The sequence below is a fragment of the Moraxella bovis genome (assembly GCF_002014975.1).
In the GTDB taxonomy this organism is placed as follows: Bacteria; Pseudomonadota; Gammaproteobacteria; order Pseudomonadales; family Moraxellaceae; genus Moraxella; species Moraxella bovis.
In genome coordinates, this window is the sequence record NZ_MUXV01000014.1 from 1 (window position 1) to 57671 (window position 57671).

Below are 57671 nucleotides of genomic sequence, written 5' to 3' on the forward strand. Positions count from 1 at the left end.
GGTTTTTGGTGGGGGTCAAGGGGTAAAATTAAAAAATTTTAATATTTTTTTAAGTTTCTGATTTTTATAGAAAAATAATTGTCAAAAAATTTACCATAATTACCAGCCCCACTATCGCCTCAAGCTCCTTACCCAAACGAGCGGACTTGTGGCGGTATGTAATGACAGTGTGGGAGTGTTTGGCAAGCAAAGGTAAGCATAGTGCCAATGCCCACGCCCTATCACCAAAGACAACAGCGTGATAGCCATAGCACATCATCGCCCCATATAAAAGGACGAGATAACCCACAATACGGTAGCGACCCAACACAATGGCAAGCGTTGTCTTACCACTTGTGCGGTCGGTGTCGGTATCTCGCAGATTATTGATGTACAGCACACAGGCGGACAACAGTCCCACACCTGTGGCGATGATGAGATTTTGGGCGATGTCCACTCTGCCCGTTTGTAGATAATAACCACCAAGCACCGCCACATAGCCAAAGAAAATAAGGACAGCAAGCTCGCCAAGTGCATGATAACCATAAGGTTTTTTGCCCATGGTGTAGCCCAAGGCTCCTAAAATCGACACCGCCCCAGGCCAAAAAACAGCACGATTTGATAAACCGTTAAAGGACTTAGCCAAATCAGCACCGCCCCTGCCATCATGGTTTGGATAAGCCAAAGGACAAGCCACGCCTGAAACCTGCTTGCCGACACCGCCCCACTGCCAACCAGACGGGTTGGGCTGTCATGATGACGGTCTTGGTCGGTGCCACGAATACCGTCGCCCAAATCATTGGCAAGGTTTGACAAAATCTGTAAAGACAAAGCGGTATAAATGACAAGAATGCACAGAACCCAATTATCCGCCCCAAATCCGCCAAGCGTGCGATACGCCAAGCCCTGGCCCACCCCAAGGCTCATGATGGCGATGGGATAGGTGTGTGGGCGAGTGGCGTGGAAGAATTGGATAATGGACGAGTTGGCAGATGACATGATAAGCCAAGTGGGTTTATGAGTTGGGTTTTAAAGGTATTTAGGCTTTCTCTCGTCTTGCCATAAATGTCGTCCAAAACCCCGACAAGGCATAAATCACACCAATGGCAAGCACGCCCACAGGAATGTCATACAGCACAATACCCATGATAAGCACGCCAATAATTAGCCCAACAAAGGGGATTTTTTGACGGTCAAATTCTTTAAAACTGTAATATTTGACATTGCTCACCATAAGTAGTCCGCAAATCACCGTCCACACCGCACAGATGGTGGCGAGCGTTTGGGGGGTAAGGGTAGCTCCATGGTCTCTTGCCACCATGACGCTTGACGTTACCAAAATCGCCGCCAAAGGACTTGCCAATCCGATAAAGTATTTTTTATCCACCGTGCCAATTTGCACGTTAAATCTTGCCAAGCGAAACGCCGCACAGACACTAAACACAAAGGCACACGCAAGCCCAAACCGCCCAAATTCATGCAAGGCAAAATGATACATGAGTACAGCAGGGGCAAGCCCAAAAGCGATACAGTCGGCAAGACTATCCAACTGCTCACCGAATGGGCTTTGGGCGTTTAAGAGTCGGGCAGCCCGTCCGTCCATACCGTCCAAAATGGCGGATAAAAAAATGGCAAGGCACGCCTTATCAAACCGCCCCTCGCTACTGGCAACGATAGAAAAAAATGCCGAGAGCATGGACGCACTGGTAATAAGATTGGGAATGGGATAGACCCCACGGCTTATCTTTTTTTGATTGCCGTGTTGTTCGGTCTCAACGACTTCAAAGGTAATGCCGTCATGGTCGTCTGGGTCTTTTTGGGAATGTGGGGGCTGGGTTGTCATGGTGTTTTATTTTTAAAATCAATGGACTGTTGTTAATTGTCTCGTATTTTGATATTTGGGCGAATAAATTGCCCTACAAACTTACCCAAACATCAGTTAATTAGCAATTTTTAAAATCACTCCCCAACCAACCATTTAACCACCGCCATGTCGTCCATGCTCATGGCAGGAGCGTCTTTTGGTTTTAGGATTGGGGCGAGCGTTTGTAAAATGGCTTTGGCGTGTTCGTCAAATTGCCAAGGCGGATTGATGATGTGTAGCCCTGTGCCGTTCATGCCCACTGCTACGTCATTGGGGTATAGGTTTAGCTTACAGACAAGCTGACGGCGAATGTCGGTGCGTTTCATTTTTTTATAAAACAGCTCTACCGCCTCTTTATTCTTAATGGGATACCACAGCACAAATGTTCCTGTGGCAAATTTCTTATGACTTGCTACAAGCAAATCTACTAAACGGCTAAAATCCTTATGCTCCTGCTCAAAAGGCGGGTCAAGCAGGATAATGCCACGCTTTTCCTTGGGCGGTAGCACGGCAGGCACACCTTCAAAGGCGTTGCGATGATGAATGCCAATGGGGAGTTGATAAAGCTGATAATTTAGGGCGTCATACTCGTCTGCCACCGCTTCAAAGGCTTCAGCACGCAAGGGAGCGTTGTCCGAATGGTTTTGGGCGTGGTTGGCAATCCACCAAGGCGAACCTGGGTAGACGTGCTTATCATAGGTTTTGCGAGCGGTGTCAAGGTCTAATAGATACTGGGCAATGGCTTTTGGCGGTGTGCCAAGGTCGGCATTTTCTAAGGCACGAATGCCCTTGCCCGCCTCGCCTGTTTTGGTCGCCTCATCGCTTTCCAAGGAATACAGCCCACGTCCGCCATAAGCATCAAGCACATAAAAGGGCTTGGCTTTGGCACTAAATTGGGCGAGCAGTTGGAGTAATAAAATGTGTTTGGCAACGTCAGCGAAATTGCCTGCGTGGTAGGCGTGTTTGTAATTCATGGGAAAATGCGTGTAATTTTAAATGACTTATGGTAGCATAACTCACGATTTTTGGCTATTTTTTATTTTCATTCTCGTTTTCATCGGCTTTATCAGTCGGATTATTTAAAAAATTTAAAAACTTCTTTAAATTCACTCGAAACAAAAACGGCATGCCAAACCACGCAATCATCGCCAAAAACAGGCTCATGTAGAATGCCACCGCCCAACCCTTAATTGCCATGGCAAAAGCAAATGCGAGCAGTCCCATGCCCACCACCAAAATCATCTTTAAAATACCCTTTTGAATAATGCGATAGCGACCCAAAATGAACAGATGATACAAACTTATCGGCATGGACAAGCCAATCAGTACATAGGGCAGGTAATGAAACGCCCAATACACCACCCCACTGTCTTTGAACGTCGCCATGCTCGCCAACGTGCCAAACACACAAAAACACACAATCGCCCCATAGCCCAAATACACGCTGACATTGGCAAGCCCCATCGCTTGCGTGATGACTTGGATGATTTTCTGATGTTTGGCTTGGGGGTTGGATTGGGCTGGGTTGGGGGCGTGGCTATCCATGTGTGTCCTTTTATTTGTGTGGTTTTGGGCTGGGATTTGTCTAATTTTGATACTTAATAAAATTGCACGCCCTAATCTTTGCCTTTTTGCTCATTATCATGATAACTGCCGACATAGCGGGCAAGCTCTGGCGAGTTGAAATAACCATCAACCAACAAGCACGCCGAGACATCATCAATCGGGTCTCGCTCGTGCTTTATCCAGCCACGCTCCCACGCCATCATGCGAGCTTCGTGCGACGACAGGCGCTCGTCATACATATACACCTGCACAGGCAAATGGCGTTCGCCCAGACGGTGTGCCAGACGGCGAGCGAATTTAGCCGCTCGTTTAGAAAGCATGGAATCAGTGCCGTCCATGTTAAGCGGTAAGCCGACCACCACCACATCAATCCGCCACTGCTCAATGATGCCCAGTAGATTATCCCAATCGGGCTGTCCGTTGTCCATCGCCAAAATGTCAAAGGGGCGTGCATCTGCCGTGAGCGTGTTGCCCAGTGCCATGCCCATTTTTTTGACGCCAAAATCTAGGGCTAAAATCAAAGTCGGTGTTGTCATGAAATTCCTATTATTTTGGCAAATTAAAAAAATTGGTCGCAGGTAAAGCAAAATTGACTTTTTAACTTTTAAAACATCACGTTTAAAAATCAAGCAAATCCTGTGGTCAAGGTAAATTTATCAGGGTCAATGCCCAGTTTGTCATAAGCCAACATCAATCTGTCTTCAAACTTCGCCCGAAACAATATCTCCAAATCAGCAGGGCAAACCAACCAGTCCTGCTCGCTTATCTCCTGCTCCAACTGCCCTGCCGTCCAGTTACAAAACCCCATGCAAAGCAAAAAGTGGGGCAAGCTGTCGCCTGATATCAGACTTAGCACGTCTTTACTGGTCGTGATACATACGTTCTCGCCCACCGCAAACGATGACGCAAACTCGGGCAGTCCTGTGTGTAGCACAAAACCTGCTTCGGGGCGGATAAAGCCCCCATGCATGGCAGGGGTGTTCATCGCCTTTTGGCTGGCGGGCAAATCAAGCTCGTGTAGCAAACCGCCCACCGAAGCACTAAGAGGCTTATTAATCATAAATCCCCACGCCCCGTCAGTGCTGTGGCGACAGATATAAATCAATGCGTCAGCAAAGCGTTCATCAGGCATGGACGGACTGGGCAATAAAAAATGATGCGTCAAGTTGGAAAATTTTTTCAAATCAGCTCGCTTGGGGATGTCATTATCATTAAGGTCAATATGGGGCAAAATCGCCATTTTACAAGGTTTGTGGGTGGTAAATGGCACATCATCACAATTTGTCTATCAATCACGCCTTTTTGGGATAAATTATTTAACAAAACAAAATGTGTGATATTTATGGGTTTAGATGACATCATAAAGTAGTGGCAAAACATATGCTTTTTTAGGAAAAATGACTGTATAATTAGAGCGTGCCTACCATTGATAACATTTTTATAAAATAAGATGAAAATTTGGTAAGCTCTATCAATTTTTGCATGAAAAATGGCTATCCGACCACTTAATTTAAAAAGTTAAGTTAAAATCTTAAAATTTACCCAGTTAAGTGGTCGGATTGTGGCTCAAAGGCGAAAACTTGCTTGATAGATAGAATGACTGTCAATCTACGTTTTTTCCTTGAAAAACGGGCGATTTCTCCTATTTTTCACTGCAAATACCAAAGGCAGGCACGCCCTAAGTCTTTATCAACCCGAGCCAGTTTTATGTTTAAAATGAGTTTTTACCACATCATCTCTTGGTCTTTGTTCTTTATCATATGGGTAGCGGTCTATATGACTTGGTCGGGTCGTGGATTACCGCCAGAGAATGAATTGCAATACATCACAGGCAACATCAAAGCCGTTGTGGTATCACGCTCACCCAAACAAGACATACATCACATACAAATCACCAATCCCCAAACCAAACAATCGTTGGTTGTGGCATGCGGTTATTCTGTTGTGCCAAAAATCGCCATGAGCGACTGTGTTTTGGCAAAGGAATTACCACGCAAGGACATCACCATTGGCTACTATCATCAGCCATCTGTGCTTTGGTTTAAAAATGACATACCGCAAATGGCTGTTATAAAAACCAATAATACACAAGATAGCATTAATGGCAATTATTCATACAATTCAATCCAAACAAAATATCGGTATTTAATCTTATATCTGTTGGCGTGGCGATATTTTTGAGTGCAGTGTGTTTGTTTGATATTATTTTTAAAAAAAGCCTAAAAATTAATCCTGCTCTCGACTTGATATAAGTCATTGATTTATCAAGGGCGAATTGCAATTCGCCCCTACAACCCAAAAATAATTGCTTGATAATCAATAATTTACCACTTTAAAGATTTTAAATTAAGGCAAAAGTATAATTAATCAGTTTGTTTGCATCTTGAATCTTTACTGCATTTTGACTTTATTGATATCATCAAGCAAGCCCTTGACATGAGCCCGAGTCGCTTCGGTGATGTTCACGCCACCTGACATGCGTGCTAGCTCATCAATCTGTCTGTCGCCTGTGATGATGGACAAATGGCTCATCGTCTGCTCGCCATGCTCTTTGTGCACCAAGATATGACGGTGTGCCGCCGCCGCAACCTGTGCTTGGTGTGTGATGGCAAAAAGTTGCTGATGGTCGCCCAAACTTCTTAGTAGCTCGCCCACCACCTGAGCTGTACCACCACTGATACCCACGTCCACTTCATCAAACACCAAGGTCGGGCGTGTCTCTTGATTCACGCCTGCACTCATGACCTGCATGATGAGAGCCATGCGAGACAGCTCGCCCCCTGACGCCACTTTGTGTAGCGGTTGCATGGGCATGCCGACATTGGCACTAAACATGAGAGCGATGTCAAACATCCCGCTACCACCATACTGATGTGGCTCTTTGGGGCTAAACTCAAAGAGACAGCTGGCGTTCGGCAGGGCAAGTGCCGACAGGCGATGAGCCAGTTCATCAGCGATTTGTGGGGCGATTTTGGTGCGTTCGTGATGCAGTTTGTCCGCCACACTCACATACTCATCCCATGCCCCTGCCACCTGCTCATCCATGGTCTCGTTATCAGGCAGGCTCTCTAATTTTTCCAGCTCCGCCTGCCACTGCCCTGCCTGTGCGGTCAACTCATCTGTGGTCGTGTGGTATTTTTTGGCAAAGCGATGAGCCAGCCCCATGAGATTATTAAGCTCGTCCAGTCGCTCTTCGTCAGGCAGTGACTGCTCGGCATAGTCCATAAGCCGTGCCACCGCGTCATCTATCTGCTCGGACGCTTGGGTAAGTAGCTCGCTACACTCGGCGAACACTCGGCTTTTGTCCGATAAGTTATCACAGATTTTTAGACTACGTGCCAACAGACCCGACACACTCATCTCGTCATTGTCTAGGTGCGTGACCGCTTGCAGTGCTGACTGCATGAGATTTTCAAGGTTGGACAGCTCATCATACTCTTGCTCTATCTCGCCAATATCCACCGCCATGAGTGGCTCAATGTCGCTTAGGCGTGATGACAAAAGTGCCATCCGGTCGGCACGCTGAGTGGACATGGCACGAGCGTCATCGGCTTCTTTTTTTAGGCGTTGGTATGTCCCAAAAGCGTCTTTGGTCGCTGATTTTAGGGCGTGCAAGCCCCCCACATCATCTAGCCAATCGATAACAAACTGCGGTTTTAGCAGTTCAAGCCCTGCATGCTGTGAGTGGATATTAACCAAAACACTGCCCAGTGATTTTAGTTCGCTAAGGCTCGCTGGCACGCCATTTATCCATGATTTTGAACGTCCGTTGGCACTGATTTTACGGCGGATGAGCAGTGTGTCCTCTTCTAGCTCTCGCTCATGCTCGGCAAACCACTGGCTCACTTTATCATTATCAGTCACATCAAACTCGCCAAACACCGACGCTTCACTCTCGCCAAAACGCACCATGCCAGCATCAGCTCGTCCGCCCACACACAGCGATAAAGCATCCAATATCAAAGACTTACCTGCACCCGTCTCGCCCGTGATGACATTAAAACGCTCATCAAAGACGATTTCATGGTGCTTAATCAAAGCCAAATTATCTAAGGTTAGGGCTGTTAGCATGAATGTTCCATTATAAGTATGAATCGTTGCGATATTTTAGCACAATCGGGACTTATTTGGATAATTTGGTCGGGTAAACCATCAAATCCTAAAATATTTTTTCCGCCCCCTTGTATCTTGGCAATTATCATTTATAATATCATCTTATATATTTATTAAGGTTAATAATAATGAGTACTACCCTACGCCAGCTAAAAGCCTTTGTGCTTGTCGCTGAGCAAAACAGTTTTACCAAGGCTGCCGAGACACTGTGCCTGACCCAATCCGCCCTAAGCGGTCTGATTAAGGAATTAGAACAAAATCTTGATGTCAAACTCTTTGACCGCACCACACGCAAACTACACCTATCAGATGCAGGTTCACGGCTACTGCCACAGGCTCGGCGAGTACTCAACGAGATGTCGGTACTCAACGAAAAAGTCAATAACCTAAAATCGCTACACCAAGGACACGTCCGCCTTGCCGTCTCTCAGCAGTTGTCTGCGTCCACCATGCCCAAATTTGTCGCTAAATTCTGTGAGTTATACCCCAACATTCAGGTCACGCTCACCGACTGCTCGGTGGATAATGTGGTTGAGCATATTGAGAACCTAGAAGCCGATTTGGGGGTCGCCCCCGAGCGTCCTTATTCTGACGATTTGAATGTGGATGTGCTGTTTAGCTCACCTTTTTATCTGGTGCTACCACCAAATCACCCCTTTGCCCAAAAAGATGAAATTACATGGACGGACTTGCTTGATGAAAAGCTCATCACTCTAAACGGACCTTTTATCAAAAGTCTACAAAACGAACTTCCCAATAACATTTCAAGTCGTATCTTTAACCCCGATTTTGAGATTAATTTTCTCTCAACCGCCCTTGGCATGACCCGAATGGGACTTGGGGTGACGTTATGCCTGCTCTACGCTGCCGAATGGGTTGAGCTATACGGGCTGGTCATGCGACCCATCAGCGAGCCTGTGGTGGAACGCAAGTTTTTACTCTACACCCACAAAAACCGCTCGCTGTCGCCTGCCGCTCTTGCCTTTAAGGAATTTTTGATTAATAACGCTGGGGATTTTTTGGTCAGTAAGCCCAAGGCGGTATAGAACAAGGCGGTATAGAATGAGTTGAAAAATATAAGTCTTGACTTATCATTTTGGTAAGGGGATAAATCTTGTACACCGTTTAATGACCGAGCATTTTACCGAATGGCTGATAAATCTAAGTCAAAAGCAAACAAGAAAGCGTGGCTTATGACCTAAAAAGACAGGTCATTTTGCTGTGTGCAGGCGACAAAACAGGCGACAAACGTTTTTATCAACGCATGATACCCCTTGCCGAAGGTATTTATGGCGAATACTTAAAGGATAATGAGCTATGAAAACTTACAAAACTCTAGCCGACCACATGGCAAGCCTGCCTACCGAACGCCGTAACAAGATAGAACAGCGAGTTGCCGACACTTTGGTTGGTATCCGTCTAAGCGAGCTTCGCAAAAATGCCAAACTCACCCAAGCCGAGCTTGCCGACAAAATTGGCGTGTCCCAATCCGCCATTTGCCAAATGGAAAGTGCCGACAACCCCGAATACGCCATTATCAAAAAATACGTCCAAGCCCTAGGCGGAAAGCTCATTGTTGAGATTGATGGTAAGCAGTCGGTGTTATTTGGCTGATAAACGTATCTCCAAAAACAACAAAATTTCCCCACAACCGCCTGATTTTGCGTTATACTGACACAGTTTTTTATCCACAACAACAAAGGTATTTGTTATGTTTGAACACGTTACCCCCTATGCTGGCGACCCGATTTTGGGTCTCATGGACAAATTTGCAGGTGACCCACGAGGCGACATCAAGGTAAACCTTGGCGTGGGCGTGTACTACACCGAAGACGGCAAATTGCCCGTCCTAGAATGCGTCAAAACCGCTGAAGGACGTATCGCAAGCCCACCTCGTCCCCGTGGCTACTTGCCGATGGACGGTTTGGCAGGTTACAAAAAAGCGTGCCAAGAGCTACTGTTTGGCAAAGACAGTCAGGTCGTCAAAGACGGGCGAGTTGCCACGATTGCCACTTTGGGCGGGTCTGGTGCCTTAAAAGTCGGAGCGGACTTTATCCACGAATGGTTTCCCAATGCCAAATGCTATGTATCCGACCCAACATGGGGCAACCACATCAGCATTTTTGAAGGGGCGGGACTAGAAGTTGGCAAATACCCCTACTATGACGGAGCGACCATTGGCGTCAAATTTGACGAAATGTGTGCGTTCTTAAACACCCTAAACGAAAATGACGTGGTGCTACTACACCCCTGTTGCCACAACCCCACAGGCGTGGATTTGTCAAACGAGCAATGGGATAGCGTGCTTGACATCATCAAAGACAAAAAACTCATCCCCTTTATGGACATCGCCTATCAAGGCTTTGGCGATGACATGGACGGCGATGCGTACGCCATTCGCCTAGCGGTAGAAAAAGGCTTGAGCGTGTTTGTGTCGAATTCTTTCTCCAAAAACCTATCGCTCTATGGCGAGCGTGTTGGCGGTCTGTCGGTGGTTGCCCCCACCAAAGAAGAAGCAGACGTTGTGCTTGGGCAATTAAAATTCACCGTTCGCCGCATCTATTCTAGCCCACCGTCTCACGGTAATGCGGTGGTGGATACTGTGATGAACGATGATGAATTGTTCAATCAATGGGTTGGCGAGGTCTACGAGATGCGAGACCGTATCCGCCAAATGCGTCAAAAGCTCCAAGACGTCTTGACCGAAAAATTGCCTGAGCGTGATTTTAGCTACTTTACCAAACAGCGTGGTATGTTTAGCTTTACAGGACTAACCGCCCCGCAGGTTATCCGCTTGCGTGATGAGTTTGCCATTTATATGGTAGAAAACGGGCGTATGTGTATCGCAGGGCTAAATAACGCCAACGTGGAATATGTCGCAAACAGCATGGCAGAAGTGCTAAAATAATCAGCTTGCCATAAAAACCGCTCCGTGATTTCGGGGCGGTTTTAGTTTATCCTATTTTGACCGTTAGTCACGCAAATAATGCTCAAACACTGCCCCAAAGTCATACTGGCGAATGGCATTTAGGCGTTCGTTATAGCCTGCTTCCACTTTTTGCACGGTTTGATTGATGACGGTAGGCAAGCTCATAATCACCGCCTCTGGCACGTCTTTTAAATTAAACATGCCTGTTACCGTCTCAAAGGTCTTCTCTAACACCATCTCATCATGGCGGATTGCCTGACAACGCTCGGCAATGGCAGTCAATGCCTTATAAATGTCTCGCACACCTTCAATTTAGCTTTTGTCAATGTCAATGCTAAACGCCAACCACCCAAATGAAACTTTAATTCCACGTCCAAATCCATCGTCCCTGCTGTCTCAATGGAGACTTGACTTGGGGCAAAATAACGATAAGGATAGCGTTTTAGCGTACGTTTTTTGCTCGTGGCGGACTGCCCGTCTAAATGGATAAAGGCGGTGTTGGTAAAGCAGTATTCGTCCATTTTTGATTTGATGACAAAATAAATCCGTTCATTATCTTCATGAAAAATATAGTCATCAATGTCGGTTTGGTTAAACTGGCTAGGCGGTATGATTTTGCCAATATCAGATAAGCCAAGAGCGTCTGAGGCGAAGTTTTTGAACATGAGTTTTTCCTTTTTAGATGGATTTAAAACAAGCCCATTTATTGTAGCACAAGAATTTTTTTATTTTAAAAGACAATCGTGTTAAAAGATGTTGATTGGGTTTTTATTGGCTTATGGTGCGGTCGTATTTGTAATTACGCCCAAAAACGATTAAAATAGCCCCTTTTGCCACATCGGCAGGTTATCAAGGTTTATTTATGTCAAAATCCCCTTCGGTCTTTGGCGGGGCGATGATTATCGCAGGCACCGCCATTGGGGCGGGCATGCTCGCCAATCCTACCGCCACGGCAGGCGTGTGGTTCTCATGGTCGCTGTTGGTGTTCGCCTACACTTGGCTTTGTATGTACGCATCGGGTCTTATGATATTAGAAGCCAGCACTACATTCCCCCCGAGTGCCAACCTTGCAACCATCGTCAAATCCTTGCTCGGCAAAGGCTGGAACACCATCAATAGCCTATCGCTCGTCTTTGTGCTGTATATCCTGCTCTACGCCTACATCACCAGTGGCGGGGGTTTGACCGCCAATCATCTGTCTGCCTTGACAGGCACGGACATCGCCCCACGCCTAGGTTCGCTCATCATCAGCATACTGTTTGCGGTGTTTGTGTGGCTCTCAACTCGGGTCGTGGACAGAGTGGCAAGCGTACTGATGATTGGCATGATAGTCAGCTTTTTTATCTCCGCCTTTGGCATGATGTCATCGGTTAGTCTAGATACGCTCTTTGACACTCACGCCCCGACTGGCACGGCTTACACGCCCTACATCTGGGTGGCATTGTCCACGGTGCTTGTATCTTTTGGCTATCATATCGGCGTGCCAAGCATGGTCAAATACTTTGGGGGCGACACCGCCAAAGTCGCCAAATCGGTCTTGATAGGCACACTCATGGCACTCGGGTTTTATCTGCTGTGGCAAATGGTCGTCCAAGGCAACCTACCACGCACCGATTTTGCCCCCGTCATCGCCAAAGATGGCGATGTGGCAACGCTACTAGGGGCGATTGGCAAATCGGGCTTTATCGGCACCATGTTGGGGGCATTTGCTTACATGGCATTGACCAGTTCCTTTTTGGGCGTAGCGTTGGGATTGTTTGACTTTTTGAGTGATTTTTTTGGGTTTGGCGATGACAAGACAGGGCGAGCCTATGCGGTGGCGGTGGTGTTCTTACCGCCTTTGGTGCTAAGTCTGATTGCACCATTTGGCTTTACAACCGCCATTGGCTTTGCAGGTCTTGCCTTGACCGTGTGGGGTGTCATCGTCCCTGCCCTACTTGCCAAGGCTCACCGCCAAAAGCACCCTGATAGCACCTACCGAGCCTTTGGCGGTCAGTTTATGATTTATTTTGTCATCGTCTTTGGCATAATAAACATCATCGCCCAAATTGGCGGTTATTTGGGCATGGTACCAAGTTTTGGCGGATAGATTGGTAAAGTTAAATCAGACAAGGATGTTTGGTTTTAAAACAAAACTCACACCCCACAAAAAGCCCCGCATCTCCGCAGGGCTTTTGATTTTATCTTAATTTTAATGTCATGAGTGATAACACCACAAGGATAATACATACAATCCAAAAACGTATCACAACCTTAGTTTCTTTTAGCCCCATTTCTTCAAAATGGTGGTGCAAAGGTGCCATCAAAAAGACCCGTTTTTTACGCAGTTTGTACGAGCCGACTTGGATAATGACCGACAAAGCTTCCATGACAAAAATACCGCCCATCAGGATAAAGGCAATCTCCTGACGTGTCATCACCGCAATCGTGCCAAGCATACCGCCTAGGCTCAACGCCCCCACATCGCCCATAAACACCTCGGCAGGGGCGGCGTTGTACCACAAAAAGCCCAAACACGCCCCAATCATGGACGCACACACCACGACCACTTCGCTGTTATAAGCGATATACGGCACGGACAGATAGTTCGCCCATGCCACATGACCCGACACATAAGCAAACACCCCAAGCCCTGCCGACACCAGCACCACAGGCAAGGCGACCAAGCCGTCCAAGCCGTCTGTTAAGTTGACTGCATTGGACGTACCATTAATGGCAAAATAGGTGAGCGTAATAAAGCCAAGCCCAAAGGGTATGGCAGACAAGGGAATGTACAGATTTTTAAAGGCAGGAATAAGCAAATCCTGCATAGCGTGCATGGTGGTGGGGTTTTGTTGTAAAGAGATATAGTAAAGCGACCCACCAGCGAGCAACGCTCCCACCGACAACCAAAAGTATTTCTTTTTGGCGACCAAGCCTTGGGGGTTTTTGTGCTTGATTTTTAGCCAGTCATCACGCCAGCCGACCGCCCCAAAGATGACCATGACCGCCATCAAAATCCATACATAAGGGTTTGTCAAATTTGCCCACAGCAAAGTAGAAATCCCAATGGCAAACAAAATCAGCACACCACCCATCGTTGGCGTGCCTTGCTTGACAAGGTGCGTTTTTGGGCCGTCCGTGCGTACCGCTTGACCGTATTTTAGGTTACGCAGGTAGGCGATGACAGGCTTGCCCGCCATAAGTACAATCGCCATGCTCGTCATGACCGCAAGCAAGCTCCTTAGCCCCAAAGACGCAATGGTCTGGCGATACAAAATGTCAAAATAATCAATGAGCCAATATAACATCGTTTACTCGCTTACAGGTTGGGTTAAATCGTGAATCAAAGTTTCCATTGCCATAAATCTTGACCCTTTAAACAGCATTGCCCAATTTTCGCCAGTGTTAATCGTGGACAAAATTTCTTGGGTGACTTGGGATTTATCGTTAAAATGCACGCAATTAATCCCTGCTTTTTGGGCGGGGTCAAAAGTGTTTTTCATCAATTTGCCAACACAAATCAGCTTATCCACACCAATTTCTCCAATTTGCTCGCCAAGCGACTGATGTTCGGCAACTGCGTCATCGCCCAATTCGCCAATGTCGCCAATGATCATTAAGGTTTTGTCATAAGCATTTTCATCAAGAAATTTTTGGGCATTTAGCACTTTCAACCCTGCAATCATCGCAGGGACATTGGCGTTATAAGTGTCGTCAATGATTAAGTGGTTGTTAAACGGTTTAAAATTTAAGCGACCTTTGGCGGGTTTGGCGTTGTTTAAGCCGTTTACGATTAACTCCAAATCCAGCCCCAACGCAAGCGAACACGCCACCGCCGACAAAGCATTTGCCACATTATGCTCGCCTGCAAAAGGGAGCAAAACTTCGCCTTCGTCAAATTCGTCCACCGCCAAATTTACCACCAAATTAAAACCAACCTTGTCCGCCAAGACCTCCACATCGTCAGCAAAGACATCGCCCATTACCTGTACAAAGTCTAATTTGTCAAGCTCGGCTTGCTCAGCTTCACTTAGTTTGGAAAAATCCATCGCTTCACGAGGTGGGACATTTTTTTCGCCTGTGGTTAAAATTTGAGCGGTAAATTTGCCGGCTTCATTTGCTAAAATTTCAAAAAATTCATCGCCATAAGGTAGCACCGCCACGCCATTTTCATTTAACCCTTGAAAAATCTCGGCTTTGGTTTTGGCAATGTTTTCCCGACCGCCAAACTCGCCCAAATGGGCCGTACCAATGTTAAGCACGCACGCAACATCAGGCGACACAAGGCGTGTGGTATAAGCAATTTCACCAATATGGTTCGCCCCAAGCTCCATCACGGCAAATTGATGTTCGTCGCACAATTCTAATAACATCATCGGCACGCCCAAATCGTTGTTCAAATTCCCCCTTGTAATCAAGGTGGGGGCGAGTTGATTTAGGATACTGCCCAGCATTTCTTTGGTGGTGGTCTTGCCAGACGAGCCTGTCAGGGCAATCACAGTAAGATTGGGGTGAACATCACGGCGGTATTTGCCTAAAAGCCCGAGTGCCTTTTTGCTGTCGCCTGTGATAAGCTGGGGCAAGTCGCTTTCTACTTTTTCATTGACAATCGCCAGTACCGCCCCTTTTTCAAGAGCGGCATTCACAAATTCGTGTCCGTCAAAATTATCGCCTTTAATTGCCAAAAAAATATCGCCTGCGTTTATCGTGCGAGTGTCGGTGGTAATTTTGGTGCTTTGGGCGGTAAACGCACCGTACCAAGTGGGGGTTAATTCGCTTAAAGCGGTATTTAAATTGTCAAATTGCCAGATATAGGGGGTCATTTTGTTGCCTTTGGTTTTAGATTGTTTGGTTATTACAATAACGCCTTTTATAACTTGTTTATAAAATTTATCACAGGTTTTGTCATATCACAATGATAAATTTCTTGATTGTCAGTTTCTTTATCAATGATTGTTTCTTTAACAAAAGCAGTTTTCTTATCGCCAACAGTCAAATACTCTATGTTATAACTAATATTATCATATACAAATAAAATGGTTTCTTGATAAATTTTATTGCCATTCTCATCTGTTAAATACTGCTTATTGGTTTTTATATCAGACTTGGGAATAAAAAAAGTATGCCCAAGCCCAATACTTGACATCTCATAGGCAAATAATCGTTCCCCATCTTCCAAAGCGTGATACTCTTTTGGCAAATCTTTAAAGCTAATTTCAGTATTTTCCGTATCCGTACAAGCAAAATAAGTTTGAGCAAAGGCATTTTGACTTACCATTATTGCCATAAGAGTGCATAACCATTTTTTCATCAATTAATCCCAATATTTAAAAAGTGATTTTCTTGCCAAACTTGCCAATTAGGATTATTTAACTTTTTATGAATGACTTTGGCAATAATGGTTAAATAAAATAGTCGTTCATTTTCATCATCAAATAAGCCTTCATTTTTTAATTGCTTATCAGGCGGAAAATGACAATCAGTATCGTGCGTATTCCACCAAATTTCAGTATTATCAGGATTAGCAACTTTTAATTCGCCGTGCCTTAGTCTGACATAGGCAACTTTTTTATCATCATAAAAAACATCGTAACTTTCTGGAAAAGCGTGGCAAGTCAGTTTAAAGAATAAGCCATCAATTATGCAATCTTGTTGTCCTGTGTCAAACATTTTTACATCGCTCATTTGCCAAACTTCCCAATCATCTCCCCCACCACCACTCTATCATCAAAGGCATACCGCACGCCCTTAATCTCTTGATAAGTCTCGTGCCCCTTACCCAAAATCGCCACAATGTCATTCTCGCCTGCCAGTTTGACCGCAAGCTCAATCGCAAGTTTGCGGTCAGGCTCAATTTCAATTTTATAATGACTTTCGCAGTCCAAGCCTTCTTGCATATCCTTTAAAATCTCGTTTGGATTTTCACTTCTCGGGTTATCGGCGGTCAAAATCACTTTATCGGCAAATTTTAGGGCGGATTTGGTCATCAAAGGTCGCTTGCCCTTATCCCTGTCGCCCCCACAGCCAAGCACCGCAAACAGCGTCCCAGCACAATGCGTGCGTAGGCTTGACAGCACCTGCTCCACCGCATCAGGGGTGTGGGCATAATCCACGATAAACGAACCACGCTCGGACGGCACTTGCTCCATACGTCCTCTTGCCCCTTTTAAGTGTTTGATATTATTGACAATTTCATCAAAACTTACATTCATGGCAAGGCTTGCCCCAATGCTTGCCAATAGGTTTGCCACGTTAAACAAGCCCAAAAGTGGACTTTTTACCGTCATCTCACCTTGTGGGGTTTGGATAACCAATTCCACCCCATTTAGACTTGGGCTGATTTGTTTGGCAAAAAAGTCCGCCTTGGGATTTTTGGTGCTGTACGTCCAAATGGTAAGCTCCGACTGTTTGGCTTGACGGATAAAGATTTCACTAAATTCATCATCGGCATTGATAATGGCATGGGTCAGCGTGGGAAATAACGCCTTATCAAAGAGCCGTGCCTTCGCCCCTGCATAGTCGTCCATATCGGCATGATAATCCAAATGGTCTCGGGAAAGGTTGGAATACACCGCCACCGTGATTGGCGCGCCTTGCAAGCGGTGCTGATGGAGTCCATGACTGCTCGCTTCTAGGGCAATACATTCCACGTCCGCTTTGGCATAGTCATAAATGGCGTGTTGCAGAGCGACCACTTCTAGCGTGGTATGGGTGCTTGGGGCTAGGTTTGGCAAAATGCCGTTGCCTGCCGTTCCCATGACGGCAGTTTTGTGATTGGCAAGGGATAACAGCTGGGCGGTAAGCTGACTAATGGTGGTCTTGCCGTTGGTGCCTGTAACTGCCACGACTTTTGGCAAAGCTGCCGCCCCTGTTTTTTGCAGATATGCCTTGACCAAATCGCCCAAAATCAGGCGTAAATTGGCAATATGCACAATCGGCATTTTAGCATTATCCACACCCATGTCGGACGCACTTATCTCGGACAGCACCGCTTGGCTATTGATACTATCAATATAGCCTTTTGCCTTGGATTTGATGTCAGGATTGACCGACAACAACACAAAAATCTCGCCACCTGCCATCTTGCGACTGTCCGACACAAAGCCTGTGATTGGCAAATCCTTGATACGCCCCCAATCCACATCAGACACATGGGACTGTAAAATATCGGCAAAATCGTTGAATGTTGTCATAAAAAATCCTTCTTAAAAATAAAAATAAAATGGTAAAACAGCTTACTGGTTTGTATCTAGTGGTTTGTCAAATGGCACGTTATAAATTCTAAGTGTCTCTTTCATCACCTTGGCGAACACAGGGGCGACGGTTTGTCCAGCGTACTTGCCCTGTCTTGGGTCTTCTGCCAAAATCACCACCACAAAACGGGGACTGGTCGCAGGAGCGAACCCTGCAAAGACGTTGCGGTATTGGTCGGTATAATAACCGCCTGCTGGATTGGTGCGACGTGACGTGCCTGTCTTGCCTGCCACATAGTAGCCATCAATGGCAGCCGCTGTCCCCGTACCGCCTTTTTCGGTCACGCTAATCATCATGTTGGTGATGTCTTTGGCGTGTTGCTCGCTAATGACCTGCTCTGGGGCAGGGACGGATTCTTCTTTAACCAGTCTTAGATGATTCATCTTGCCCCCATTGGCAAGTGCCGCATACGCCCCTGCAATCTGAGCCAGCGTGACCGACTGCCCGTAGCCGTATGCCAGCGTGGCACGACGAGTGACATCTTTGGCGGTCGGGGTGTGTAGCACGCCTGCCGACTCAGCAGGTAGGTTCAAAGCCGTCTTTTGCCCAAAGCCGAACTTTCTTTGCATGTTCACGATGGCGTCAGGGGGCAAATCTAGGGCGATTTTGGCGGATGCGACATTAGATGACTTTTGGATGAGCTTCCCCATGGTAATCGCTCCATAGCGACCGCCATCACGAATGCTATACCCACCAAGTCTCATGCTACCTGCCCCTGTGTCAATGAGTGTTCGGGTGCTATACCGCCCCGACTCCAAGGCGGCCGCCACCGTCAAAGGCTTGACCACCGACCCCGGTTCAAAGGTGTCCAGCACAGGGCGGTTCCGCTCGCTTGCCCCGTGTCTTTTTGACAAATCATTCGGGTTAAAAGACGGCCACGACCCCATGGCAAGCACGTTACCTGTTTGCACATCGACAATCATGCCCGAGCTTGACCGTGCCGACTGCACCCGTCCAAGCTCTTCTAGCTCTTTGTACAAAATATACTGCAACCGTGAATCTATGGTCAGATGAATGTCCTGCCCTGCCATCATGGGCGAGAGTTCTTTGATGTCGCCGATACTGCCCTGCACCGCTCGCAGGCTTAGCACTTGACCGTTTTGTCCTGTCAGCTGTTTGTCGTATTTAGCTTCTATGCCTGCTCGCCCCCCATAGACAGGCGGGTCATCTTGGGAGTAGCCCATATAGCCCAATATCTGTGCCATGATTTCAGGTTGTAGATAGTAGCGTTTCTCGCTCGTCTCTCTAAACACACCCTTAAAGCCCAGCATGGTGACTCGCTGAGCCACCTCAGGGGCGACTCGGTTAAGTAGCACCAGTCGTTTAGACCCCGTCCCCGATGGCAGGGCTTGTTTGATGGCTTCTGGATCATCCAAATCCACCGCCCCATTTAGATGTACTGCTTGTTCTAATGTTTCACGTGAAACACCACTGGCAGTCGCCAGCGTTTCTAGATTCATCTCATCAAGCTCTTGCACCAGCTTTTGGCGACGCTCTTCGCTTTTGGTATTTTTGATTTTCTTTTGCAAATCATAATACGCCAAAGCATAGTCATAAGGACTAAAAATCACCGTGGTTAAAGGGGCATTGGCAGCAAGAGGAGCTCCGTTGGTATCATAGATGTTGCCACGATGGGCAGTGATGGTTCGCTTACTGGTGATGAGTTTGTCGCCTTGGCTGATGTAGTAGTCGGCATTGGCGATTTGAAGCCAATAAGCACGAGCAAAGAGTGCCGAAAAGCACACCGCCATCACCGCCCAAACTATCTTATAACGCCCCACATCTTGAAGTCCGCCCAACAGCGAGACACCCGAGTTTTTTTTGCGTTTGCGTGTTTTTTTCAGAGGGTTTTGGGCTGACTCTTGAGTGTCAGGCGTGCGTTTGGTGGCATGGCTTTTGTCCAGCTTTTTGCTCAGACTGCCGATTTTGCTTAGTTTCTCGCCAATATCACTCTTGGGGGACGTGCTTGTCTTTTGCCCTGAGCGGTTTTGGTTTTTTGGGTGTTTGAGCTGTTTTGGGGTTTGGTCGTTTTTACTCATGAGACACCCCCGTATTGTCTAGATTGCCCAAATTACCAAGCTCGTCCCATTCGTCTTGATTTATCTGCTCTTTTTTGGTTGGATAATGCATGCCAAGCTCGCCCACCGCACGTCTTGCCACTTGTGGGGTTGCACTAAATGTCTGCTGTTCGATGAGCAGGCGACTCTCTTCGACTTGCATGTTCACCAGTTGCTGTCTTAGGCGGGTAAGTTCTTGATAGGTCTGATGGCGTTTTTGGGTTTGTGTGGCTATCATCACCCCTGTGATGAGAATCCCAAGCAGTAATCCGGCAACAATCAGCCGATACAACCCCACCAAGCTCATCGGCTCGGTCGTGTATTCATGTAAGTCGCTGTCAGTGCTTGGATTCATGGGTTGTGATTTATAATGGTTTAAATGATAAATTAAATGGGGCAAATCATGGCGATAATGAATCAATTGGATAGGTCAATTGAATGATTCAAATGCCGTCTGATTTCGCCTTGCCCCACGCAAATAGGCACTTCTGGCTCGCACGTTGGCACGCACCTCATCATCGCTTGGGGTAATGCGATAGGGTTTATCAAAATATTTGGGACGTTTTGGCGGTATGGGTAGTTTATCATCGCCTTCATGTCGCCCTTTGCTGTGATTATTTAAAAACTGCTTGATAATACGGTCTTCTAATGAGTGAAAACTAATGACGGCCAGCTGTCCGCCTGATTTTAGGGCGGTTAGGGTCTGATTTAAAAAATCCTTGACATCGCCAAGCTCATTATTGATAAATATCCGCATGGCTTGAAAACTCTGGGTGGCAGGGTGCTTGCCTTTTTGCCAAGCAGGGTGAGCCTCTTTGATGGTCTCGGCAAGCTCTAACGTAGAATCATAATTTTCCATCGCCTTAATCGCACGGGCGATTCTACGGCTATGACGCTCCTCGCCATAGTCATATAGCACGTTTGCCAACGTCTCTTCGTCCACGACTTCGAGCCACTGCCCCACGCTTTGCCCACGGCTCGTGTCCATTCTCATATCCACCACCCCATCTTTCATAAAGCTAAATCCCCGAGCACCGTCATCAAGCTGTGGACTAGACACACCCAAATCCGCCATGATGCCGTCCACTTGACTCATGCCAAGTTTTGCTAGGCTTTCATTAAGACTGGCAAAACTGTCATGCACCACCACCACACGGCTGTCGGTTTTGGCAAGCTCGTCTGCTACCACTATCGCCTGTGGGTCTTTGTCAAACACGATGAGCGTGCTATCAGCGGTTAAATAATCAAGCAATAGCCGACTGTGTCCGCCCCGTCCAAAGGTTGCGTCCACATACACGCCTGTCTGTGGCGACACACCCAACAAATCAGACACACCAAGCACGCCTGCTACCGTCTCGTGTAACAAGACAGTCTCATGAATCAAGGCAGGTGTGCGGTCGGTTGTGGTCATGATAATTGGTTTGGATGTGTTTGGGTATTTGGTTTAAAATCAGTCTGATAAAAACAAAAACCAAGTCCGTCACGACGCACTTGGTTTGCTTGGGTCGGCGTCACCCATGTTGGTGTTATTTTTTAGCAGGCTCAGCTTCCGCCTTTGGCTCGCCTTGGGTTGCCTGTGCCTCTAACTGCTTCATCATCTCTGCCATCTGCTCTTCGGCTTTGGCTTGGGCATCGGCAGCTGCCTTTTTGGCACTGGCTTCGTCTAGTAGCTCAACGGTGAAAATCAGCACGCTGTTTGGCTCAATGACTGGCGGTGAACCTGCCTCGCCATAGCCCAACTCTGACGGCATATAGAATTCATACTTACTACCAGCAGGCATGAGCTGAACACCCTCTCTAAACCCTGGAATCATCTGACCTAGGTCAAACTGGGCAGGCTCGCCACGCTCATAAGAGCTGTCAAAGACCTTGCCATCAATGGTCTTGCCCTCATAGTGAGTAACAACCACATCCGTCGCCTTAGGCTTAGCCCCCGTACCTTCGGTGATGACTTTATATTGTAGTCCTGATGGTGTGGTTTTTACGCCTTCTTTAGCTTTGTTTTCTTCTAAGAATTTTGTTCCTGCTTCTTTGTTGGTTTTGGCTTTGGTTTCTAGCTCTTTGACCGCATCTGCCTCTTTGCGTTTTTGGTATTCTTCAAAGATGGCACGAGCTTGCTCATCGGTAAATTTGCTCTCTTTGCCTTCAAAGCCTTCAGAGAGTGCTGTCGCGATGATTTTTGGGTTAATCTCGCCGTCCATTTCTTTTAGATTTCTGCCTGCATCATGACCCAAGATGTAGCTGATTTTGTCCATTTCAGGGCTTTGTTCGCTGATGTTTGCGGTGCTGGTAGGTTTGGCGGTATCGCCGTCTTTGTTACAGCCTGTTAGGGCAAGTATGGACGCCATTAGGGCAGTCATCAAAAAAGTGGTGCGTGTGGTTTTCATTGTGTGTCTCTTTATTTTGAAAAATAAAACGCCGTTAGTAAATGTTGGCAAAGTCATCAAATGGGCGTGCTAACTGTCCGACACCCAAAATCGCTTAAAAAATTGCTTACAAAATCACCTGGCGAAAAAATACGGCATATCATACCAAAAAAACATAGAAATCGCTATTATGATTGCAAAAAAAATTTTAATGATATAAAACGCTTAGGTATGATTATTGTTACTTTATCTGTCTTTTATGCTGTTACAAAAGACAAAGTTGGGGTGGGGCGATTGGATAAATGAGGGTAGATTTTGGATTTGGTAATTGGCAAATAGGCGTTTTCTAAAAATGCAAGGCATTCGCCAATTAAGATAATTTTTTACCTTATAAATGTGCAATACATTCATATTTTTCACAGGGCAAATGGCAATTTACCCCTTGTGTATCCAAAATAAGACATAATAAGCCAACCCACTTATCCTAACGGCTTCTAAAAACCTCCCACAGCACCATACCTGTCGCCACGCTGACATTGAGACTCTGGGGGCGGTCCGAGCTATCGGTCATGGGGATATAAACCAGCGTATCACACAGCTCGCCTGTGAGCCGTCTCATGCCGTCCCCCTCTGACCCCATGACAATGGCGACTTTTCCGCCAAAATCACACGCCTGCAAGGGCTTGGCACTCTCATCAAGAGCCGTGCCAAACACGAACACGCCTGCCGATTTTAACTTCTCCAAACACCGTGCCAGATTAGTTACCGCCACCACAGGCACGGCATCGCTTCCGCCTACCGAGACTTTGGCAACCGTTGGTGTTAGCCCCACGCTTTGATGACGTGGCACGATAACCGCCGTTACGCCCATCGCACTGGCGGTACGCAAGCACGCCCCAAAATTGTGCGGGTCGGTAATCTGGTCTAACACCAAAAACACCGCATTATCCTGCCCTGCTAGACTATCAAGCTCACTTTCGTCCAACATGGGGCGAGAGCGTGCCGACAGCACCACGCCTTGATGTTGGGGACTGCCACACAGCTCGGTCAGCGTGTCTTTTTGGGCGGTTTGCACCGACACGCCAAGCGATGTGGCAAGGGCGATAATCTCATCATGGTTATCATTGTGATGATTGTCATAACTTTGTACAAATAGGGCTTTGGCATCCATTGGGCGCGTGTTTAAAATTGCTTTAATGGCGTGCGTCCCATAAAAATGGGGTGTGGTGGGTTTTTTGGGTTTTTGGGTGGGTTTTTTGTTTTTTTGAAGGTCTTTTTTGGGGTCTTTTTTGGGGTCTTTTTTAAAGGGTTTTTGGGTCATTGTCATTTTTCCAAAATTAAATCATTACACGAAAGGAATAACCATGAATGCGATAAATGCGAAAATCGCTGTCAATGGTGGCAATGTGGCTTAACGTCTCACGCTGTGCCAAATGCACAAGGCAGGCGTCCGCAAAATCCATTGGAACGTTGCTATATTGGCTCATCAACTCCGCCAATGCTGGCATGTCTTTATGGCTAAATTCAGCAATCTCAATGCGTGCCAAATGCAACCAATTTAAAAACCCTTTACGGTTCATTGGGTTTTTTAACAAAAATAAGGTTTCAGTAACGCACGCCAAACTTGTGATTAACGGCTTTTTATTGTCTTTGATAAATTGAACAGACTTTTTATGATACTTGTCTTTATTATCAAACAACGCCACAAAAACGCTCGTATCAATCAATATTTTTGCCATATTTTTCCAATACCTTTTGTGCAACCAACGTTTTGACATTTTGGCTTAACGTACCGTCTTCACTTTCGGCAAATTGCCCAAACAGCTCTTTACCATGCTCCCATGCCAAATTTTCATGGGGCTGTTGGCCGGCTTTTGGCAATAGGTTTTGGACGTATTGGCTTACGCTTAAATCTTGGGCGTGAGCGTGGGCGATGAGCGTTTGTTCTACGCTGGGCGGTAGGTCTAAAATCAGCATGGCATATCCTAATTGCATTTTGCCCCATTATAACAAAATTTTTGCCCAAACCGACATTATCCCTTGAAATTTTGCCCCATAACCTTTATCAATAAGGGGAATTTTATCCCATTTGGAGAACACCATGAGCGAACAAGAGCCAATCCTAAACGAAAACGAGCAAACCGAACAGGCACAGACGGACGAGCTTGCCAAGCTGATTGCCACCATTGAAACGCTTGAAGCCGAAGTCGCCGATGCCAAAGACGCGGCAGCCCGTGCCAATGCCGAGAGCTACAACGCCCAACGCCGTATGGAACAAGAAACCGAAAAGGCAAAAAAATTCGCCCTACAAAAGTTCGCCAAAGAACTGCTTGACGTCGTGGACAACTTGGAGCGTGGTTTGCAAGCGAGCGAACAAGCAGGGGCGGATGAGAGCGTGCTTGAAGGCTTGCGCTTGACCCATAAATCTCTGCTTAGCGTCCTAGAACGCAATGGCGTGGTTGCCGTGGGCGAAGTGGGTGAGAGTTTCAACCCTGATTTGCACGAAGCGGTGGGCATTTTTCCAGAAGCCGAAAAAGACATCATCGGGCAAGTCCTACAAAAAGGCTACACCCTAAACGAGCGTTCCATTCGTCCTGCGATGGTGCTGGTGGGGGCGTGATTTTAAATCATAGGGAAATTTGTAAGGTGCATATCACGCACCGTTTTTAAGATTTGAGCGTTGATTTGGCGTGTTGTACACACCTTACAATAACATATTTAAAAGCCATTCCCTTATGGATTTATCCAATATTTTCAAGGCATTAACACAAAATTTTAACAAAATAAATTTTAAAATTTTTAAAAAATTTCTCTTGAAAATCCAAATTTGATACAAATATAACAGAGCAAGTTTGGCAAAACTGTTTTGCAAATTTGCCAGAAATTCACTTAACAAATCGGAGAAAAATTATGGGTAAAGTTATCGGTATTGACTTAGGTACAACCAACTCTTGTGTGGCAGTCCTAGAAAATGGCAACGTCAAAGTCATTGAAAACGCAGAGGGTGCCAGAACCACGCCTTCTATCGTGGCATTCAAAGACGGCGAGACCCTAGTCGGTCAATCTGCCAAACGCCAAGCAGTTACCAACCCCCAAAACACCCTATTTGCCGTAAAACGTCTTATCGGTCGCCGTTATGACGAACAAGCGGTACAAAAAGACATCGGTCTTGTGCCTTACAAAATCGTCAAAGCCGACAATGGCGATGCGTGGGTAGAAGTGAACGGTAAAAAACAAGCACCGCCACAAATCTCTGCTGAAGTTTTGAAAAAAATGAAAAAAACCGCCGAAGATTATCTTGGCGAAGCCGTAACCGAAGCGGTCGTTACCGTGCCTGCTTATTTTAACGACGCCCAGCGTCAAGCCACAAAAGACGCAGGACGTATCGCAGGGCTTGATGTTAAGCGTATCATCAACGAGCCAACCGCCGCCGCCCTTGCCTTTGGTCTTGACAAAAAAGAAGGCGACCGCACCATTGCTGTGTATGACTTGGGTGGTGGTACGTTTGACGTGTCTATCATTGAGATTGCGGACGTGGACGGCGAACAGCAGTTTGAAGTGCTATCTACCAACGGCGATACGTTCCTAGGCGGTGAAGACTTTGACATTGCTTTGATTGACTACCTTGTGGACGAGTTCAAAAAAGAGCAAAACGTCAATCTAAAAGGCGACCCGCTTGCCATGCAACGCCTAAAAGAAGCTGCCGAAAAAGCCAAAATTGAACTGTCAAGCTCAACGTCTACCGAAGTGAATTTGCCATACATCACCGCAGATGCCACAGGCCCTAAGCACTTGGTAGTAACAATCAGCCGTGCCAAACTAGAAGCCTTGACCGAAGAGCTGGTGGCTCGCACGATTGCCCCATGTAAAATCGCCCTAGAAGATGCTGGTCTATCGGCTAGCGACATTGATGACGTGATTCTGGTAGGTGGTCAAAGCCGTATGCCCCTTGTCCAACAAAAAGTGCAAGAGTTCTTTGGTAAAGAGCCAAGAAAAGACGTGAACCCTGATGAAGCGGTGGCAATCGGTGCCGCTATCCAAGGTGCGGTACTCTCTGGTGACAAAAAAGACGTGCTACTGCTTGACGTAACTCCATTGACCCTAGGCATTGAGACCATGGGTGGTGTGATGACAGCAATCATTGAGAAAAACACGATGATTCCTACCAAAAAATCACAAGTGTTTTCAACCGCTGCCGACAACCAACCTGCGGTGTCTATCCAAGTGTATCAAGGCGAGCGTAAAATCGCTAACCAAAACAAACTTTTGGGCAACTTTGACCTAACCGACATTCCGCCAGCACCAAGAGGCGTGCCACAGATTGAAGTTACCTTTGACATCAACGCAGATGGTATCATGAATATTTCTGCCAAAGACAAAGGCACTGGCAAATCACAATCAATCCAAATCAAAGCGGACTCAGGTCTGTCAGAAGAGGAAATCGAGCAAATGGTGCGTGATGCCGAAGCCAATGCAGAAACAGATAAGAAGTTTGCCGAGCTTGCGGGCGTGCGTAACGAAGCGGACGGACGTATCGCAGGGGTACAAAAAGCCCTAAAAGAAAATGGCGATAAAGCGACCGATGAAGAAAAACAAGCGGTAGAAACGGCAATCAGCGAGCTAGAACTTGCGACCAAAGAAGATGACCTGGACGCCATCAAAGCCAAGCTAGAAGCCCTTGATAACGCATTCTTGCCAATTGGCACCAAGATTTATAGCCAAGAGCAAGGCGGTGCGGGTGCGGACGCAGGTCAAGCACAGCAAGCCAAACCTGCCGATGACGGTGTGGTAGATGCTGAGTTTACCGAAGTTAAAGATGATAAATAATCTTTTGCTTTAATTCAAAAACAAACCCTCAATGAAAATTGGGGGTTTGTTTTTAAAATCACTTTCTTTTTGGAACAGGTTTGTTTATACTAGTGGGTATTGTTTATTTAAGGAGTTTTTATGTCAGACAATTCACTCAAAAAAGGTCGCTACACCACATACAGCAACAAGATCGGACTGTTCGCCACAGGTGAGCGCACAGGCTTTTTAACATATAACGATGATGTAGTGCTAAATTTCCCCTTTAAAGATACCGTCCTAGAAGCAGGTATGAATAAGGAAGACACAGGGCGAGAAGAACGCTTTTTACACCTAGAAATGGACGGACGAGATATTGATACCCTTTTTGAACCAAAGGTATTGACAAACTTCGCCTATCATGCACACAATGGTGACAACCAACCAACCAACCAACCAACCAACCAACCAACCAACCAACCAACCAACCAACCAACCAACCAACCAACCAACCAACCAACCATTATCGCCTAACTTATTAAACAGTCAAGTAAAATTTTTTGATGATAATGGCAATCTTGCCCAAAATCTACTTATCAAAGGCAATAATCTACTTGCCCTACACTCTTTAAAATCCCGCCTATCAGGGAAAATCAAACTCATCTATATAGACCCGCCTTATTATTTTAAAGAAGCAAAACCACAAGATTCATTCAGATATAATTCAAATTTCAAATTTTCTTCTTGGTTGATATTCATGAAGAACCGCTTAGAGATTGCAAAAGAGTTATTAACCGATGATGGGGTGATTTTTGTACACACCAATGAGGATGGGAATGCATATTTAAAAGTTTTAATGGACGAATTATTTCTACGAGAAAATTTTGTAACTTGTTTGCCAAGAGTAACCAAAAAGGGTGGGAAATCGACTGATGTTTTTGCTGACAATCATGATTATGTTTTAGTTTACTCAAAAATAAACAAAAAAACTGGTTTTTATCCTATGCTGCATAACGATAAAGGATTCAAAAATCAAGATGAATTTTTTGAAACAAGAGGTTTTTACAAACTAAATCAGACTTTAGATTATGATTCTTTACAATATTCTAGCTCCTTAGATTATCCAATAAAAATAAATGGTGAAGTATTTTATGCTGGTGGCAACAAAGAAAGATACATAGAACGAAAAAATGGTAATCATCTAAGAGCTGACTGGGCGTGGCGTTGGAGTAAAGACTTATTTGAGTTTGGTTTAAATAATGGCTTTATTGAAATAAAGAGAACGAAAAACGGTGCAAGAATTTATACCAAAACTTATCAAAATGTTAAAATTGAAAATATCAATGGGGATTATCAGATTGTTGAAAAAGAAAGAACAAGAGCGACATCAACACTTGAATTCAGCGAAAGTCTTTATTCGAATGATAATGCAACCAAACATATGAATGATTTATTTCCAAAAGGAACCTTTGAATACACAAAACCTGAAAGTCTAATTCATCAAATAATTGCTTTAACAACCAACCCAAATGACATCGTCCTAGACTATCATCTAGGCTCTGGTACAACTTGTGCGGTCGCTCATAAAATGGGTCGGCGTTGGATTGGCATTGAACAGATGGATTATATTGATGACATTACCAAAACTCGCCTGTTAAAAGTATTGCAGGGAGAACAAGGCGGTATTAGCAAAGCGGTAGATTGGAATGGCGGTGGGTCGTTTTGTTATTTTGAACTTAAAAAATACAATCAATATTTTATTGATAAAATCCTAGTCGCAAATACCATGGGTGAGCTGGATACGGTCTATAATGAAATGGCAAAAAATGCGTTTTTTAAATTTTGGTTTGATAAAGAAAAATTTCAAAAAGCCTATAAAAAAGACAAAGACGACAATCAAATCAGCCTAGACGACAGAAAGCAAATACTCATTAGTGTCTTAGATGAAAATCAGCTCTATCTAAATTACGCCGATATGGGCGACAGTCGCTATCAGGTTAGAGATGATGAAAAAGCCTTATCAGATGCATTTTATGGAGAATAACAATGGCAAAAAAGACACAATTAAAACACACGCTGGGCGATTTTTTATTTAATCAAATAAAAAACAGTAAGGAATATCAAGATTGGGCAGATGAGTTTGAATTACCTAATTTTATCACTGATAATCTTGCCAAGATGCTCCGCGATTATCAAATCAATGCCATAAAGCAGTTTATTTATTTGTATGAAAATCACGGCATAGAAAAAGCCAAACATCTTTTATTTAATATGGCAACAGGCACAGGCAAAACCTTGACAATGGCAGGGATTGTGCTGTATTTGTATGAGCAGGGTTATCGTAATTTTGTGTTTTTGGTACATCAATTACAAATCAAAGACCAAGCGATAAAGAATTTTACCGAGCCTACTTTTGAAAAATATCTATTTAAAAAACAAGTCAAGTTTAATGGCAAAAGCATTCCCATAAAAGCCATAGACCGATTTGAAGACACCAAAAAAGACGGCATTAACTTTATGTTTTTTAGTACGTCTTTATTATACACACGCCTGATTAACCCAAAAGAAAATGCCATTACTGCCAATGATTTTGTCAAAAATTTGACAGTGATTATCGCTGATGAAGCTCACAGGTTAAATGTAGATACTCGCAAAAAGACCGAAGTAAATGATGAAAATAACTGGGAAAAGGCGGTGCAATCGGTATTGCACGCCAATCCAAAAAATCTATTATTAGAATTTACCGCAACGGTGGATTTAAAAAATGAAAAAATCCATAAAAAATACAGCGATAAACTTATTTATAAATACGACTTTTTGCAATTTAATAAAGACAGATATAGCAAACAAGTTAATTTTTTGTATAACGAAGAGACACAAATAGAAGATCAAAAAAGACTGCTTATTGTCAATGCGGTGGCAATGAGCGAATATCGCCGTCTGTATGCCGAGCGTGAAATGGGCGTATCTATTAACCCAATCATACTGATTAAATCTACCAAAATCGCCCAAAGCGAAGAAGATAGGGCATTTTTTCATAAAGTCATTCATTCGCTAAGAGTAGAAGATTTTAATCATCTAAAAGCAATGAGTGAATACAAAACTGATTTGTTAGACACTCAATTTATGTTTATCAAACAAATGTTTAATTGGTTAAATTCCAAACAATCATCGTTTATCGGTATTGGTGGATTGATTACTGCGATTAAAGAGCGATTTAGTGAAAACAACACGATGATTTATAACAGCAAAACCAAAGAGCGAGCTGATTTATTGCCATTATTGGACAGCCCTAGAAATACCATAAGAGCGATATTTTCGGTCAATGCCCTAAATGAAGGTTGGGACGTATTGAGCCTATATGATATTATTCATTTTGATATTTCGGCAACCAAAAAAGTATCATTGCAAGACATTCAGCTGATTGGGCGTGGGGCGAGACTTTACCCCTATCAATTACCCAAAGCTTATCATAATGGTGATGATTTATTTAGCGACAATCATCGTTATGAATTTAACCCCTTTAAACGCAAATTTGACAACGCCCCTGATGCACAAGGGCGGATATTAGAGACCTTCTTTTATCACTTTGTCAAAACGGGGGTATTTTTAGAAAACTTGCAAAAAGATTTATTGGGCGAAGGCATTATCAATGAAGGCGTAGAGAAAAAAACCATTCGCCTAAAAAATGACTTTATGCAAAGCCAAACTTATCAAAAAGGTTTTGTACTCGTCAATAGCCAAGAATATCGTAGAAAAAATAAAGACAGCGAGATTGATTTGACATTCAAAAGACAAATCATCGCCAGCCCCTATCAATTACACGCCAATGCCCTAACCGATAAAGAGCAAAATAAAACCTTATCGGCAATCAAATACAAAAACATAAAAATCACGCCTGAGTATTTTTCAGAGCATTTATTAAGAAAAGCCTTAGTTGGTGCTGAAAATAACTTTTTTCGCTTAAATAATCTAAAAAATCACATCATCGGCATAAAAAGCATTGATGAGATGATAGAGCATTATTTGCCAATGCATGATATTCAATATGGCTATATTCACGGTAAGGACATTCACGAATTAAATGCTAATGAAAAGTTGCAGTTATTAGTCGGTAGTATTTTGCCAGAAGTGCGAAAATCCATTGATAAGTATATGCCATTGGTTACGGGCAGTTCGGTGTTTAGACCAAAATCTTTATCATCTATTTTTAAAGAAGAGAAAAATATTTATCTGGTCGCTTATCCCAGCATAGATAAAAATACAGGCGAAAAAATATTTCACGCAACCGATGAGCGAGCTAAAGCACAAACCAATCACGATAATGCACAGTTGGCATTTGACATTAAAACAGCCGATTGGTATGCGTATAGTGAAAACTATGGCACTAGTGAAGAAAAACGCTTTGTTAAATATATCGCCACGCAAATTGATGAATTAAAAAATAAATATCAAGGGGCGGAGATTTATCTTATTCGTAATGAACTCGATTATTATCTGTTTAATATAGAAGACGGTCGCAGATTTAGCCCTGATTATATGATGATAATCAATGATATTGCCAATCAAAGTGTCTATTATCAATGCCTTTTTGAACCAAAAGGCGGACATTTATTACAAAAAGACGAATGGAAAGAAAAAGCCTTGATTGCTTTGAATGATAATAGCGAAATTCGTTTTGAAGATAATGTCTTAGATGACACCAATTATCGGCAGTATTTGGCGGGTATGACAAATCACGGTTATCAAGAAATCAAATGTTTGGGCTTTAAATTTTTTAATAGCGACACACGGGGTGAGCACGATTTTGGAGCGGATTTTAATACAAGATTATGAAAAATCCATGAAAAATCCCCACACCCCACAAAAATTCATAATTTTGGCGTATAATGGTGGTAACTCAACATCATATGCCACACCATGCACATTCTCATCATCGAAGACGACCCCGCCATTGCCACAACCTTGCGTTTTGCCTTAGAGCGTGAAGGCTATACCGTGTCATGGGCGGACACGGTTGCCAAAGTCGCCCCCTGCCTTGATACGCCACGCCTTGACGCTGTCGTGCTGGACGTGGGATTGCCTGACGGAGACGGTTTTGGCGTGTGCCAAATGATACGCCAAGGCGACAGGCACGCCCACGCCCCCATACTGTTTTTGACGGCACGCACAGACGAGATAGACCGCATTTTGGGCTTGGAGCTGGGGGCAGATGATTACATCGCCAAGCCATTTAGCCCCCGAGAGCTGATAGCACGGCTAAAAGCGATATGGCGTAGAGAAAATATCTTTACCCAAAAATCGGATAAAGCCGATAAATCAGACCCTGCCCACACCGACTTTACCAAAACCACAGGCAGACACATTTGGCATTATCAAGCCTGTGATTATTCACTTTTTCTAAATAATCATGCCTTGACCTTATCAAAAACCGAGCTTGGTATCATGCTCACCCTACTTGCCAACCCCACGCACATTCTAAGCCGTGAGCAGATTTTGGCAAGCGTGTCCGACCACCCCGAACACCGCCTATCACGCACCATTGACAGCCACATCAAAACCTTACGCCAAAAACTGGGCGATTTGTGCGATGATGAGATGATTGTAACCCATCGAGGCTTGGGATACAGCCTGTGCTAAATTTTCATCGTCTGCTTGACCGCATTTTTAAAAAACGCCTAAGTTTTAGCATTTTTGTGCGGATATGGCTGACCTTTGCCTTGATTACCCTGTTGTCATCGTCCCTTGCCCTATATTATGTCCAAAAAACGGTGCGACCGTCCGCCAAACGGGTGGTAGAAGACAGCCTTGTGGATACATCGGTGCTACTGTCGCACATCGTGGCAGATGACGTGGCAAATTTATCAAAAGATGAATTAAATCAAACGCTTAACGCCAAATTATCCCACGCCTTTACCAACCCTGATAAACCGCTTTGGTATCATCAAAAATCCAAAAGCACCTACCACATCTATATCACGGACAGCACAGGCGTGGTCATCTATGACAGTCGTGGGGCGAGCGTGGGGGCGGATTTTAGCCGTTGGAATGACGTGTATCTGACCTTGCGTGGCAAATACGGGGCAAGAAGCACTGACATCGGCGGGCATTCGGTCATGTATGTGGCAAGCCCGATTGTCTCAGACGGGCGGATAATCGGTGTGGCATCCGTTGGCAAGCCCACCCAAACGCTCATTCCTTATATCAACAAAAGCACCGATGAGATTATTAAGATTATCTTATCAATTATGGCAATCACGCTTGCCACCGCCACGCTCATGGCATGGTGGTTAAGACGCAGCATAGACAGCGTAAACCGCTACACCAAAGGGCTTGCCAGTACCGCACCACCCCATTTTTATCTTGGGCGAGAGCTGAACGAACTCATGGCAAGCATTCACGCCATGAAAGACACCATAGAAAACAAAGCGTACGTGAGCGAGTACGTCCACACGCTCACGCATGAGCTAAAATCCCCCCTGACCGCCATTCGTGCCAGTAGCGAGATTTTGACGGACGAGCTGAGTCTTGCCGAGCGTGAGCAGTTTACGGGCATTATCCTATCGCAAACGGACAAATTAACCGCCTTGGTGGACAAACTTTTGACCCTTGCCAAGATTGAACAGCCCACCTTTAAACTTACCATGAGCGATGTTGATTTGGACGCACTCATTCAAACCTGCCTAAATCAGCAGTCGGCAACCCTAAAACAGCTTGGCAAAACCGTGCAATTTACCAAAAGCGGTATTCATATCCGTGCCGATGAATTTTGGCTGACCCAAGCGGTGCAAAACGTGATTGACAACGCCATTTATTATGGCAAAAGTGCGATAGCCATTCATATAAGCCAAACCGAGACGGATACCTTTATCCATATCAAAAATGACAGCGACACGCTGGACGACTTTATCATCAAGCGAGCCTTTGAGCGGTATTTTAGCATAGGCAAATCCGCCCAGCAAAAAAGCACGGGACTTGGGCTGACGCTGGTTAAGCAAGTGATAGAGCTTCATGGCGGGGCGGTGAGTTTTGGGCAGGATAGGGGCAACGATGTGGTTGTGGTGATGAGAATTCCGATTACATATATTTACAAATAGAAATAATATAAAAACAGTATTGTATTTGGATTGTTAGAATATTTTTTCTATATAAAATCAATGAATTATATAAAAAGCAACAAAAAAATACACATATTATGCACAAATAAATCTCACAAAATGCTTGCAATTTTGTCAAAAATACCTTATTTTATACATAATAGCCTTATGTGTGTCCGACCAATTTTACACATATTCTTAGGTTGGGTAACTTTTTGTTACCTATTTTTTTATCTCTACATTTTGGAGTAAATTATGAGCCGTGCTGTAAAATACGCCCAAAGTGTACTAAAACACTATTGGGATAAGCAAATACCCATACAACCAGAGCGTATGATTGATAAGATTGACGATTTGGAAATTCGTTATGAGAACTTAACAGACAACATTTCTGGTAAGGTGAATTATGATTTTGATATTAAAAAATACATTATTACTGTCAATGAAAATCACCATGAAAATCGCCAAAGATTTACCATAGCTCATGAATTGGGGCATTATGCCCTAAATCATGGCTCAAAAGAAGATATTCTATACCGCAATGGAGAAAGCGACCCTGATGAGATTGAAGCCAATGCTTTCGCTGCTGAAATCTTAATGCCAACTGCTGTCATCAGACATTTAATTTTTGAAAAAGACATTACAACGGTACAAGAACTCGCTCAAAAATTATGGGTGTCCGAGCAAGCCATGTTGTATCGCCTAAAAAATCTAGGATTGATTTCATGAGCAAGATTGGCAACCATAACATTCAACTAAGTCCACCAGAACAGGCACCGCCAGCATCTGCAACAGTTAATATTGCCAATGACGATATTAGCGAACTATCGCAACAAGCCAAACTTAATCAAGAGCGAATTACATTATTTCGTTATGCAGTTTATGGTGCTTTATTTGCCTTTTCTATACTCATAGTGCTATTATGCTGTGTTATTTATGAGTATATATCGCTGTTAAGATCAAACCAAACGGCGATATTATCTAGCAACTTTTGGCACATTCCTTTAATGATTGCTGTTATGGCGACATCTATTTTATATGCCACCTTAAAATCTTCCGCTCATTTTGGTGAAAACAAATCTCAAAATGACAAACAAAATACTGACAGCCTATCCGTTATTGGCAACCTTCCTATTTGGCAAGAGTTGATTGATACCATTAAATCCCTAAAATCATCTAAATAATCTAAATTTTCCACACATTTTCCATAAAACCACCCCATTTTTCCATCATTTTTGCACAGACGATTTTTATAATGACTTCATGTTTTTAGGAGTTTATTATGCAAAAAATCGGTACAAAATTATCACTCATCGGGGCGGTGTGCCTTGTGTTTTTTGTCGGACTGATGTTCGTGAGCGGACTTGTGAGCGAGCGACAGTCTTATCACGATGAGGTTATCAGCGAGATTAAGTCGTCCCATGTGTCATCGCAAATTCTAGCCACGCCCTTTTTGGTCGCAGGACATGGCGATGAGACGCACTACATTTTCCCCACCAAAAGCGACATTAAGGCGACAAGTGATGTGCGAGATGACGAGTACAAACGGGGCATTTATCGGGCGATAAGCTATGGCACGAAAGTTGTCGTACAGCAGAGTTTTAATGCCCATGCCACCGCCCACAGCTTACACATTGATAAGCCTGCCGAGCCTGCCCAAACGGTATCTCCCGATACCCAAACACAAAACGAACAGTCTCAAAATCAGCAAACCCAAAACGAGCAAGCCCAATCCACCCCAAGCGAGCAAGTCGCCACCCAAAACCCCCAAGCCACCCAAGCGACACCCACGCCTGCCACACCTACCGAATCCATCCACATTCCCAAACCACTAAGGCTTATCATTGCCCTAAGTGATTTACGGGGTGTCATGCCAACGAATGTAACCGTCAATGGCAAAAGCTATCCTGCCACCTTTGGCACAGACAACGCCCTACCGCATTTGGAAGTGGCTTTGCCCATGACCTTGGATGAATTTATGAAAGATGATTTTATGGGCAGTGGAGAGCTAAATGTGCAGTTTGAGCTTGACGTGTCTGGCATTGGCAGTTTTGGCGTGTTACCGCTTGGCGAGATGAACACCGTTGCCCTAAACAGCAACTGGCAAAATCCCAAATTCCACGGGCAAGCCCTACCCACGCACAAATCGCTCACCGACAACGGCTTTGGGGCGACATGGCAAGCCCATGTGCTAGGCGTGCAAAATCAAAAACTTATCATGGAGCTATCACGGGGCATCATGGGCGATTTTGACCAATACACGCACCACGCTCTGACGACCGATTTTATCCACACTAACGACACCTACACCAAGACTGACCGCAGTATTAAATATGCCTTGCTTATCATCATGGTGTCGTTTGGGACGTTCTTTTTGTTTGAAGTTATCAAAGGCTTACGCATTCACCCCATTCAGTATCTGCTCGTGGCAAGTGCGTTGCTTGTGTTTTATTTGCTTCTGCTGTCGCTTGCCGAACAGTTGGCGTTTTGGCAGGCATACACCATCGCAAGCCTTGCCTGTGTGGGGCTTATCGGTTGGTATGCTTGCTATATGCTCGGCTCGTTTGGGCGTGGTGTGGGCTTTGGGGCGGTGTTGGGGACGTTGTATGCGTGCTTTTATGCGATACTCTCGGCAAGTGGCATGAACCTGCTTATGGGGTCGGTGTTCTCCTTTATGTGCATCGCCGTGGTGATGATTGCTACTCGTCATGTAGATTGGTATGGCATGACAGGGCAAAATGATGACAATAAAAGTGATGAAAGCGACAACACACCACCCACGCAACTGCCACAAGTTACCACAATCAATCAAATCAGTCCAACCAATCAGGAGATCGCCCATGACTAATATCACAACCGTAAACACCCTAATCGGCAAACCCAAATCGGCAATCTTAGATGAATTTGAACAAGATAACTGCGTGGAGTTTTTGCATTGGCTGTATGTGCCAAAATTAAAACTGTTGATGAGCTTTCATCGGCAGGTGTGTGCAGGGGTGGAAGTGGTGTAGAGTAAATAAAAGGCATTGTGAAATAACAATGCCTTTTAAGTTTTTAAAGTTTGGACGTGTGATAGGGGGGCGAATTATATTCGCCCTGATTTAGAATTTTAATAAAGGGTAAATATTTACTGGTCAGCCATTACAAAAAACGGACTGATTTTTTTGGCAAAATTCTTTATAATACACCCTTCATCTCTATCAATTAGGAGAATACCATGAATGATTTGCTCGCCCAATTTATCCCTATGTTTATTGTAACGTTTGGGGTATTTGTGCTGTTTTTTTTGTTTATGGGGATTGGTTATTTGGTCAAGAAAAAACCCCTAAAAGGCTCGTGCGGGGGCGTGGCAACCTTGATGGGCGATGAGTTTTGCCAGTTTTGTGGCAACGACCCCAACAAATGCGACAGTCTCACCGAAGACGACAAAAAAGCCATGCTCGCTAACAAAGCAACATTGGATAAGATTGCCAAAGAGATTTGATTTGGTGGTTTTAAAACTTATTTGAATTTTAAAAAGGGCGAATTATTTGCCCTTTTTCTTTTATGATTACTTAACCTCAAAATATACCAACGGGCGTGGAAAGCACACCCCTACAAAAGTATCATTTAAAAAAATACAGAATTGGTGCAAATTAGGGTCAATTCACTGTATTTATCCTAAATTTTTCCCTTTTCAAGCCTCATCCTTTTTTGTTAAAATTCCATCTTTAGCCACACCAAACCGCCATGCCAAACACCCACCCCCACAAATCCGCCCTGCCCCTTGCCCTACTTATCATCACGCTTGTACTATTGGCGATAAATATGCGTTCGCCCATTGTCATGCTAGGTTCGGTCGCTCCCACGCTTACAGACGCACTGGGCTTATCGGTGTCCGCCATTGGGCTATTGGGGTCGCTTCCCATGCCAATGTTTGCCTTTGGGGCTCTGGTTGCTCCCATGCTCGCCAAGCGTTTTGGGCTAGAAGTTATGATGATGATAAGCGGTGCGGTGCTGGCGGTCGGTGTACTGTCTCGGGTGTGGCTTGGGGTGAGCGGTCTGTTTGTCGGTACGGTTGTGTTGTCGCTTGCCATTGGGCTATTAAACGCCCTAACCGCCCCTTTTATCAAAAAATACGCCCCCAATCACATCGCTCTTGCCACAGGCGTATTTAGCCTATCCATGTCGGTGTGTGCAGGGCTGTGTGCCTATCTGGTCGTACCGCTCATGGGCGTGGTGTCGTGGCAGGTGGCGTTGTCGTGGTGGGGGGTATTTGCGGTGATGACGTTTTTTATGTTGTTATTTATCAATAAGTTCTATCATGCCGACACCGCCCAAACCACAAACACGCCCAGTCATTTTAACGCATGGAAAAGCAAGGATGCTTGGTATTTGGGCGTGTATATGGGCATACAGTCGTTACTGTTTTATACGGTGGCAAGTTTTTTGCCGTCCATTGGCATGGGTTATGGGCTAAGTTTGGCAGACGCAAGCGGACTTGCCCTTGCTTTTCAGCTGTCCGCTCCTGTGGCGATATTTTTATTAACCTTTTTAATCAAAAGAAATTTTTCCATAAAAATCATCGCCTTAGTGGCAAGCCTTGCTAACGTGGTGGGGTCAGGCGGATTGATTTGGCTTCCTGATTATCTCATGCTGTGGTCGGCACTGATGGGCTTTGGCGGGGCGTGTATTTTTACGTTGTCGCTCATGCTGTTTTCTATTCGTACAACACGGCTTGATACCGCTCGGGATTTGTCGGGCATGGTGCAGGCGGTGGGCTATGGCGTGGCGTTTTTTGGCCCGTTGGTGCTGGGTAAATTGTACGAAAAAACAGGCACTTGGGAAGTGTCGCTGTATGTGCTATTTATTCTAATGTGTGTCAATGTCGGTTTTGGCTGGCTGGCTGGGCGTGGGGATAGGGTGGATTGAGTGATATGATTGCCTTATGGGATTTGCACGCTGTCGTGCCTGCGTTGGGCAATTGAACTTCTCGCATTTTTGGTGGGGAATAAGGTGGGGAAAAAATTATATGGTTTAACCAACTTAAAAAGGGCGAGATTTCGCCCTTTTTAAGTTTTAACAAACAGTACCAAATAAATCAGATTGCCCTAAACCGTTATTCTCATCAAAATTAACCAACTCAATTGGTAGTTCAAGCACATCAATAATTCTTGCTATTTCAATATCAGCACTGAATAGTTTTTTGACACCATTTGCAATGGTAATGCCTAAAATTTGAATATCTACCTTAATAATCTGTTTATCTTTTGATTTATTTTTAAAAAAGTCTGTTTTTAATAATTCTCGCATGATATTAGCACTGACGATTGCTGACTTTTTGTCAAAATCGAATTCTTGAATAAAAGAGTGATTGGTTGTTAAAAACAGTTCTCGCTCCATATTATTATCCCGAACCATAAATTCTGCCAATACGGGTGTTGGCAAACCAATTTTATGATTTTGTCTCTCCAATTGTTGCAATAATAAGCGATATTTTTGTTTATCAGCAACCAAAGCAATCAAAAAATTGTTATCCGCCATTATCATGATGAATGACGCTCCATTAGCCAAGTTTGCTCAGGATTATCCAATGCTCGCCAACCGCTTTCACCGCACGCATGAAAGTCGTCCGCCCATTTTGTCAATTCATTTTTATTAGGCAAAACAACAAAGCTTTGAGCGGTAAATTCAGACAATTTCATTTGCCAACCTGTCAATTGATATTTGGCAATACCTGTAAATTCAATCAAACTATCTGCCAGCCAAAGCCCTTCCAAATACCCTGCCAATTCATGAGACAATATTTTATTTACTTTAACAGCAACTTGATTACCATTAGCAAGCAAAATGGTAAAATGGTCAGTATCATCTTTACCATGTGCAGGTTTTTGCAGTTTGCCAATTAGCGTTTCTGTTTGTTTTATGGTTTTTGTGTATTCTTGATAATCCAAGGTTTCAATTAATTGATTTTCACTTTTATTATTTGGCTTTGCCCACAGTTCAGCTTGAATATCAGGATAATATTTGGCGTATTTACGAATGGTTTTTGTCAAAGATTTGTAGGCAGATTTTACCATGCCGTTTTGAAAATTTTGCAAAATTTGGGGGTAAAGCTCTTGATTGGCTCGCACAGAAACCACCGCAGAGCCTTGACGAATGCTATCAAATTTTAGACTATCTTCATTAAGCAGACGAGAAAAATCAGACAATAAAGCCCCCACATCATTTGGATGAATATTATCCAAATCAATGCCAGTCAGTCTGAGTGTGAATGTGGCGTAATTGCTATCAGTCATCATAACGCCCCGTCTAAGTCCAATTAAAGAAAATTATCTAAATATTCTATTATAACACCTTTTGTTTTGATAGTGCAATCTATCAAATCTCAATCACACCACATCCACCACAATCGGCTTGCCATTATGCATCAGCACCGTTACGTCCACGTTATACAGCACTTTCATGTTTTGAGCCGTTAGCACGTCTTTTGGCGCACCCACAGACACCACTTCGCCCCCTTTCATCATCACAACCGTATCGGCAAATTGGGATGCTTGGTTGATGTCATGTAGCACGATGACCACCGTTTTGCCACGACTTGCCAGCACCTTCATCTGTCGCATGAGTCGCCCTGCGTGGTACATATCTAGGTTGTTGAGCGGTTCATCAAGCAAGATATACGGCGTATCTTGGCACACCACCATGGCAATCAGCACACGCTGACGCTGACCGCCCGACAAGTCGGACAAAAACCGCTCCGCCAACATCTCTAATTCAAAGGTCGTAATCATCTCCTCCACCTTATCCTTATCCGCCTGTGTGGGTCTGCCCTGATGATAAGGATAACGCCCAAACATGAGTAGCTCACGCACACGCAGTCGCCCCTGAATGTGGTTTTCTTGGGCGAGCATGGCGACCACTTTTGCCATATCACTATCTGTGGCGGTGCTGATGTCATGCCCATCAAAGCTGATACAGGCGGATTTGTCCTGCAAAGAATTCATGCGAGCCATCAGGCTAAACAGCGTACTTTTGCCTGCCCCGTTCGCTCCGATGAGTGCGATGATTTGCCCTGTGGGTAGCTCAAAGTTTACGTTTTTTAAAATGGGTAAATCGCCGATGTTGTGGCTAACGTTTTTTACTTTTATCATAAATACCCCAATTATTCCAACAAATACAAAGGCAAGCCAAGCCCAAATAAATCAAAAAATGAATGTGCTAAAGTAAATGGCAACAATTCATCACTTTTATAGCGTAATAACAAAAACACAATCCCCAAAGTGGTAATGGTTAATGCTCCTGCCAATCCTTGATAGGTATGAAAGGCAAATCGCACAAACAAAGTAAACACAATGGCAAGGGGCAAATGTTTTTTTGTGGTCAATGCCACCAATCCAATAAAAAACACTTCCTCATAAAAGCCATTTAACAGAGCAAATAAAATAAAGGAAACAGACCACATACTAAAATGCTCGCTTGCCCCATAATGTGCCTCTGTGGTTGGATAAAGCTCGGGAAAAGCCCAGTATTGCAAATACTCATAAAGCGATGCCACCGTTCCTGCAATGAGAATGTATAGCACCACTTTTGGCAATGTCCAGCGATTGACACTAAAATTTAATTGTTTAAAATCAAATTTACGATAGGTCAAATACCCAAACGCCACCAATAATGCCATAATTTCACTCAAAATCCCCGACCAATTACTTGAACTGTTGAATTCCAAAGTCTCAGGAGCAACCTGCTCATGGCTTATCAATTCAAAAAACTGCATATTGGAACTATAAATGGCAAAGCCAAAAAAGATAATCGCCAAAATAACCACATCAAACAAGTGCAATGATTTTAATTTATTTTTCATTCAACAACCTAAATTTATAGATTAAATTTTATGTATTAAGAATTATTGGATTGTACGTTGTTTGCTATATTGCATAAAAATCAGTAGCAAAAACGCCACCCCGCCAAACAGCTCAATGACCACTTCAAGCACGCCTGCCATTTTAAAAATATGCTCAAACACTGCCTGTCCCACGATGAGCGTGCTACTGGCGATGAGCGTCACCAAAATCAGCCTCTCGCCGTGAGCCATTTTTGTACAAAACCGATTGGTCAAAGCACACACAAGTAGCCCAAAAAACGTAATCGGACCCACAAGGGCGGTTGCCATGGATACGAGTAGCGAGATTGTCATCAAAATACCAAGAGACAGCTTATGATACGGCACGCCAAGCGAAATGGCACAATTTCTACCAAGTAGCAATACGTCCAACGCAAACCGTTGTCGCCACACATAAATAAAAGTCGCCACCGACAGCACCACACTGGTGATGAGCAGATTGACATTGATGGCGGTAAAACTGGCATAGCTTTGGGCTTGTACGGTAACAAATTCATCGGGATTTATCATGCGAGCGACCATGTAGGATAGGCTACGAAACAACGTCCCAAAAATCACGCCCACCAAGATAAGCCGTGTCAAATCTTGATTATGTTTAGTAAACAAAAAACGAAACAAAATCACCGACATAATCATCATCATCGCCACTTCAAAGGCAAATTTACCCACTGTTGGCAAGGTGACATAACTTAGCATACCCAAAAAGAACAGCATCAGGCTCTGTATCAAGACATATAAGGCATCAAAGCCCAAGAGACTTGGCGTTAAAATGGGGTTATGCGTAAGCGTTTGAAATAACAGCGTGGACACCCCCACCGCATAGCCTACCACTAAAAAAGCAATGAGTTTGCGAGTACGCAGGGGCAAGGCAAAATCCCAACTGATGACATTTAAGGTCAAATACAGCCCACAGCCAATCACAAGCACGATAAACGCCAACAAAATAGGACTGCCCAATAACTTTTTTATAAAATTCATCACACGCCCCTATTTTGATTTTGACAAAAGCCATAAAAACAGTGCCGACCCTAGCACGCCGAAGACGACATAGACAGGGATTTCAAAGGGATAGCGTATCACACGCCCAATAATATCGCACAAAAGGACACAAGACGCACCAAGCAACGCCACCGCAGGGAGCGACACCCGTAGGCGGTCTCCGACCAGACGGCTCACGATATTTGGCACGACAAGCCCCACAAAGCTAATCGCCCCCACCGTAACCACCACCACCGCACTTATCATCGCCACCATGCCAATGGCAAGCCACATAACAGCGTCTTTATTGACCCCCAAATTTTTGGCGATACCGTCCCCAAGCCCGATAATCGTCAAGCGGTCTGCCATGATATAAGCAATGGCGGACAAAATCCCCACCAGCCACAAGGTCTCATACCGCCCTGCCAGCACGCTAGAAAAATCGCCAAACCGCCACACCGAGAGCATTTGCACCGTCTCGGTCTGATACGCCAAAAACAGCGTAAACGAGTCAATGATCCCCCCAAACACAATCCCCACAAGCGGAATGATGAGAAAATCGGTGGGCGGTAAGCGTTTGATAATCTGCATAAAAATCATCATACCGCCAAACGCCATGACCGTTGCCACGCTCATCTTACCCAAAAGGGGCAAGGTTGGCATATAAAGGCTTGTGAGCAAAATCCCAAGCACCGCCGACTGTGTCGCCCCAACCATAGACGGCTCAACAAAGCGGTTTTTTAGCACGACCTGCATCATCATGCCCGCTATCGCCATGCTCGCCCCTGTCAAAATTAAAGCGAGCGTACGGGGCAGACGGCTCACCAAAAAAAGCTGTGAGCTGTTGTCGGTGTCGTCAAAGAGTTTTGCCCATGAAAAATCCGCCACCCCCACCGAAATGCTGATGACAATCAAAACAAACAAAAGCAAAAACGCACCAACATTGACAAATGTTGGCGACCACCAAGAAGTTGGGGCGGAGAGTGTCGCTGTGGTCATAGGGTTCCCAAGTGATAATTCCTAAGGTGCATGGTGAGGCAAAGGGGTTTATAATTTAAAATGGGTTTATGCAGCCAACAAAATTGAATTTTTACTACGGAAACCGTTCGCCACAAGCTTGCCTGCGGGTCGGTTTCCATCATGGTTCGACAGGCTCACCACGAACGAAAAACTGTAGTACTCTTTCATTTTGTAGAGTGTATGATAAATTGATATGATCAAATCAAAATATATGCCCCAATTTGCATTTTTAAAATAATGCCTTTGTAGGGGCGAATACAACGCCCAAAAAACTTATGGTACAGGGCAAATGTAATTTACCCCCTGTAAATTCACTACAAACACAATCAATTAACAATGCTAATAAAAATCAGCAGAAGGGCGAATAAAATCCGCCCCCTTTTTTTACACCTAACATCAATTACTGAGCTGTTTTTGCATTAAACGCATCGGTAACAATCTTAGCATCTTTTAGCCATTGGTAATAACCCCCAAAGGCAAGATAAGAATCTGGACTGACATAGACGATTTGGTTATTTTTATAGGCTTTGGTGTTGTGCATGAGTGGGTTATTTAGCACTTCCTTAGCCGATACGCCTTCTTCGCCAATCGCTGACGTGCGGTCTAGGACAAACAGCCAATCAGGGTCAACTTTTTGGATATATTCAAAGCTAATGGGCTGACCATGACGCTCTTCGTTTTTGTTCACGTCAGCGTCCGCCATAGGAATGCCGAATGTGGTGTGTAGATAGCCGTAGCGTGAGTTTTTGCCATAGGCGCTCATTTTGTTGCCGTTGATAAGAATGGCAAGCCCGTTGCCCTTGCCTTCTACCGCTTTTTTGGTCTCGGCGATGGCAGTATCAATGTCGGCGATGAGTTTGTCGGCTTCTGCAGTTTTACCAAACACTTTACCAAAATCGGTAATCTGCTGTTTGCTTGACTCATAGACGTTGTTGGTGTCAATGGTTAGGTTATACGTTGGGGCGATTTTGCCAAGCTCTTCGCTCTTTTCTGCCATACGAGAACCCACAAAAATCGCTTGTGGTTTTAGGCTGTGCAATACTTCTAAATTTGGCTCAAATACTGTACCAACGCTTGTGCCATCTGGCGTGCCGTCCGCTTTTAGGTTTAGGGTAGCGATACGCTCGGCGGTCATCTCCGCTGACGGCATACCTTGCACCGCAACGCCCAAGGCTTTTAGGTTTTGTAGGGCGGTCATGTCATAGACGGCAATGGGATTAGGATTGGCAGGGATGGCCTGCTCGCCTGTGGCGGTCTTAATGATAACATCGCCTGTGGCAGGGGTCGCTGTGGTGTCAGCAGGTTTGGTCTCTGCCGACTCAGCCTTTTGTTCTGTTTTTTGCTCGGCAGGGGCGGTGTCTGTGGTTGCAGGTTTGTCTTGGTTGCAAGCGGTCAGACCAAACACACCAACAACGGCAAGGGCTAAAAGTTTTTTGGTAAACATAACACGTCCTATATATGACAAAACAAGAAAGATAAATGATGGTTACATATTTTAACCAAAAATCTTTGATAAATCAATGAAAATAGGAATATTTAACAAATAATTTAGATTGCCAGTTGTGGTACATGATGAGTTATAGTCATCTAAAATTCATTGCCCATCAAAAACAAAACCCAGCCCAAGCTGAGTTTTTGTTAATGTCAATACTACTGAACAGAACGTTCTTTGAGACGTTTTTGACGCTTGACTTCATCTTCGGCTCGCCATTTGTCCGTTTTCATCTCGTCAGCCGTAGGACGCACTTCTAGGTTTGGTATGTCTGTCACGCCCATCTCCTGGAACGCAAAAGCAATCGTCATCAGCTCGTCTTCTTTTCGCTCATTATAAGTATTTGGGCTGTGTCCTTGGTTTTCAGCGGCATGAAGAAGTGCGGGACGACCACAGCTTTCTATCTCCTGAAAACGTGCAACAAACTTATAAGAATGCGACGGCACCACACGGTCATCTCGCTTGGATGTTTGTACCAAGGTAGATGGATAACAAGTGCCTGCATTTAGGTTATGATAAGGCGAATAACTCATCAAAACATCATAAACACGACGACCTTCTGATGGCACGCCATACTCTTCCATCCAATACTGCGTAATGCCCATGTCCGCCTGACGCAGTTGGTCTAAGACAGCCACCTGTGGGAATGCCACACGATACTTCTCTGGATGACGCACCATGGCGGCTCCCACCAAAAGACCACCGTTAGACCCACCAATAATGCCTAGATGGTCAGGGTTGGCATAGCCTGCTTGATTTAGGTAGTCAGCAGCAGCAGCAAAGTCATCATAACCCGTCAAGCGTTTGGTGTGCTTAGCAGCATCTTGCCACTCTTGTCCGTATTCGCCACCGCCGCGGATAAAGGCATGAGCCCAAACACCGCCATTTTCTAGCCATGCGGTGTTGGCGGGAAAGCCAAAGGTTTGGTCATAGATGACACCATAACCACCATAGCCGTATAATAATGTCGGGTTCTTACCATCTAAGGGAATGCCTTTTTTGTAGCTGATATTCATCGGCACCTGCGTGCCATCATAGGATGTATAAAATACCACCTTGCTTTCGTACTGCGTCTCATCAAATGGTGCTAAGTCAAAGCGACGAATATCCAAAAATTCATCTTTGGCAATGCTATACTTATAATCCGTGGGCGGGAATGTTGGGTTCTCAAAACGAAACTGCACATAGTTTTCGTTGGATTCAGCATCATTTTCGTCCACTTCGTGATTGGAATCGGTTTGCTCTTTGTTCACCAAGTTGCCAGTCAGCTCAGAAATAAAGCCCGCCCCCTGTGGTGGTGTCAAATCTTTTAAAAAGACACCTGTGGTAGCATCCACCAGTTTAAGGCGACTCACCCCATCTTTTAGGTAGGTCACCAAGAAGTAGCCATTACCTTCTTCGTGATAATACGCATCACGCATCAAATCCAAATCCTGCGGAATATTAACCACCACTTCACGCTTTTTTAGATTGTCAAGATTACTCTTAATCAGCTCGCCCCTACGGTCATTCTCACCACTAATAAACCACACGTCACGGGTCTCTGGGTCAAAATGTATCAGCTGTGCCAAGATGTTATTATTAAAAGCTGGATTGTATCTAACCGCTTTATCAAAGAATTTATTATCATGCAAGCGATACACATCGCCTGTCTTACGGTCTTTGATATAAGCCGTTGTTGTACCCTGGTACATGCCATCCATGACCAAATAACGGTCATCATCACCATCAAAATAGATGCTGGTGATTGCACCACCACCCACTTGGTTTGAGTTGGTTTCGATAGGGTCAATAAAACGCTCTTTGCCAATATCACGACGATAGACAGCAAGCTGGGGCACACTACCCACATAAAACAGCGTATCATCATCTAGCCATGTGGATGCCAAAATATCTCGTCTAAGACCTTTGATAATGGGCGTGGCAAGTTCGCCTGTACGGGTATCTATGACGTGCAAAAATCTAGGGTCAACATCAGAAAATCCTTGACGCACAAAGAACGACACATAAGAGCCATCTTTACTAACCTTAACACCACGAACAGCAGCATTGCCATCTGGGGTCATCTTACCATCTGGGGAAATGGTCGCCTGATTGACAAGTTCGGTGCGAGTGCCATCTGGATCAATACGCTCAATGCGACTAAACCCATCAACATGACGATAATAACGAATCTCACCAATCTTATCCCGATAAAAACGACTCATAGTATGCTCAACATCTTTTAGAGCATCGTAGTTTCTTTTTAGCTGGTCATAAACAGTAGAGCTTTGAATGTACGCTTCCGTTACTGCATTTTGCTCATTCACCCATTCATTAACCTCGCTGGACACCCTAGGTTGCACCGTTTGTAGATACCGAGTGGTCTCAGCCGCCAACGGTCGGTCGTCTTCAAAACGAGTACCAATAAAGTTTCGCTCACGGTCAGCATCGGTCTCTTTGGCAACATATGCATCAATATTATCATACTTTTCTAACCAGCGGTATTTATCCACATGGGTGCCACCAGAATAATGGTCAATACCATCATCTGGGGCGTGCTGATTATCGATGTATTGGGCATTTCTGGTACCTGCAGTATTGGCAGAGATGCCAAATTCACCGTGTAAAAAAGGGTCGTAACTGTCTTGGTGCACCCGAGTTTTTGGGTAATTTAGTTTATTACTGCTGTCAGTGTCATCATCAGCCTGTACCGTTGTCATGTAGACACACGACATCACTGCCAATGCCAACGTGGTAAGTTTTAATCTCATCATGGGCAACTCCTTAATTTTTTGCCATGCAAATCAACCGATAAATACACCTGTCAGGAGCAAGTCTCATCGCCTGCCCCCGCATTTTTATATTGTGTTTTGTGCTTAGAATGTAAACACCATGCCCACACGCACATTGTCATCGGTCAATTTGCCAGTATCCTTGCCACCGACCTTATAAACTGTCTCTTCGGTATCATAACGACCATAGACACGAACATTGGGACGAATGCGATAGTCTAGCTGCACATAGGCTTCTTTGGTGTCGGCTTTATCATAGAGATGTTGCTCGCCTGCCCCCACATAAGAATACATCGCCAAATCTGTCCAACCACTGTCCCGATAGGTGGCATACAAAGAGCCTGCGTCATTTGTTAATGCTGATGCACCTGCCTTTAGATCTGTCTCAGCTTTTTTGGTGCCATAGCCTGCACTGACCTTAAAAACAGGGTTGATGTCATAGGCAATCTTCGCTCCCAGATAATCCGTGGTGCGTTTATCCAAAGGTGTGTTACGACTGTCTGACATGTTTTCTTTTTTGCGACCGATATCCGCCGCTATCAAGAACTTACCTGCCTGATATTCTAATGATGCCGCTACACCATCAACTTTTTGTGGGTAGCGGTTTAGAGTGTTTTGGTTGGCAGTCCACTGTGCTTCTGCAATGTTGGTCACAGGGTTAAAATCACTGTGCGTATAGCCTGCCGCCACTCTTAGGCTTTGATTATCAGCGATGGGAAAGCGGTAACTTGCTGACACGCCATAGCCTGAGTCCACTTCGGTGTTATTTTCTTTGGTCACATCGTTATAACCTGCAAAACTATAATAAGCACTGGTTTGCAAGCCTTTGACACCATAATAGTCCAAACGCACCGCATTGGTACTAAAAATATCTAGTGGCGTATCTGTGCCGGTACGATTAACATAGTTGGTGTGTAGGTATTGGCGACCTAGGCTAATCGCCCCCAGATTGCGTTTGTCAAAAGACAAACTTGAATTAGACAAATAAAAATCACGCCCATCACTATAGCCAAAGCCGACATTACCCGTCACTCGCCAGTCATTTGGCAACTCTTGTGAGCCGCGAAAATCCACATAGGACACGCCGTGGTTTTGTCCCAAACGTGGCTTTCTGTCAGTACTGGACAACTCTGTGCCTGCTGGGATGTTACTGCCCCAATGCCAACTATTTCCATCAATGTAAGCACTCGCCATTGGGCTTTGTAGCACAAACTTCTCATCCTGTTTGGTGGCTTGCATATCAATCTGTCCGCTGATGTCCAAAGACAAGCCATCTTTTTTGTAAAGATTATAAACTGCCTGAGAGCTGGTTGCTGTTAGAATCACGCCTGTCATTAGGGCGATTTTGGTTAATTGAAAAGATTGGGTCGCTTTCATAAAAAATTCCTTTAAAATAATTAAAATGAGAATGATGCCCCGATGTTGGCGGTGAGTTGTTCACGATTACTAAATTCGCCTTCGGTAACATAGTTGGTGGTCTTTAAGTTGGTGACTGAGCCATTTAACGTAATGCCCTTATACAGCTCATATTGCAGACCCACGCTGTATCGATCTTGCTCAACTTTATCAAAGAACAACGCTTCTGTTCCCGAATAAGGCTCTAACCTACCAAAATCCACCATTCTCTCAAAAGATGCAGGTGAGTTATTTTTAGAATGGCTGTGTCCATAGCTTAGCGTACCTTTTAGACGTGGGGTGAATTCATAATCCACTTTGGCACCATAGACTTTTTTGTCTACACCACTGGTGACATAACCATTGTAAGACTCTTCACGCTCGCCATAGTCTAGCCCAACCATCCAGTCATTATGGCGAAACCCAACACCGAGTAGATAAGCATCTGCTTTTTCGGCAACATCATAGTACGCCATGTCATCATGACCCTTACTGCGACTATAACCGCCCGCCAAGGTCAGCGTTTTTCGTGGTGCAAAATCAAAGTCATACTTGGCAGAAACCCCATCACTGTGATGCCACCCTAAGGCTCTGCGGTTATTGACATCTGCTGACTGAGTTAGCATGTGATAGGCGGACAAAGTCAGATTGGGCACGCCCGTATATCTGGCATTGATGTTGGTGCCTGTGTCATTCATGGTGTTTAGCATACCCAAACCTGTCTGGCTCACACCAAGCCTATTGAAACGACTGCCGACACTCAGTCTGCCTTGCTCGCCATAAGTACCAAAATCAAACCAAGCCCCCCAATAAGCACCCTGGTTACGACTGTCACTCTCACTAGCTTCTATCAAAATGGAGCTATTGGCGGTAATCTTTGGGGTCAGTCTTTGGCTGGCATAAAACTCAACCGAACCCCAGTTAAGACCGTTTAATCTGAGCTGTTCGTCGCTGTCTTTACGGTCTTGATTGGCAAGCACATCAGCGACACTGCCATTAGTGCCAAAAATCCTAGGATCACCATAAGTATAGTTAAACTTATTGGATTCGGTGCTAAAATTGGGATTAATACTGCCATAAATACCAAGGCTTAAACCATCTTTAAGCGATGGTATCTCCAACATCGCCGCATGAGCTGGCATGGCAAACAATGCCAAAACAGACATGGGAACAATCCAACGGAGCTGTCTGGCAAGTGGATGAAGGGGGTGGATTAGTGTGTGCATAGAAAGTTAGTTCTCCTTAACACCAAAAAATAACATCCAAGTCACAAAGCACAAAAGATTTGTAATGGCTAACATTCAGTCGAAGCGACTTGGGTGGCTACATGACATTTTGTGATACATATGCATAACTAAATATTATGTTATGTAACTAAATGATACAAAAATCTTTATTTGTGTAGAATAATGTTGATTTTTGAAAATGTCAAGTAGGAAAAATTAATTTTTCACATTTTTGTCATGATTTTATGTAAAGACATCGTTTAAGCCAAGCTCATAATAGTCACTTCCATATTTGGGATAACCAATGGCCTATTTTTCAATATTTTATACTTACTATATATCCTTAAACCCAAAAAATCGGTCATGTTTTGCCCATAATTTGTCAGTTTTTGCCAAAATAGCGTGGTTTTTGTTTACATTTTTATAATTATTTTTTACAATAGTTCTTTTAAATTCATGATGATAACGAACATGACTGATACTCATTCTCCCTTAGACGTGGTGCTTGCCCTATCGCATTTGGATAAACCCCTAGCAGACATTAGCAGTGATGATTTTGATGATTATGCCAAACAGGTCATCGAAGCGATTGGCACAGCTTGCGATACCGCCCAATTACAAGAATTAAAAGGGGCATTGCAAGGCAAAAAATCCCCCATTACCGCCCTCTCCAAACAAATGGGCGGACTTGACAGCGAGGGCAAAAAAACTTACGGGGCGTACTTGCACGAGCTTCGCACCCGTATCGCCACTGCCCTTGATGAACGTGGGGCGGTATTGGCAAAAGAAGCCTTGAACGCCAAGCTCATGGCAGAGCAAATCGACATCACGCTCCCGCCACGCCACCGCCCCACAGGTGGACTGCACCCGATTACGCACACCACACAACGTATGAAGCAGTTTTTTGTGCAGGCGGGATTTAGTGTGGCGACAGGTCCTGAGGTTGAGAGCGATTATTATAACTTTGAGGCGTTAAATATCCCCGACCACCACCCTGCCCGTGCCATGCACGATACCTTCTACTTTGACGCTCATTATCTACTGCGTACGCATACCTCTGGCGTGCAAATCCGTACGATGGAGACGAGCGAACCGCCCCTGCGTATCATCTGCCCTGGGCGTGTGTATCGCTGTGATAGCGACCAGACGCACTCGCCCATGTTTCATCAAATGGAAGGTTTGATGATTTCTAAATCATCGAGCTTTGCCGAGCTCAAAGGCGTGATTCATGAGTTTTTAAATGCTTTTTTTGGCAAAGAAATGACCGTGCGTTTTCGCCCGAGCTTTTTCCCCTTTACCGAGCCGTCTGCGGAGGTGGATATTTTATCCGACTCTGGCAAATGGTTAGAAGTCTTGGGCTGTGGCATGGTACACCCCCAAGTACTGCATAACTGTGGCATTGACCCTGACGAATACACAGGCTTTGCCTTTGGGCTGGGTATTGAGCGTTTTGCCATGCTGTATTATGACATTGATGATTTGCGAGTATTTTTCCAAAATGATGTAAGATTTTTAGGGCAGTTTGCCTAAGGAAGCCATATGCTAAATGCTTATCAAGCGGTCATCACAAACGGTCAATTGACTTGGCTTGACCCCATTCCCAATCTTGAAAATCAGACAGTAACGGTCATTGTGTTACCCAATCAGCCTGCTGAAAAACCTGCGGATAAACCCAGAAAAATCGGCATGTCCGCAGGTAAAGCCAAATTTCCCGATGATATTAATAAATATAATGATGAAGTGGCAAGATTGTTTGGCGTGGAATTGTAAAACATGGCGTATTTATTAGATACCCACATTGTACTTTGGTTAAATTATGAACCCCATAAAATCACTTATGAACTTGAACAAATTTTATTAAATAAAAATCATAAAATTTATTTTAGTTCAGTAAATATTTGGGAAGTGGCAATCAAATCAAAACTGGACAAACTTGATATTGTTAGGGCAAATCCAAAAGGACTGTATGATGATTTGTTGGACGGTGGTTATGACGAATTGGCTGTCTGATCAAAATATTGCATACAATTAGAAAATTTGCCTTTTGTGCATAGAGACCCTTTTGATAGATTGTTAATCAGTCAAGCCATGAGTGAAAATTTAACTTTAATTACTTATGATAACTGTATTTTAAAATACGATTGTGTTAAAACTTTAAAGATTTAATACATAAAAAAACCAAATAAGAGACATTTATGAAAATCAGCGAAAACTGGCTCAGACAATGGGTCAATCCTGCCAATACTTCTGCCGAGCTTGGCGAACAACTGACCATGCTTGGCTTGGAATTGGACGACATCACCCCCATCGCCCCCATGTTTAGTGGCGTGGTTGTGGGTCAGGTCATCACTTGCAACAAGCACCCCGATGCCGACAAACTCTCCGTCACCACCATCAATGTTGGTACAGATGAGCATTTGCAAATCGTCTGCGAGGCAACCAATGTGCGTGCAGGACTAAAAGTGGCGGTGGCAACGATTGGGGCGGTACTGCCACCGATTGACGGCAAAGAGTTTAAAATTAAAAAAGGCAAACTGCGTGGCGTAGAATCCCAAGGCATGCTCTGCGGTGCATCCGAATTGGGTCTTATTGATGAGATTGACGGGCTTTTGGAGCTGGACGATGACGCTCCGATTGGCGTTGATGTGCGTGAGTATTTGGGGCTGGACGGTCAGATTTTTGATGTGGCTATTACCCCCAATCGTGGCGACTGCCTAAGCGTGCTGGGTCTATCTCGTGAGATTGGCGTGGTTAATGGCTTAGCCCTAAACCGCCCCAAGATTATTACGACCCCCCCCACGCTGGATAAATCTGTATCGGTCAAAGTCGAAAACACCACCGCTTGTCCACGCTATCTGGCTCAGTACATCGGCGACATTGACCGCAGTGTCAAAACCCCCAAATGGCTAAAAGACAGCCTTGTGGCGAGCGGACTTCGCACCCATAATTTTTTGGTCGATGTTACGAACTTTATCCTATTAGAACTTGGTCAGCCCCTACACGCATTTGACGCTGATAAAATCGTGGGAGCGATTAAGGTGCGCCTTGCCAATCAAGGCGAAACGGTAGAGCTGTTAAACGAGCAAACCATTACCCTAAGTGGCGATGAGTTAGTGATTGTCGATGATGTGGGCGTGCTTGCTTTGGCAGGAATTATGGGTGGCTCTCGCTCGGCGGTGTCGGACAGCACGACCAACATCGTGCTAGAATCGGCTCATTTTAACCAACTCAACATCGCAGGGCGTGCCAGACGTTTTGGCTTGCACACCGATGCCAGTGCCAGATTTGAGCGTGGGGTGGATTTTGACTTACCCAAACTCGCCCTTGACCGTGCCACGACTTTGATAGCGAGCATTGCTGGCGGTCAAGTCGGACAAATCACCACCGCCGAGAGCGTCTCTGATTTGCCAGCACGCACCACCATCAGCGTGCCATTTGCCAAAGTCGAAAAACTACTTGGCATCAGCCTGCCCAGCGATGAGATTGTGGGACTATTAAACCGCTTAGAAATCAACACCACCTTTGACGGTACGGCATTTGTCTGCCAGCCCCCGAGCCACCGCTTTGACCTAACCATCAGCGAGGACATCATTGAGGAGGTTGCTCGGGTGCATGGCTATGCCAACATCGCCCCACGCCTGCCACAGTTTGCAGTGGACATGAGCTATGATGACACGGCAGATTTGACCCACACACTCAAACTAATCCTTGCCAAACAGGGCTATTTTGAGGCGGTGAGTTTTAGCTTTTGTGATGACAAATTAGAAAAACTGCTCCACGATGACAAATTGGGCGAGATACTGCCCCTTGCCAACCCTATCTCCTCCGAGCTTGCGGTCATGAGACGTACGCTACTATCTAGCCTACTGCCTATCGTAAGCCACAACCTAAACCGCCAGCAAACGGACGTGCGACTGTTTGAGGTGGGTTTGTCGTTCGTGGGTAAAGATGTCGCAAGCCTCGCCCAAATCGGCAGCCTTGCCATCATCGCCACAGGACGAGCGACCGACAGCATTCATGGCGTGCGTGGCATGGACTTTTATGATTTAAAAGCCGACATCGAAACCCTGCTCCCTGCCCATGTCTTGCCAAGCTATGAGCGAGCGGATTTGGCGTTTTTGCATTCGGGACAAAGTGCGTATGTGTCGGTAGGTGGCAAGCGGATTGGCTATTTTGGGCAATTGCACCCCAGTATCGCAAGCGAGCTTGATTTGCCGACTGTGTGGGTGGCTCAGTTTGAGCTTGATAAACTGCTTGCCCTGCATCGCAAGCCCCTTGCTGTGAGCCTACCGAGCAAATTCCCAAGCGTTCGCCGTGATTTGGCTTTTTTCTTGGATAAGGATTTGGCATGGCAAGACGTGGCAGATGTCGTGCGTGATGTGGCAGGCGAGTATTTGACAGACGTTGCCTTGTTTGACGTCTATCAAGGCGACAGACTGCCTGCAGGCAAAAAATCACTGGCATTTGCCATGACCTTGCAAGATACTGCTCGTACCCTATCTGATGATGAGATTAAGGCGTTGATGGATAGGGTGATTGTGGCATTGACCGACAAATACCAAGCACAACTGCGTGATGGCTGATGTTTGTCAAGGGCGAATGTGGTTCGCCCTTAACCCCAACAATGCCAATTTTAATTTAATTTTAAAAGGATGACACATGGCAACCTTAACCAAAGCAGACATGGTAGACCATTTGACCATTCGCCTGCGTATGACTCGCCAAGACGCTCGCAAATTGGTGGATACCTTTTTTAGTGAGATTAGCCAAAGTTTGGCGGACGGTAGAGAAGTCAAGCTCTCAGGCTTTGGCAACTTTGAATTAAAAGACAAAAAATCCCGCCCTGGTCGCAACCCCAAAACAGGGGAGGTTATCCCTGTCAAGGCTCGCCGTGTTGTTACCTTTAAGGCAGGGCAAAAGTTTCGCCGTCAGATTGAAGTCAAATAAAACCAAAACAAAAAACCCATTTTTATAAATGGGTTTTATCTTATATTCCTATTAATATCTGCCTCATTTTTTGCATAATTTTTCCAGTTGGGTCAATTCCATTCTTATCATGCCCAGCGTGTCCATGATATTAACTTTGCCGTCTGCATGAATATTATCCTTATTTTTATGACAGCTGACTTCTAAGGGCATTTGGCGATAAGTTGTTTGCCATTTTCCACCCCGAAACTCAAAATCTACCATTTGAGTTTTTGCCACGAGTGGCGATAAAAACAGCGTGGCAAAAAATAAAAACAAAGTCATCATCGGCACAAATAATATGAGCGAAATCATGCCTTTTAATGCTTTATTTTCGCCATAAAGATAATAAGCCCCCACCAAAAATACCGCAATAGCCACCCCAAAAAACACTTTATCCATATATCCAAATTCTAGGGTAATAAATTTATCAAAATACACCAATCCCAACATGATGACAAATAAGAAAAAAGACGAATACGCCAAATGCCCTGCCCGCTTACCCAAATCTACGCCCATTGGGACATGCTCTTTGATATAATCTTGATTGTCAATATGACAAACAGGAAAATTCAATGAATGAAATAGCCTTACCAATTCATCAACATCATCAATTTGCCACACACCATCTTCGATAATCAGTCGCTTTTTGATGTCGCCAAATTTGTCTTTTTGAAGACCATGAATGATGAGGGTTTTATTATATTTACTCAAATGGGGATTGAGTTTGGCAAGTGTCTTACCCATCATGGCTTGTGGTAGATTTTCAGTGATTTCTATTTTGTCAATTTCGTGCCAAGCAATAGGGGCATAATTAGGCAATTTATTTAAAAAATCCTTATTGGTACGAATGCCCTCTGCGTCTATGATTAAAGAAGTGTCGGCAAATTTGGGCTTAAAATACGCCCGTGCCAACAAATAAACGCTCACACCCGCCACGACAAAAATACCCGCATGCCCCCACCACAACAGATTATCTTTAAACCAAGTCAGCACAAGAGCCAAACACGCCATCGAAATATTGACAATACTATTAATGGTAACAGATAGCTGATTTTTTATTTGCTTAGGACGCATGGGGTAGAGGCGAGCATTCATGATTTATCCTTGTTATTTTTGTGTTTTATTTTAGCACAACACCAAAAAAACAAAAACCCATTTTATCAATGGGTTTTTATGGTTAATTCAGCAAAAAATCACAACTCGCCAAATTTGCGTTTGGCTTTCTTCTCTTGGCGTTTGGCAAAGAACATCTCTTCGACCGCTCGTTTTTTGTAGGACTTTTTCATACCGTCTCTGCCGCCAAATTTTGCCGTCTCTTTGCCGCCCTTTCTTTTGTCATCACGCCATGCACGCTCGCCTTTGTAGGTGTTATCACGCTGTCCAAATTCACGGCTGTTTTCACGGGCACAACCAAAAGATTTGGGCTTATCTTGGCGATAATCCCTGTCTTGGCGAGTGCATCTGTCGTCTCTATCGCCAAAACGCTCTTGGTACGGCTTGGCAAAACGCTCATCACGTCCACTCTCGCCACGCTCATATCGCTCTGTGCGGTATTGGCGTTCACGGTTTGGTCTGTCGCCTTGTCGGTCATAGCTTCTACCATAGCCGTTTTTATCATGGCTTTGCTTATCACGACCTGCTCTGCCGTCTGGTCTGTCGCCTTGTCGGTCATAAGCCTCATGTCTGTCATGACCGCCAAATGATGACCGCCCCGAACGAGTAACAAACTCCGCTCTCTCGCCACGCCCAAAACCACGACCGCCGCCACGTCTGCCACGCCCTTCACGTCTGCCGTCTTTGTCTTTGGCACTTGGGGCAACTCGTTTGGGTTCTAGTCCTACGACTACTTCTTCTTTCATTTCACGGTTTAGATAGCGGTTGATGTGCCCGAGCTGACGTCTGTCGTCCATGCTACATAGGTTCATGGCGACCCCTGTCCGCCCT

Annotated in this window: 59 protein-coding genes (1 of these 59 running past the window's edge); 25 read left to right on the forward strand and 34 right to left on the reverse strand. The window is 44.8% G+C overall.

The window, feature by feature from the left end; all coding sequences use genetic code 11:
• Nucleotides 1–64 precede the first annotated feature (64 nt).
• The 7 genes from menA to B0182_RS03555 all read right to left on the reverse strand — a co-directional run bounded on the left by menA (nucleotide 65) and on the right by B0182_RS03555 (nucleotide 4541).
• A complete protein-coding gene (gene menA, locus B0182_RS03530) occupies nucleotides 65–541 on the reverse strand; it encodes a 1,4-dihydroxy-2-naphthoate octaprenyltransferase (RefSeq protein WP_158079612.1) in 477 nt (158 codons plus the stop codon).
• Nucleotides 542–558: 17 nt separating this feature from the next.
• Nucleotides 559–978, reverse strand: a complete 420-nt coding sequence (locus tag B0182_RS13825) for a prenyltransferase (RefSeq protein ID WP_143821654.1) — start codon at nucleotides 976–978, stop codon at nucleotides 559–561.
• Nucleotides 979–1018: 40 nt separating this feature from the next.
• Complete coding sequence (gene pssA / locus B0182_RS03535) at nucleotides 1019–1822, reverse strand: CDP-diacylglycerol--serine O-phosphatidyltransferase (RefSeq protein ID WP_078273619.1); 804 nt, start codon at nucleotides 1820–1822, stop codon at nucleotides 1019–1021.
• Nucleotides 1823–1938: 116 nt separating this feature from the next.
• Nucleotides 1939–2817 carry a 23S rRNA (adenine(2030)-N(6))-methyltransferase RlmJ gene (locus B0182_RS03540; RefSeq protein ID WP_078273620.1) on the reverse strand — a complete coding sequence of 293 codons (879 nt, stop codon included), beginning with the start codon at nucleotides 2815–2817 and terminating at the stop codon, nucleotides 1939–1941.
• 55 nt (nucleotides 2818–2872) lie between these two features.
• Nucleotides 2873–3388 carry a hypothetical protein gene (locus tag B0182_RS03545; RefSeq protein ID WP_244893641.1) on the reverse strand — a complete coding sequence of 172 codons (516 nt, stop codon included), beginning with the start codon at nucleotides 3386–3388 and terminating at the stop codon, nucleotides 2873–2875.
• 71 nt (nucleotides 3389–3459) lie between these two features.
• Nucleotides 3460–3945 carry a Holliday junction resolvase RuvX gene (gene ruvX / locus B0182_RS03550; RefSeq protein ID WP_078273621.1) on the reverse strand — a complete coding sequence of 162 codons (486 nt, stop codon included), beginning with the start codon at nucleotides 3943–3945 and terminating at the stop codon, nucleotides 3460–3462.
• Nucleotides 3946–4034: 89 nt separating this feature from the next.
• Nucleotides 4035–4541 (reverse strand): YqgE/AlgH family protein, encoded by a 507-nt coding sequence (locus B0182_RS03555; RefSeq protein ID WP_228157862.1) that lies wholly within the window; start codon nucleotides 4539–4541, stop codon nucleotides 4035–4037.
• A 464-nt stretch (nucleotides 4542–5005) separates the two neighbouring features.
• Here B0182_RS03555 and B0182_RS03560 point away from each other — a divergent pair, with 464 nt between their 5' ends.
• A complete protein-coding gene (locus B0182_RS03560; protein ID WP_143821655.1) occupies nucleotides 5006–5590 on the forward strand; it encodes a hypothetical protein in 585 nt (194 codons plus the stop codon).
• Between the two features lie 210 nt (nucleotides 5591–5800).
• Here B0182_RS03560 and recN read toward each other — a convergent pair whose 3' ends face one another.
• Nucleotides 5801–7480 (reverse strand): DNA repair protein RecN, encoded by a 1680-nt coding sequence (recN, locus tag B0182_RS03565; RefSeq protein ID WP_078273624.1) that lies wholly within the window; start codon nucleotides 7478–7480, stop codon nucleotides 5801–5803.
• A 170-nt stretch (nucleotides 7481–7650) separates the two neighbouring features.
• Between recN and B0182_RS03570 the strand changes: the two genes are divergently transcribed.
• The 4 genes from B0182_RS03570 (at nucleotide 7651) to B0182_RS03580 (ending at nucleotide 10430) form a co-directional block, all read left to right on the forward strand.
• The gene (locus B0182_RS03570; protein WP_078273625.1) at nucleotides 7651–8568 is read left to right on the forward strand and encodes a LysR family transcriptional regulator; all 918 of its coding nucleotides are present in this window, start codon (nucleotides 7651–7653) and stop codon (nucleotides 8566–8568) included.
• A gap of 140 nt (nucleotides 8569–8708) precedes the next feature.
• A complete protein-coding gene (locus B0182_RS13830) occupies nucleotides 8709–8843 on the forward strand; it encodes a type II toxin-antitoxin system RelE/ParE family toxin (protein ID WP_115368807.1) in 135 nt (44 codons plus the stop codon).
• Entirely contained in the window at nucleotides 8840–9136 is a 297-nt protein-coding gene (locus B0182_RS03575) for a helix-turn-helix domain-containing protein (RefSeq protein ID WP_078273626.1), read from the forward strand. The genes B0182_RS13830 and B0182_RS03575 overlap by 4 nt, the downstream gene beginning before the upstream one ends.
• A 97-nt stretch (nucleotides 9137–9233) precedes the next feature.
• Complete coding sequence (locus tag B0182_RS03580; protein WP_078273627.1) at nucleotides 9234–10430, forward strand: amino acid aminotransferase; 1197 nt, start codon at nucleotides 9234–9236, stop codon at nucleotides 10428–10430.
• Between the two features lie 63 nt (nucleotides 10431–10493).
• Here B0182_RS03580 and B0182_RS14515 read toward each other — a convergent pair whose 3' ends face one another.
• On the reverse strand, nucleotides 10494–10754 hold the full coding sequence (locus B0182_RS14515) for a hypothetical protein (protein WP_078273628.1): 261 nt from the start codon (nucleotides 10752–10754) through the stop codon (nucleotides 10494–10496).
• A complete protein-coding gene (locus B0182_RS14520) occupies nucleotides 10730–11116 on the reverse strand; it encodes a PH domain-containing protein (RefSeq protein ID WP_228157724.1) in 387 nt (128 codons plus the stop codon). Before B0182_RS14520 ends, B0182_RS14515 begins: the two co-directional genes overlap by 25 nt.
• Nucleotides 11117–11313: 197 nt before the next feature.
• Here B0182_RS14520 and B0182_RS03595 point away from each other — a divergent pair, with 197 nt between their 5' ends.
• Nucleotides 11314–12540 (forward strand): aromatic amino acid transporter, encoded by a 1227-nt coding sequence (locus tag B0182_RS03595; protein ID WP_078273629.1) that lies wholly within the window; start codon nucleotides 11314–11316, stop codon nucleotides 12538–12540.
• Nucleotides 12541–12631: 91 nt separating this feature from the next.
• Here the strand turns inward: B0182_RS03595 and mraY are convergent, their stop codons facing one another.
• The 9 genes from mraY to bamJ all read right to left on the reverse strand — a co-directional run bounded on the left by mraY (nucleotide 12632) and on the right by bamJ (nucleotide 22131).
• Nucleotides 12632–13741: a phospho-N-acetylmuramoyl-pentapeptide-transferase gene (gene mraY / locus B0182_RS03600; protein ID WP_078273630.1), complete on the reverse strand. Its 1110-nt coding sequence runs from the start codon at nucleotides 13739–13741 to the stop codon at nucleotides 12632–12634.
• A 3-nt stretch (nucleotides 13742–13744) separates the two neighbouring features.
• Nucleotides 13745–15256, reverse strand: coding sequence for a UDP-N-acetylmuramoyl-tripeptide--D-alanyl-D-alanine ligase (locus B0182_RS03605; protein WP_078273631.1), 1512 nt, complete (start codon nucleotides 15254–15256; stop codon nucleotides 13745–13747).
• A 47-nt stretch (nucleotides 15257–15303) separates the two neighbouring features.
• Nucleotides 15304–15744: a hypothetical protein gene (locus B0182_RS03610; protein ID WP_112742725.1), complete on the reverse strand. Its 441-nt coding sequence runs from the start codon at nucleotides 15742–15744 to the stop codon at nucleotides 15304–15306.
• Nucleotides 15744–16118 carry a hypothetical protein gene (locus tag B0182_RS03615; protein WP_078273633.1) on the reverse strand — a complete coding sequence of 125 codons (375 nt, stop codon included), beginning with the start codon at nucleotides 16116–16118 and terminating at the stop codon, nucleotides 15744–15746. The genes B0182_RS03610 and B0182_RS03615 overlap by 1 nt, the downstream gene beginning before the upstream one ends.
• Nucleotides 16115–17626, reverse strand: a complete 1512-nt coding sequence (locus tag B0182_RS03620) for a UDP-N-acetylmuramoyl-L-alanyl-D-glutamate--2,6-diaminopimelate ligase (RefSeq protein ID WP_078273634.1) — start codon at nucleotides 17624–17626, stop codon at nucleotides 16115–16117. The genes B0182_RS03615 and B0182_RS03620 overlap by 4 nt, the downstream gene beginning before the upstream one ends.
• 42 nt (nucleotides 17627–17668) lie before the next feature.
• Nucleotides 17669–19726 carry a peptidoglycan D,D-transpeptidase FtsI family protein gene (locus B0182_RS03625; RefSeq protein ID WP_078273635.1) on the reverse strand — a complete coding sequence of 686 codons (2058 nt, stop codon included), beginning with the start codon at nucleotides 19724–19726 and terminating at the stop codon, nucleotides 17669–17671.
• Nucleotides 19719–20099: a cell division protein FtsL gene (ftsL, locus tag B0182_RS03630; protein WP_078273636.1), complete on the reverse strand. Its 381-nt coding sequence runs from the start codon at nucleotides 20097–20099 to the stop codon at nucleotides 19719–19721. Before ftsL ends, B0182_RS03625 begins: the two co-directional genes overlap by 8 nt.
• A 75-nt stretch (nucleotides 20100–20174) precedes the next feature.
• Complete coding sequence (gene rsmH, locus B0182_RS03635; RefSeq protein WP_421648799.1) at nucleotides 20175–21158, reverse strand: 16S rRNA (cytosine(1402)-N(4))-methyltransferase RsmH; 984 nt, start codon at nucleotides 21156–21158, stop codon at nucleotides 20175–20177.
• A 112-nt stretch (nucleotides 21159–21270) separates the two neighbouring features.
• Nucleotides 21271–22131, reverse strand: coding sequence for a BamJ family beta-barrel-assembly machinery protein (bamJ, locus tag B0182_RS03640; RefSeq protein WP_078273638.1), 861 nt, complete (start codon nucleotides 22129–22131; stop codon nucleotides 21271–21273).
• A 60-nt stretch (nucleotides 22132–22191) separates the two neighbouring features.
• Here bamJ and B0182_RS03645 point away from each other — a divergent pair, with 60 nt between their 5' ends.
• The gene (locus B0182_RS03645) at nucleotides 22192–22416 is read left to right on the forward strand and encodes a hypothetical protein (protein WP_078273639.1); all 225 of its coding nucleotides are present in this window, start codon (nucleotides 22192–22194) and stop codon (nucleotides 22414–22416) included.
• A gap of 178 nt (nucleotides 22417–22594) precedes the next feature.
• Here the strand turns inward: B0182_RS03645 and rlmB are convergent, their stop codons facing one another.
• From rlmB to B0182_RS03660, 3 genes are read right to left on the reverse strand one after another with little or no spacing between them, the layout of a single operon-like run.
• Nucleotides 22595–23431: a 23S rRNA (guanosine(2251)-2'-O)-methyltransferase RlmB gene (gene rlmB, locus B0182_RS03650; RefSeq protein ID WP_078273640.1), complete on the reverse strand. Its 837-nt coding sequence runs from the start codon at nucleotides 23429–23431 to the stop codon at nucleotides 22595–22597.
• Nucleotides 23432–23447: 16 nt separating this feature from the next.
• Entirely contained in the window at nucleotides 23448–23849 is a 402-nt protein-coding gene (locus tag B0182_RS03655; protein ID WP_158079613.1) for a type II toxin-antitoxin system VapC family toxin, read from the reverse strand.
• Nucleotides 23830–24087 (reverse strand): hypothetical protein, encoded by a 258-nt coding sequence (locus B0182_RS03660; protein ID WP_078273642.1) that lies wholly within the window; start codon nucleotides 24085–24087, stop codon nucleotides 23830–23832. Before B0182_RS03660 ends, B0182_RS03655 begins: the two co-directional genes overlap by 20 nt.
• A gap of 124 nt (nucleotides 24088–24211) precedes the next feature.
• Between B0182_RS03660 and grpE the strand changes: the two genes are divergently transcribed.
• The 13 genes from grpE (at nucleotide 24212) to B0182_RS03725 (ending at nucleotide 38903) form a co-directional block, all read left to right on the forward strand.
• Nucleotides 24212–24730, forward strand: coding sequence for a nucleotide exchange factor GrpE (gene grpE, locus B0182_RS03665; RefSeq protein WP_078273643.1), 519 nt, complete (start codon nucleotides 24212–24214; stop codon nucleotides 24728–24730).
• A gap of 290 nt (nucleotides 24731–25020) precedes the next feature.
• Nucleotides 25021–26937, forward strand: a complete 1917-nt coding sequence (dnaK, locus tag B0182_RS03670) for a molecular chaperone DnaK (protein WP_078273644.1) — start codon at nucleotides 25021–25023, stop codon at nucleotides 26935–26937.
• Between the two features lie 120 nt (nucleotides 26938–27057).
• A complete protein-coding gene (locus B0182_RS15115) occupies nucleotides 27058–27429 on the forward strand; it encodes a PT domain-containing protein (RefSeq protein ID WP_264682791.1) in 372 nt (123 codons plus the stop codon).
• Complete coding sequence (locus B0182_RS03685; protein ID WP_264682793.1) at nucleotides 27326–28939, forward strand: DNA methyltransferase; 1614 nt, start codon at nucleotides 27326–27328, stop codon at nucleotides 28937–28939. The genes B0182_RS15115 and B0182_RS03685 overlap by 104 nt, the downstream gene beginning before the upstream one ends.
• Nucleotides 28940–28941: 2 nt before the next feature.
• Complete coding sequence (locus tag B0182_RS03690) at nucleotides 28942–31731, forward strand: DEAD/DEAH box helicase family protein (RefSeq protein ID WP_228157726.1); 2790 nt, start codon at nucleotides 28942–28944, stop codon at nucleotides 31729–31731.
• 84 nt (nucleotides 31732–31815) lie between these two features.
• Nucleotides 31816–32535 (forward strand): response regulator, encoded by a 720-nt coding sequence (locus tag B0182_RS03695; protein ID WP_078273646.1) that lies wholly within the window; start codon nucleotides 31816–31818, stop codon nucleotides 32533–32535.
• Nucleotides 32529–33992 carry a two-component system sensor histidine kinase CreC gene (gene creC / locus B0182_RS03700; RefSeq protein WP_158079614.1) on the forward strand — a complete coding sequence of 488 codons (1464 nt, stop codon included), beginning with the start codon at nucleotides 32529–32531 and terminating at the stop codon, nucleotides 33990–33992. Before B0182_RS03695 ends, creC begins: the two co-directional genes overlap by 7 nt.
• Nucleotides 33993–34247: 255 nt before the next feature.
• Nucleotides 34248–34721 (forward strand): ImmA/IrrE family metallo-endopeptidase, encoded by a 474-nt coding sequence (locus B0182_RS03705; RefSeq protein WP_078273648.1) that lies wholly within the window; start codon nucleotides 34248–34250, stop codon nucleotides 34719–34721.
• On the forward strand, nucleotides 34718–35176 hold the full coding sequence (locus tag B0182_RS03710) for a hypothetical protein (protein ID WP_078273649.1): 459 nt from the start codon (nucleotides 34718–34720) through the stop codon (nucleotides 35174–35176). The genes B0182_RS03705 and B0182_RS03710 overlap by 4 nt, the downstream gene beginning before the upstream one ends.
• Nucleotides 35177–35274: 98 nt before the next feature.
• On the forward strand, nucleotides 35275–36840 hold the full coding sequence (gene creD, locus B0182_RS03715; protein WP_078273650.1) for a cell envelope integrity protein CreD: 1566 nt from the start codon (nucleotides 35275–35277) through the stop codon (nucleotides 36838–36840).
• Nucleotides 36833–37003 carry a hypothetical protein gene (locus tag B0182_RS14200; protein ID WP_158079615.1) on the forward strand — a complete coding sequence of 57 codons (171 nt, stop codon included), beginning with the start codon at nucleotides 36833–36835 and terminating at the stop codon, nucleotides 37001–37003. Before creD ends, B0182_RS14200 begins: the two co-directional genes overlap by 8 nt.
• A gap of 206 nt (nucleotides 37004–37209) precedes the next feature.
• Entirely contained in the window at nucleotides 37210–37476 is a 267-nt protein-coding gene (gene nqrM, locus B0182_RS03720; protein WP_078273651.1) for a (Na+)-NQR maturation NqrM, read from the forward strand.
• 245 nt (nucleotides 37477–37721) lie between these two features.
• Nucleotides 37722–38903, forward strand: a complete 1182-nt coding sequence (locus B0182_RS03725) for an MFS transporter (RefSeq protein WP_078273652.1) — start codon at nucleotides 37722–37724, stop codon at nucleotides 38901–38903.
• 147 nt (nucleotides 38904–39050) lie between these two features.
• On the opposite strand, the gene B0182_RS03730 is transcribed toward B0182_RS03725, so the two are convergent.
• The 10 genes from B0182_RS03730 to B0182_RS03775 all read right to left on the reverse strand — a co-directional run bounded on the left by B0182_RS03730 (nucleotide 39051) and on the right by B0182_RS03775 (nucleotide 50759).
• Nucleotides 39051–39521, reverse strand: coding sequence for a hypothetical protein (locus tag B0182_RS03730; protein WP_147287298.1), 471 nt, complete (start codon nucleotides 39519–39521; stop codon nucleotides 39051–39053).
• Entirely contained in the window at nucleotides 39518–40270 is a 753-nt protein-coding gene (locus B0182_RS03735) for a hypothetical protein (RefSeq protein WP_078273654.1), read from the reverse strand. The genes B0182_RS03730 and B0182_RS03735 overlap by 4 nt, the downstream gene beginning before the upstream one ends.
• Nucleotides 40271–40363: 93 nt before the next feature.
• Complete coding sequence (locus B0182_RS03740) at nucleotides 40364–41125, reverse strand: ATP-binding cassette domain-containing protein (protein ID WP_078273655.1); 762 nt, start codon at nucleotides 41123–41125, stop codon at nucleotides 40364–40366.
• 11 nt (nucleotides 41126–41136) lie between these two features.
• Nucleotides 41137–41835: a CPBP family intramembrane glutamic endopeptidase gene (locus B0182_RS03745; protein ID WP_078273656.1), complete on the reverse strand. Its 699-nt coding sequence runs from the start codon at nucleotides 41833–41835 to the stop codon at nucleotides 41137–41139.
• Between the two features lie 42 nt (nucleotides 41836–41877).
• On the reverse strand, nucleotides 41878–42852 hold the full coding sequence (locus tag B0182_RS03750) for an iron chelate uptake ABC transporter family permease subunit (RefSeq protein ID WP_078273657.1): 975 nt from the start codon (nucleotides 42850–42852) through the stop codon (nucleotides 41878–41880).
• Nucleotides 42853–42861: 9 nt separating this feature from the next.
• Entirely contained in the window at nucleotides 42862–43851 is a 990-nt protein-coding gene (locus B0182_RS03755; RefSeq protein WP_078273658.1) for an ABC transporter permease, read from the reverse strand.
• A 421-nt stretch (nucleotides 43852–44272) separates the two neighbouring features.
• Nucleotides 44273–45316 (reverse strand): siderophore ABC transporter substrate-binding protein, encoded by a 1044-nt coding sequence (locus B0182_RS03760; RefSeq protein WP_078273659.1) that lies wholly within the window; start codon nucleotides 45314–45316, stop codon nucleotides 44273–44275.
• 206 nt (nucleotides 45317–45522) lie between these two features.
• Entirely contained in the window at nucleotides 45523–48120 is a 2598-nt protein-coding gene (locus B0182_RS03765; RefSeq protein WP_078273660.1) for a prolyl oligopeptidase family serine peptidase, read from the reverse strand.
• A gap of 102 nt (nucleotides 48121–48222) precedes the next feature.
• The gene (locus B0182_RS03770; protein WP_078273661.1) at nucleotides 48223–49515 is read right to left on the reverse strand and encodes a porin family protein; all 1293 of its coding nucleotides are present in this window, start codon (nucleotides 49513–49515) and stop codon (nucleotides 48223–48225) included.
• 20 nt (nucleotides 49516–49535) lie between these two features.
• The gene (locus B0182_RS03775) at nucleotides 49536–50759 is read right to left on the reverse strand and encodes a porin (protein ID WP_115368823.1); all 1224 of its coding nucleotides are present in this window, start codon (nucleotides 50757–50759) and stop codon (nucleotides 49536–49538) included.
• Between the two features lie 471 nt (nucleotides 50760–51230).
• Here B0182_RS03775 and pheS point away from each other — a divergent pair, with 471 nt between their 5' ends.
• The 5 genes from pheS (at nucleotide 51231) to B0182_RS03800 (ending at nucleotide 55706) form a co-directional block, all read left to right on the forward strand.
• A complete protein-coding gene (pheS, locus tag B0182_RS03780) occupies nucleotides 51231–52289 on the forward strand; it encodes a phenylalanine--tRNA ligase subunit alpha (protein WP_078273663.1) in 1059 nt (352 codons plus the stop codon).
• A gap of 9 nt (nucleotides 52290–52298) precedes the next feature.
• Nucleotides 52299–52529: a hypothetical protein gene (locus B0182_RS03785; protein ID WP_078273664.1), complete on the forward strand. Its 231-nt coding sequence runs from the start codon at nucleotides 52299–52301 to the stop codon at nucleotides 52527–52529.
• Nucleotides 52530–52532: 3 nt separating this feature from the next.
• Entirely contained in the window at nucleotides 52533–52769 is a 237-nt protein-coding gene (locus B0182_RS03790; RefSeq protein ID WP_078273665.1) for a type II toxin-antitoxin system VapC family toxin, read from the forward strand.
• Nucleotides 52770–52954: 185 nt separating this feature from the next.
• On the forward strand, nucleotides 52955–55342 hold the full coding sequence (gene pheT / locus B0182_RS03795) for a phenylalanine--tRNA ligase subunit beta (protein ID WP_078273666.1): 2388 nt from the start codon (nucleotides 52955–52957) through the stop codon (nucleotides 55340–55342).
• Between the two features lie 76 nt (nucleotides 55343–55418).
• Nucleotides 55419–55706, forward strand: coding sequence for an integration host factor subunit alpha (locus B0182_RS03800; RefSeq protein WP_078273667.1), 288 nt, complete (start codon nucleotides 55419–55421; stop codon nucleotides 55704–55706).
• 63 nt (nucleotides 55707–55769) lie between these two features.
• Here the strand turns inward: B0182_RS03800 and B0182_RS03805 are convergent, their stop codons facing one another.
• Both B0182_RS03805 and B0182_RS03810 read right to left on the reverse strand, forming a co-directional pair.
• Nucleotides 55770–56822: a hypothetical protein gene (locus B0182_RS03805; protein ID WP_078273668.1), complete on the reverse strand. Its 1053-nt coding sequence runs from the start codon at nucleotides 56820–56822 to the stop codon at nucleotides 55770–55772.
• A gap of 98 nt (nucleotides 56823–56920) precedes the next feature.
• A protein-coding gene (locus B0182_RS03810) for a DEAD/DEAH box helicase (protein ID WP_244893642.1) crosses the window boundary here: on the reverse strand, nucleotides 56921–57671 show its final stretch. It continues 1133 nt past the right edge of the window; the window shows 751 of its 1884 coding nt (coding positions 1134–1884); its start codon lies off the right edge, out of view — the gene reads right to left on this strand; its stop codon occupies nucleotides 56921–56923.

Coding starts and splice junctions, on each gene's coding strand:
- menA (WP_158079612.1), bottom strand. CDS start 541: ATGGGCAAAAAACCTTATGGTTATCATGCACTTGGCGAGCTTGCTGTC.
- B0182_RS13825 (WP_143821654.1), bottom strand. CDS start 978: ATGTCATCTGCCAACTCGTCCATTATCCAATTCTTCCACGCCACTCGC.
- pssA (WP_078273619.1), bottom strand. CDS start 1,822: ATGACAACCCAGCCCCCACATTCCCAAAAAGACCCAGACGACCATGAC.
- B0182_RS03540 (WP_078273620.1), bottom strand. CDS start 2,817: ATGAATTACAAACACGCCTACCACGCAGGCAATTTCGCTGACGTTGCC.
- B0182_RS03545 (WP_244893641.1), bottom strand. CDS start 3,388: ATGGATAGCCACGCCCCCAACCCAGCCCAATCCAACCCCCAAGCCAAA.
- ruvX (WP_078273621.1), bottom strand. CDS start 3,945: ATGACAACACCGACTTTGATTTTAGCCCTAGATTTTGGCGTCAAAAAA.
- B0182_RS03555 (WP_228157862.1), bottom strand. CDS start 4,541: ATGCCTGATGAACGCTTTGCTGACGCATTGATTTATATCTGTCGCCAC.
- B0182_RS03560 (WP_143821655.1), top strand. CDS start 5,006: ATGACTGTCAATCTACGTTTTTTCCTTGAAAAACGGGCGATTTCTCCT.
- recN (WP_078273624.1), bottom strand. CDS start 7,480: ATGCTAACAGCCCTAACCTTAGATAATTTGGCTTTGATTAAGCACCAT.
- B0182_RS03570 (WP_078273625.1), top strand. CDS start 7,651: ATGAGTACTACCCTACGCCAGCTAAAAGCCTTTGTGCTTGTCGCTGAG.
- B0182_RS03575 (WP_078273626.1), top strand. CDS start 8,840: ATGAAAACTTACAAAACTCTAGCCGACCACATGGCAAGCCTGCCTACC.
- B0182_RS03580 (WP_078273627.1), top strand. CDS start 9,234: ATGTTTGAACACGTTACCCCCTATGCTGGCGACCCGATTTTGGGTCTC.
- B0182_RS14520 (WP_228157724.1), bottom strand. CDS start 11,116: ATGTTCAAAAACTTCGCCTCAGACGCTCTTGGCTTATCTGATATTGGC.
- B0182_RS03595 (WP_078273629.1), top strand. CDS start 11,314: ATGTCAAAATCCCCTTCGGTCTTTGGCGGGGCGATGATTATCGCAGGC.
- mraY (WP_078273630.1), bottom strand. CDS start 13,741: ATGTTATATTGGCTCATTGATTATTTTGACATTTTGTATCGCCAGACC.
- B0182_RS03605 (WP_078273631.1), bottom strand. CDS start 15,256: ATGACCCCCTATATCTGGCAATTTGACAATTTAAATACCGCTTTAAGC.
- B0182_RS03610 (WP_112742725.1), bottom strand. CDS start 15,744: ATGAAAAAATGGTTATGCACTCTTATGGCAATAATGGTAAGTCAAAAT.
- B0182_RS03615 (WP_078273633.1), bottom strand. CDS start 16,118: ATGAGCGATGTAAAAATGTTTGACACAGGACAACAAGATTGCATAATT.
- B0182_RS03620 (WP_078273634.1), bottom strand. CDS start 17,626: ATGACAACATTCAACGATTTTGCCGATATTTTACAGTCCCATGTGTCT.
- B0182_RS03625 (WP_078273635.1), bottom strand. CDS start 19,726: ATGAGTAAAAACGACCAAACCCCAAAACAGCTCAAACACCCAAAAAAC.
- ftsL (WP_078273636.1), bottom strand. CDS start 20,099: ATGAATCCAAGCACTGACAGCGACTTACATGAATACACGACCGAGCCG.
- bamJ (WP_078273638.1), bottom strand. CDS start 22,131: ATGAAAACCACACGCACCACTTTTTTGATGACTGCCCTAATGGCGTCC.
- B0182_RS03645 (WP_078273639.1), top strand. CDS start 22,192: ATGGGCGTGCTAACTGTCCGACACCCAAAATCGCTTAAAAAATTGCTT.
- rlmB (WP_078273640.1), bottom strand. CDS start 23,431: ATGACCCAAAAACCCTTTAAAAAAGACCCCAAAAAAGACCCCAAAAAA.
- B0182_RS03655 (WP_158079613.1), bottom strand. CDS start 23,849: ATGGCAAAAATATTGATTGATACGAGCGTTTTTGTGGCGTTGTTTGAT.
- B0182_RS03660 (WP_078273642.1), bottom strand. CDS start 24,087: ATGCTGATTTTAGACCTACCGCCCAGCGTAGAACAAACGCTCATCGCC.
- grpE (WP_078273643.1), top strand. CDS start 24,212: ATGAGCGAACAAGAGCCAATCCTAAACGAAAACGAGCAAACCGAACAG.
- dnaK (WP_078273644.1), top strand. CDS start 25,021: ATGGGTAAAGTTATCGGTATTGACTTAGGTACAACCAACTCTTGTGTG.
- B0182_RS15115 (WP_264682791.1), top strand. CDS start 27,058: ATGTCAGACAATTCACTCAAAAAAGGTCGCTACACCACATACAGCAAC.
- B0182_RS03685 (WP_264682793.1), top strand. CDS start 27,326: ATGGTGACAACCAACCAACCAACCAACCAACCAACCAACCAACCAACC.
- B0182_RS03690 (WP_228157726.1), top strand. CDS start 28,942: ATGGCAAAAAAGACACAATTAAAACACACGCTGGGCGATTTTTTATTT.
- B0182_RS03695 (WP_078273646.1), top strand. CDS start 31,816: ATGCACATTCTCATCATCGAAGACGACCCCGCCATTGCCACAACCTTG.
- B0182_RS03705 (WP_078273648.1), top strand. CDS start 34,248: ATGAGCCGTGCTGTAAAATACGCCCAAAGTGTACTAAAACACTATTGG.
- B0182_RS03710 (WP_078273649.1), top strand. CDS start 34,718: ATGAGCAAGATTGGCAACCATAACATTCAACTAAGTCCACCAGAACAG.
- creD (WP_078273650.1), top strand. CDS start 35,275: ATGCAAAAAATCGGTACAAAATTATCACTCATCGGGGCGGTGTGCCTT.
- B0182_RS14200 (WP_158079615.1), top strand. CDS start 36,833: ATGACTAATATCACAACCGTAAACACCCTAATCGGCAAACCCAAATCG.
- nqrM (WP_078273651.1), top strand. CDS start 37,210: ATGAATGATTTGCTCGCCCAATTTATCCCTATGTTTATTGTAACGTTT.
- B0182_RS03725 (WP_078273652.1), top strand. CDS start 37,722: ATGCCAAACACCCACCCCCACAAATCCGCCCTGCCCCTTGCCCTACTT.
- B0182_RS03730 (WP_147287298.1), bottom strand. CDS start 39,521: ATGATAATGGCGGATAACAATTTTTTGATTGCTTTGGTTGCTGATAAA.
- B0182_RS03735 (WP_078273654.1), bottom strand. CDS start 40,270: ATGACTGATAGCAATTACGCCACATTCACACTCAGACTGACTGGCATT.
- B0182_RS03740 (WP_078273655.1), bottom strand. CDS start 41,125: ATGATAAAAGTAAAAAACGTTAGCCACAACATCGGCGATTTACCCATT.
- B0182_RS03745 (WP_078273656.1), bottom strand. CDS start 41,835: ATGAAAAATAAATTAAAATCATTGCACTTGTTTGATGTGGTTATTTTG.
- B0182_RS03750 (WP_078273657.1), bottom strand. CDS start 42,852: ATGAATTTTATAAAAAAGTTATTGGGCAGTCCTATTTTGTTGGCGTTT.
- B0182_RS03755 (WP_078273658.1), bottom strand. CDS start 43,851: ATGACCACAGCGACACTCTCCGCCCCAACTTCTTGGTGGTCGCCAACA.
- B0182_RS03760 (WP_078273659.1), bottom strand. CDS start 45,316: ATGTTTACCAAAAAACTTTTAGCCCTTGCCGTTGTTGGTGTGTTTGGT.
- B0182_RS03765 (WP_078273660.1), bottom strand. CDS start 48,120: ATGATGAGATTAAAACTTACCACGTTGGCATTGGCAGTGATGTCGTGT.
- B0182_RS03770 (WP_078273661.1), bottom strand. CDS start 49,515: ATGAAAGCGACCCAATCTTTTCAATTAACCAAAATCGCCCTAATGACA.
- B0182_RS03775 (WP_115368823.1), bottom strand. CDS start 50,759: ATGCACACACTAATCCACCCCCTTCATCCACTTGCCAGACAGCTCCGT.
- pheS (WP_078273663.1), top strand. CDS start 51,231: ATGACTGATACTCATTCTCCCTTAGACGTGGTGCTTGCCCTATCGCAT.
- B0182_RS03785 (WP_078273664.1), top strand. CDS start 52,299: ATGCTAAATGCTTATCAAGCGGTCATCACAAACGGTCAATTGACTTGG.
- B0182_RS03790 (WP_078273665.1), top strand. CDS start 52,533: ATGGCGTATTTATTAGATACCCACATTGTACTTTGGTTAAATTATGAA.
- pheT (WP_078273666.1), top strand. CDS start 52,955: ATGAAAATCAGCGAAAACTGGCTCAGACAATGGGTCAATCCTGCCAAT.
- B0182_RS03800 (WP_078273667.1), top strand. CDS start 55,419: ATGGCAACCTTAACCAAAGCAGACATGGTAGACCATTTGACCATTCGC.
- B0182_RS03805 (WP_078273668.1), bottom strand. CDS start 56,822: ATGAATGCTCGCCTCTACCCCATGCGTCCTAAGCAAATAAAAAATCAG.